The sequence below is a fragment of the Streptantibioticus ferralitis genome (genome assembly GCF_029223525.1).
Lineage (GTDB): Bacteria > Actinomycetota > Actinomycetes > Streptomycetales > Streptomycetaceae > Streptantibioticus_A > Streptantibioticus_A ferralitis.
In genome coordinates this window covers 57,672-115,342 of the sequence record NZ_JARHTQ010000020.1, presented here as the reverse complement: position 1 = coordinate 115,342, position 57,671 = coordinate 57,672, and the positions used below count along the sequence as shown (strand labels likewise).

At 70.2% G+C, this 57,671-nt stretch carries 44 protein-coding genes and 3 pseudogenes (2 of these 47 cut by a window edge); 34 read left to right on the top strand and 13 right to left on the bottom strand.

Going from position 1 to position 57,671, the window contains the following annotated elements; genetic code table 11:
- Together P2L57_RS26530 and P2L57_RS26525 are read left to right on the top strand one after the other, a co-directional pair.
- Window positions 1-696: the 3' portion of a response regulator transcription factor gene (locus P2L57_RS26530; protein WP_275818602.1), read on the top strand. Its footprint begins 9 nt before the window's first position; only the last 696 of its 705 coding nucleotides appear in the window; the start codon falls outside the window, past its left edge; the stop codon is at window positions 694-696.
- 12 nt (window positions 697-708) lie between these two features.
- Window positions 709-2,124 (top strand): sensor histidine kinase, encoded by a 1,416-nt coding sequence (locus P2L57_RS26525; RefSeq protein WP_275818601.1) that lies wholly within the window; start codon window positions 709-711, stop codon window positions 2,122-2,124.
- Here P2L57_RS26525 and P2L57_RS26520 read toward each other — a convergent pair.
- A complete protein-coding gene (locus P2L57_RS26520; protein WP_275818600.1) occupies window positions 2,114-3,100 on the bottom strand; it encodes a TAXI family TRAP transporter solute-binding subunit in 987 nt (328 codons plus the stop codon). The two genes, P2L57_RS26525 and P2L57_RS26520, sit on opposite strands and share 11 nt — an antisense overlap.
- 84 nt (window positions 3,101-3,184) lie before the next feature.
- Here P2L57_RS26520 and miaB point away from each other — a divergent pair, with 84 nt between their 5' ends.
- Genes miaB through P2L57_RS26505 form a run of 3 tightly spaced genes read left to right on the top strand, consistent with a single transcriptional unit; the run spans window position 3,185 to window position 5,879 of the window.
- Window positions 3,185-4,663 carry a tRNA (N6-isopentenyl adenosine(37)-C2)-methylthiotransferase MiaB gene (gene miaB, locus P2L57_RS26515; RefSeq protein WP_275818599.1) on the top strand — a complete coding sequence of 493 codons (1,479 nt, stop codon included), beginning with the start codon at window positions 3,185-3,187 and terminating at the stop codon, window positions 4,661-4,663.
- Between the two features lie 23 nt (window positions 4,664-4,686).
- Window positions 4,687-5,187, top strand: coding sequence for a hypothetical protein (locus tag P2L57_RS26510; RefSeq protein ID WP_275818598.1), 501 nt, complete (start codon window positions 4,687-4,689; stop codon window positions 5,185-5,187).
- Window positions 5,166-5,879, top strand: a complete 714-nt coding sequence (locus tag P2L57_RS26505) for a class III extradiol dioxygenase subunit B-like domain-containing protein (RefSeq protein ID WP_275818597.1) — start codon at window positions 5,166-5,168, stop codon at window positions 5,877-5,879. The genes P2L57_RS26510 and P2L57_RS26505 overlap by 22 nt, the downstream gene beginning before the upstream one ends.
- A gap of 181 nt (window positions 5,880-6,060) precedes the next feature.
- Here P2L57_RS26505 and P2L57_RS26500 read toward each other — a convergent pair whose 3' ends face one another.
- A complete protein-coding gene (locus tag P2L57_RS26500) occupies window positions 6,061-6,411 on the bottom strand; it encodes a hypothetical protein (protein WP_275818596.1) in 351 nt (116 codons plus the stop codon).
- Between the two features lie 121 nt (window positions 6,412-6,532).
- Here P2L57_RS26500 and miaA point away from each other — a divergent pair, with 121 nt between their 5' ends.
- From miaA to hflX, 6 genes are all read left to right on the top strand, one after another.
- Window positions 6,533-7,480, top strand: a complete 948-nt coding sequence (gene miaA, locus P2L57_RS26495; RefSeq protein WP_275818595.1) for a tRNA (adenosine(37)-N6)-dimethylallyltransferase MiaA — start codon at window positions 6,533-6,535, stop codon at window positions 7,478-7,480.
- Window positions 7,481-7,583: 103 nt separating this feature from the next.
- On the top strand, window positions 7,584-8,075 hold the full coding sequence (locus tag P2L57_RS26490; RefSeq protein ID WP_275818632.1) for a hypothetical protein: 492 nt from the start codon (window positions 7,584-7,586) through the stop codon (window positions 8,073-8,075).
- Between the two features lie 152 nt (window positions 8,076-8,227).
- The gene (gene dapF, locus P2L57_RS26485; RefSeq protein WP_372515940.1) at window positions 8,228-9,130 is read left to right on the top strand and encodes a diaminopimelate epimerase; all 903 of its coding nucleotides are present in this window, start codon (window positions 8,228-8,230) and stop codon (window positions 9,128-9,130) included.
- 151 nt (window positions 9,131-9,281) lie between these two features.
- Window positions 9,282-11,408 (top strand): RelA/SpoT family protein, encoded by a 2,127-nt coding sequence (locus tag P2L57_RS26480; RefSeq protein WP_275818593.1) that lies wholly within the window; start codon window positions 9,282-9,284, stop codon window positions 11,406-11,408.
- A 90-nt stretch (window positions 11,409-11,498) separates the two neighbouring features.
- Window positions 11,499-12,941 carry a M1 family metallopeptidase gene (locus P2L57_RS26475; protein ID WP_275818592.1) on the top strand — a complete coding sequence of 481 codons (1,443 nt, stop codon included), beginning with the start codon at window positions 11,499-11,501 and terminating at the stop codon, window positions 12,939-12,941.
- Between the two features lie 136 nt (window positions 12,942-13,077).
- Window positions 13,078-14,583, top strand: coding sequence for a GTPase HflX (hflX, locus tag P2L57_RS26470; RefSeq protein ID WP_275818591.1), 1,506 nt, complete (start codon window positions 13,078-13,080; stop codon window positions 14,581-14,583).
- Between the two features lie 66 nt (window positions 14,584-14,649).
- On the opposite strand, the gene P2L57_RS26465 is transcribed toward hflX, so the two are convergent.
- Complete coding sequence (locus P2L57_RS26465) at window positions 14,650-15,789, bottom strand: trypsin-like serine peptidase (RefSeq protein ID WP_275818590.1); 1,140 nt, start codon at window positions 15,787-15,789, stop codon at window positions 14,650-14,652.
- Window positions 15,790-16,229: 440 nt separating this feature from the next.
- On the opposite strand from P2L57_RS26465, the gene P2L57_RS26460 reads away from it, so the two are divergent.
- The 5 genes from P2L57_RS26460 to P2L57_RS26440 all read left to right on the top strand — a co-directional run bounded on the left by P2L57_RS26460 (window position 16,230) and on the right by P2L57_RS26440 (window position 24,515).
- Window positions 16,230-17,639 (top strand): diaminobutyrate--2-oxoglutarate transaminase, encoded by a 1,410-nt coding sequence (locus tag P2L57_RS26460; RefSeq protein ID WP_275818631.1) that lies wholly within the window; start codon window positions 16,230-16,232, stop codon window positions 17,637-17,639.
- A gap of 232 nt (window positions 17,640-17,871) precedes the next feature.
- On the top strand, window positions 17,872-19,872 hold the full coding sequence (locus tag P2L57_RS26455) for an IucA/IucC family protein (RefSeq protein WP_275818589.1): 2,001 nt from the start codon (window positions 17,872-17,874) through the stop codon (window positions 19,870-19,872).
- Between the two features lie 27 nt (window positions 19,873-19,899).
- A complete protein-coding gene (locus P2L57_RS26450) occupies window positions 19,900-20,670 on the top strand; it encodes a GNAT family N-acetyltransferase (RefSeq protein ID WP_275818588.1) in 771 nt (256 codons plus the stop codon).
- Window positions 20,671-20,708: 38 nt separating this feature from the next.
- Window positions 20,709-22,463 carry an IucA/IucC family protein gene (locus P2L57_RS26445; RefSeq protein WP_275818587.1) on the top strand — a complete coding sequence of 585 codons (1,755 nt, stop codon included), beginning with the start codon at window positions 20,709-20,711 and terminating at the stop codon, window positions 22,461-22,463.
- A gap of 81 nt (window positions 22,464-22,544) precedes the next feature.
- Complete coding sequence (locus P2L57_RS26440; protein ID WP_275818586.1) at window positions 22,545-24,515, top strand: ATP-dependent DNA helicase; 1,971 nt, start codon at window positions 22,545-22,547, stop codon at window positions 24,513-24,515.
- A 163-nt stretch (window positions 24,516-24,678) separates the two neighbouring features.
- On the opposite strand, the gene lexA is transcribed toward P2L57_RS26440, so the two are convergent.
- Window positions 24,679-25,449 (bottom strand): transcriptional repressor LexA, encoded by a 771-nt coding sequence (gene lexA, locus P2L57_RS26435; protein WP_275818585.1) that lies wholly within the window; start codon window positions 25,447-25,449, stop codon window positions 24,679-24,681.
- A gap of 507 nt (window positions 25,450-25,956) precedes the next feature.
- Between lexA and nrdR the strand changes: the two genes are divergently transcribed.
- Both nrdR and P2L57_RS26425 read left to right on the top strand, forming a co-directional pair.
- The gene (gene nrdR / locus P2L57_RS26430) at window positions 25,957-26,556 is read left to right on the top strand and encodes a transcriptional regulator NrdR (RefSeq protein WP_275818584.1); all 600 of its coding nucleotides are present in this window, start codon (window positions 25,957-25,959) and stop codon (window positions 26,554-26,556) included.
- A gap of 202 nt (window positions 26,557-26,758) precedes the next feature.
- Window positions 26,759-29,689: a vitamin B12-dependent ribonucleotide reductase gene (locus P2L57_RS26425; protein WP_275818583.1), complete on the top strand. Its 2,931-nt coding sequence runs from the start codon at window positions 26,759-26,761 to the stop codon at window positions 29,687-29,689.
- A 256-nt stretch (window positions 29,690-29,945) separates the two neighbouring features.
- Here the strand turns inward: P2L57_RS26425 and P2L57_RS26420 are convergent, their stop codons facing one another.
- Window positions 29,946-30,350 carry a VOC family protein gene (locus P2L57_RS26420; protein ID WP_275818582.1) on the bottom strand — a complete coding sequence of 135 codons (405 nt, stop codon included), beginning with the start codon at window positions 30,348-30,350 and terminating at the stop codon, window positions 29,946-29,948.
- 97 nt (window positions 30,351-30,447) lie between these two features.
- Between P2L57_RS26420 and P2L57_RS26415 the strand changes: the two genes are divergently transcribed.
- From P2L57_RS26415 to P2L57_RS26405, 3 genes are all read left to right on the top strand, one after another.
- Window positions 30,448-31,053, top strand: a complete 606-nt coding sequence (locus tag P2L57_RS26415; RefSeq protein ID WP_275818581.1) for a DUF4937 domain-containing protein — start codon at window positions 30,448-30,450, stop codon at window positions 31,051-31,053.
- Entirely contained in the window at window positions 31,041-32,033 is a 993-nt protein-coding gene (locus P2L57_RS26410) for an RNA polymerase sigma-70 factor (protein WP_275818580.1), read from the top strand. Before P2L57_RS26415 ends, P2L57_RS26410 begins: the two co-directional genes overlap by 13 nt.
- Before the next feature lie 183 nt (window positions 32,034-32,216).
- Window positions 32,217-33,026 (top strand): SDR family oxidoreductase, encoded by an 810-nt coding sequence (locus P2L57_RS26405; RefSeq protein WP_275818579.1) that lies wholly within the window; start codon window positions 32,217-32,219, stop codon window positions 33,024-33,026.
- A 32-nt stretch (window positions 33,027-33,058) separates the two neighbouring features.
- On the opposite strand, the gene P2L57_RS26400 is transcribed toward P2L57_RS26405, so the two are convergent.
- Window positions 33,059-33,700, bottom strand: coding sequence for a TetR/AcrR family transcriptional regulator (locus P2L57_RS26400; RefSeq protein WP_275818578.1), 642 nt, complete (start codon window positions 33,698-33,700; stop codon window positions 33,059-33,061).
- 318 nt (window positions 33,701-34,018) lie between these two features.
- Here P2L57_RS26400 and P2L57_RS26395 point away from each other — a divergent pair, with 318 nt between their 5' ends.
- From P2L57_RS26395 to P2L57_RS40345, 3 genes are all read left to right on the top strand, one after another.
- Window positions 34,019-34,939, top strand: coding sequence for an ADP-ribosylglycohydrolase family protein (locus P2L57_RS26395; RefSeq protein WP_275818577.1), 921 nt, complete (start codon window positions 34,019-34,021; stop codon window positions 34,937-34,939).
- A gap of 250 nt (window positions 34,940-35,189) precedes the next feature.
- Window positions 35,190-35,885, top strand: a complete 696-nt coding sequence (gene rnhB / locus P2L57_RS26390) for a ribonuclease HII (protein WP_275818576.1) — start codon at window positions 35,190-35,192, stop codon at window positions 35,883-35,885.
- Between the two features lie 299 nt (window positions 35,886-36,184).
- Complete coding sequence (locus tag P2L57_RS40345; RefSeq protein WP_308292517.1) at window positions 36,185-36,541, top strand: hypothetical protein; 357 nt, start codon at window positions 36,185-36,187, stop codon at window positions 36,539-36,541.
- Between the two features lie 39 nt (window positions 36,542-36,580).
- Here P2L57_RS40345 and P2L57_RS26380 read toward each other — a convergent pair whose 3' ends face one another.
- Together P2L57_RS26380 and P2L57_RS26375 are read right to left on the bottom strand one after the other, a co-directional pair.
- A complete protein-coding gene (locus tag P2L57_RS26380) occupies window positions 36,581-37,174 on the bottom strand; it encodes a hypothetical protein (protein WP_275818574.1) in 594 nt (197 codons plus the stop codon).
- A gap of 196 nt (window positions 37,175-37,370) precedes the next feature.
- Window positions 37,371-39,167 (bottom strand): annotated as a pseudogene (locus P2L57_RS26375) (helicase-related protein); the annotation flags it as partial.
- A 196-nt stretch (window positions 39,168-39,363) separates the two neighbouring features.
- On the opposite strand from P2L57_RS26375, the gene P2L57_RS26370 reads away from it, so the two are divergent.
- The gene (locus P2L57_RS26370; protein ID WP_275818572.1) at window positions 39,364-41,523 is read left to right on the top strand and encodes a RecQ family ATP-dependent DNA helicase; all 2,160 of its coding nucleotides are present in this window, start codon (window positions 39,364-39,366) and stop codon (window positions 41,521-41,523) included.
- 93 nt (window positions 41,524-41,616) lie between these two features.
- Here P2L57_RS26370 and P2L57_RS26365 read toward each other — a convergent pair whose 3' ends face one another.
- On the bottom strand, window positions 41,617-41,820 hold the full coding sequence (locus P2L57_RS26365; protein ID WP_275818571.1) for a hypothetical protein: 204 nt from the start codon (window positions 41,818-41,820) through the stop codon (window positions 41,617-41,619).
- 154 nt (window positions 41,821-41,974) lie between these two features.
- On the opposite strand from P2L57_RS26365, the gene P2L57_RS26360 reads away from it, so the two are divergent.
- From P2L57_RS26360 to P2L57_RS26350, 3 genes are all read left to right on the top strand, one after another.
- Window positions 41,975-42,532 (top strand): hypothetical protein, encoded by a 558-nt coding sequence (locus P2L57_RS26360; RefSeq protein WP_275818570.1) that lies wholly within the window; start codon window positions 41,975-41,977, stop codon window positions 42,530-42,532.
- A 265-nt stretch (window positions 42,533-42,797) separates the two neighbouring features.
- Entirely contained in the window at window positions 42,798-43,082 is a 285-nt protein-coding gene (locus P2L57_RS26355; RefSeq protein WP_275818569.1) for a hypothetical protein, read from the top strand.
- Between the two features lie 138 nt (window positions 43,083-43,220).
- Window positions 43,221-47,417, top strand: coding sequence for a NucA/NucB deoxyribonuclease domain-containing protein (locus P2L57_RS26350; protein WP_275818568.1), 4,197 nt, complete (start codon window positions 43,221-43,223; stop codon window positions 47,415-47,417).
- A gap of 71 nt (window positions 47,418-47,488) precedes the next feature.
- Here P2L57_RS26350 and P2L57_RS26345 read toward each other — a convergent pair whose 3' ends face one another.
- Window positions 47,489-48,073, bottom strand: a complete 585-nt coding sequence (locus P2L57_RS26345; protein WP_275818567.1) for an SMI1/KNR4 family protein — start codon at window positions 48,071-48,073, stop codon at window positions 47,489-47,491.
- A gap of 421 nt (window positions 48,074-48,494) precedes the next feature.
- Window positions 48,495-48,656 carry a hypothetical protein gene (locus P2L57_RS26340; RefSeq protein ID WP_275818566.1) on the bottom strand — a complete coding sequence of 54 codons (162 nt, stop codon included), beginning with the start codon at window positions 48,654-48,656 and terminating at the stop codon, window positions 48,495-48,497.
- A gap of 281 nt (window positions 48,657-48,937) precedes the next feature.
- Between P2L57_RS26340 and P2L57_RS26335 the strand changes: the two are divergent.
- Window positions 48,938-49,381, top strand: a pseudogene (locus tag P2L57_RS26335) (transposase); the annotation flags it as partial.
- 142 nt (window positions 49,382-49,523) lie between these two features.
- Here the strand turns inward: P2L57_RS26335 and P2L57_RS26330 are convergent.
- Window positions 49,524-49,914: pseudogene (locus P2L57_RS26330) on the bottom strand (DEAD/DEAH box helicase); the annotation flags it as partial.
- Between the two features lie 168 nt (window positions 49,915-50,082).
- Here P2L57_RS26330 and P2L57_RS26325 point away from each other — a divergent pair.
- Window positions 50,083-51,369 carry a DUF4192 domain-containing protein gene (locus P2L57_RS26325; protein ID WP_275818565.1) on the top strand — a complete coding sequence of 429 codons (1,287 nt, stop codon included), beginning with the start codon at window positions 50,083-50,085 and terminating at the stop codon, window positions 51,367-51,369.
- A 50-nt stretch (window positions 51,370-51,419) separates the two neighbouring features.
- Here P2L57_RS26325 and P2L57_RS26320 read toward each other — a convergent pair whose 3' ends face one another.
- Complete coding sequence (locus tag P2L57_RS26320; protein WP_275818564.1) at window positions 51,420-52,730, bottom strand: alpha/beta fold hydrolase; 1,311 nt, start codon at window positions 52,728-52,730, stop codon at window positions 51,420-51,422.
- A gap of 460 nt (window positions 52,731-53,190) precedes the next feature.
- Here P2L57_RS26320 and P2L57_RS26315 point away from each other — a divergent pair, with 460 nt between their 5' ends.
- From P2L57_RS26315 to P2L57_RS26300, 4 genes are all read left to right on the top strand, one after another.
- Window positions 53,191-53,973 carry an NUDIX hydrolase gene (locus P2L57_RS26315; RefSeq protein WP_275818563.1) on the top strand — a complete coding sequence of 261 codons (783 nt, stop codon included), beginning with the start codon at window positions 53,191-53,193 and terminating at the stop codon, window positions 53,971-53,973.
- Between the two features lie 254 nt (window positions 53,974-54,227).
- Window positions 54,228-55,115 (top strand): FadR/GntR family transcriptional regulator, encoded by an 888-nt coding sequence (locus P2L57_RS26310; RefSeq protein ID WP_275818562.1) that lies wholly within the window; start codon window positions 54,228-54,230, stop codon window positions 55,113-55,115.
- A 402-nt stretch (window positions 55,116-55,517) separates the two neighbouring features.
- On the top strand, window positions 55,518-57,086 hold the full coding sequence (locus P2L57_RS26305; RefSeq protein WP_275818561.1) for an RNA polymerase sigma factor: 1,569 nt from the start codon (window positions 55,518-55,520) through the stop codon (window positions 57,084-57,086).
- 136 nt (window positions 57,087-57,222) lie between these two features.
- On the top strand, window positions 57,223-57,671 hold the 5' portion of the coding sequence (locus tag P2L57_RS26300; RefSeq protein ID WP_275818560.1) for a S1 family serine peptidase. It continues 403 nt past the right edge of the window; the window shows 449 of its 852 coding nt (coding positions 1-449); it begins with the start codon at window positions 57,223-57,225; its stop codon lies off the right edge, out of view.

Below are 57,671 nucleotides of genomic sequence, written 5' to 3'. Positions count from 1 at the left end.
TTGCTGGTCGAGGACGACGACAGGGTCGCCGCCGCGCTGTCCGCGGTGCTCGCCAGACACGGCTTCGACGTCACCCACGCCCGCAGCGGTGAGGAGGCGCTGCGCGCACTGCTGCCGGACGGCGGAGCGCCGTTCGCGGTGGTGCTGCTCGACCTGGGGCTGCCGGACCAGGACGGCTTCGAGGTGTGCGGCCGCATCAAGCGCAGCACCGACACCCGCGTGATCATGGTGACCGCCCGGGCGGACGTACGGTCCAGGATCCACGGGCTGAACCTCGGCGCCGACGACTACGTCGTCAAGCCGTACGACACCGGCGAACTGCTGGCCCGGATCCACGCCGTCAGCCGCCGCCCGCCGGAGCAGCGCGACCCGTCGGAGCGGACCGACGGCCCGCACCCCGCGGTACGGCTCGGCCCGATCGCCATAGAGCTGCCCACCCGGCAGGTCGAGGTGGACGGCGAGGTGGTGCAGCTGACCCGCAAGGAGTTCGATCTGCTGGCGCTGCTCGCCCAGCGGCCCGGAGTGGTCTTCCGCAGGGAGCAGATCATCAGCGAGGTGTGGCGCACCAACTGGGAGGGCACCGGGCGCACCCTGGAGGTCCATGTCGCCTCGCTGCGCTCCAAGTTGGGGCTGCCCGCGCTGATCGAGACGGTCCGCGGGGTCGGCTACCGGCTCGTCGTCCCGGCCGCGCGATAGGCGCGGTACCCCGTGCGCACCCGTCTTCTTCCGCTGCTGCTGGTCCTGATGGCGGCCGTACTGCTGGCGCTCGGCTTCCCGCTGGCCGGGAGCCTGGCCGCCGCGGAGCAGCAGAAGCTCATCGTGGACCGGATCGACGACACCGCGCGGTTCGGCGCCATCGCGCAGTACGTCACCGCGAGCAGCGAGCCGGACGGCACCGTCGTCGTCAACGCGGGCGAGCGGGAGAGCACCCTGCGCGCCGAACTCAGCCGCTACGAGGACCTGTACGGGATACGGGTCGGCGTCTTCTTCCGCGACGGATCGGTGATGGCCGTCGCCCCCACGGGCTGGCGCACCCGTCGCCAGGTCATCGAGGACCCGTCGTTCCAGGAGGCGCTGGCCGGCCGCCGTAGCCACAACCCCGCACAGGTCTGGCCGTGGCAGCACAGCAGGGTCACCGTCGCCTCGCCCATCGTGCGGGACGGCGATGTGGTCGCCGTGGTCCTGACCGACTCGCCCACCGGCGCGATGCGCTCCCGGGTGCTGCACGGCTGGCTGCTGATCGGCGGGGGTGAGCTCGCCGCGACGGTGGTGGCGGTTTTAGCCGCCATCCGCCTCACCGCCTGGGTACTGCGACCGGTCAAGGTGCTGGACCGGGCCACCCATGACATCGCCACCGGACGGCTCGCCTCACGGGTCGCGGCGGCCGGCGGGCCACCGGAACTGCGGCGCCTGGCACGGTCGTTCAACGAGATGGCCGACAACGTCGAGGCAGTGCTCGAACAGCAGCGCGCGTTCGTCGCGGACGCCTCTCACCAACTGCGCAATCCGCTGTCCGCGCTGCTGCTGCGCATCGAGCTGCTCGGCCTCGAACTCCCCGAGGGGCACGAGGAGATCGCCTCGGTACGGGAGGAGGGCAAGCGGCTGGCGACCGTACTGGACGACCTGCTGGGCCTGGCCACGGCCGAACACGCCGCCGCCAGCCTGCAGTTGACCGATGTCGCGGCGATCGCCGTGGAACGCGTCGCCGCCTGGCGGCCCGCCGCCGACCAGGCCGGGGTGAAGCTGGTCCACGAGGGCGCCGCGGCGGCGACCGGCTGGGCCGACCCGATCGCGCTGTCCAGCGCCCTGGACGCGGTCGTGGACAACGCGGTGAAGTTCACCCCGGGCGGCCAGGGCGTGGTCGTCACCGTGACCACCGGGCCCGACACCGTCAAGGTGGCGGTTGCCGACGGCGGCCCCGGACTCGCCGAGGACGAACTCACCAGGATCGGCGACCGGTTCTGGCGCAGCTCCCGTCACCAGAACGTGGACGGATCCGGACTGGGCCTGTCCATCGCCCGGGTACTGCTCACCCAGGGCGGCGGATCGATCACCTATGCGCCCAACCAGCCGCACGGACTGCGGGTGACGCTCACCCTGCCGCGTACCGAACCTACGGCTTGACCGAAAGGTAGTAGCGGCGCGCGCCCTCGTGCAGCGGCAGCGGATCGGTGAAGATCGCGGTACGCAGGTCCACCTGCTGGGCGGAGTGCACCACCGCGCCGATGCGGTCCCGGCTGGCGATCACCGTGCGGGTGACCCGGTCCACCAGCGCGGGGTCGGTGCGATCCATGGTGACTAAAAGATTGGCCACCGCGATCGTCTCGACCGACTGGCCGTGCTGCATGTTGGGATACGCGTCCTGCGGCATCACCGCCGCCCGGTAGAAGTCGGCGGCGGCGCCCAGCCGGTGCAGGGGCTGTATCAGGTCGGCCAGCGGAACCAGCTTGACCGGGTACTCCCTGGCCAGCCGCTGCACCGCAAGCGTGGGCAGCCCGCCGGACCAGAAGAACGCGTTCAGCCGTCCGGACCGCAGCAGGTCCGGTGCGGTGTCCACCCCCGCGGGCACCGCCGTCAGGTCCTTGTCCGGGATGAGCCCGGCGGCCTGCAGCAGCCGCTTGGCGATCAGGTTCACGCCGGAGCCCGGCTGGCCGGTGCCGACCCGCAGGCCGCGCAGGTCGCGGACGGACTTCACCTTCGACGAGGCGGGCACGATCAGCTGCATGTAGTCGTCGTACAGCCGCGCCACCGCGCGCAGATGCGACTTGCCCGGCCCGTGGTAGTCGGCCGCGGCGTCCGCCTGCGTGAAGGTGAAGTCCGCCTGGCCCGAGGCGAGGTACTGAAGGTTCTGCACCGACCCCTCCGACGCCTTCAGCCGCACCGCCACCCCGGGCAGATCATGCTGCAGATCACCCTGGAGCAGCTCCCCGTACTTCTGGTACACGCCGTTGGGCACGCCGGTGGCGACGGTCACCGGGCCGCGCGGATACGGTGCGCCCGCCGAGTGCAGCACCACCCACAGCAGCAGCACGGTCGACAGGGCCAGGGCGGTCGCCACCCGTACGATGCGGCGGCGCCTGGCAGGTCGGTGAGGACTCATGGACCGCGATCCTGCCAGCCGCCGACCGGCCTTGATAAGGGCGCGGCGGGGGGTGGCGCGGAACACGTACCCTGGTTCATTGAGATGAGCGCGAAGACATATGAGGTGCGCACCTACGGGTGCCAGATGAACGTCCACGACTCCGAGCGGCTGGCCGGGCTGCTGGAGGACGCCGGGTACGTACGGGCCGCTGACGACGCCGATGGCGCGGATGTCGTCGTGTTCAACACCTGCGCGGTGCGGGAGAACGCCGACAACCGCCTGTACGGCAACCTCGGGCAGTTGGCGCCCAAGAAGGCCGCACGACCGGGGATGCAGATCGCCGTCGGCGGCTGTCTGGCGCAAAAGGACCGGGACACCATCGTCAAGAAGGCCCCCTGGGTCGACGTGGTCTTCGGCACCCACAACATCGGGCAGCTCCCGGTGCTGCTGGAGCGGGCCCGGATCGCCGAAGAGGCGCAGGTCGAGATCGTCGAGTCGCTGGAGACGTTCCCCTCCACGCTGCCCACCCGCCGCGAGTCCGCCTACGCCGCGTGGGTCGCCATCTCCGTCGGCTGCAACAACACCTGCACGTTCTGCATCGTCCCGGCGCTGCGCGGCAAGGAGAAGGACCGCCGCCCCGGCGACATCCTGGCCGAGGTCGAGACGCTGGTGGCCGACGGCGTCATCGAGGTGACGCTGCTGGGCCAGAACGTCAACGCGTACGGCTCCGACATCGGCGACCGCGAGGCGTTCTCCAAGCTGCTGCGGGCCTGCGGCAACGTCGCGGGCCTGGAGCGGGTGCGGTTCACCTCGCCGCACCCGCGGGACTTCACCGACGACGTGATCGCCGCGATGGCCGAGACGCCGAACGTGATGCACCAGCTGCACATGCCGCTGCAGTCCGGCTCCGACACCGTGCTCAAGGCGATGCGCCGCTCCTACCGGCAGGAGCGCTACCTCGGCATCATCGAGAAGGTGCGCGCCGCGATGCCGGACGCCGCCATCTCCACCGACATCATCGTCGGCTTCCCCGGCGAGACCGAGGCGGACTTCGAGCAGACCCTGCACGTCGTACGGGAGGCGCGCTTCGCGCAGGCCTTCACCTTCCAGTACTCCAAGCGGCCCGGTACCCCGGCCGCCACCATGGACGGGCAGATCCCCAAGGCGGTGGTCCAGGAGCGCTACGAGCGACTGGTCGCGCTGCAGGAGGAGATCTCCTGGGAGGAGAACAAGAAGCAGGTGGGACGCACCCTCGAGGTGCTGGTCGCCGAGGGCGAGGGCCGCAAGGACGACGCGACCCACCGCATGTCGGGCCGCGCGCCCGACAACCGGCTGGTGCACTTCGAGCGCCCGGCGCAGCCGGTGCGCCCCGGTGACGTGGTCACCGTCGAGCTGACGTACGCGGCGCCGCACCACCTGCTCGCCGAGCGGCCCGCCCTGGCGGTACGGCGTACCCCTGCGGGCGACGCGTGGGAGCGCCGCAACGCCGCGCCGGAGCCGAAGGGCGTGATGCTGGGGCTGCCGTCGATCGGCGTCCCGGCACCCTCACCGGCCCCGGCGAGCGCCTGCGGCTGCGACTGAGACGACGCACTGGGGGAGTCGGCTTGCCCGGGTGGGGGCTGATCGTCGAGCGGAACAGCGGGTGGGGCGAGCGCGCGCAGTGGCAGGCCGAGGTCGTCGGTCATGTCGACGGCACGCGTGAGCAGGCGTTGGAAGAACCGCGGGTCCGGGCGACGGAGCATGCCCGCAGCCAGTCGTCCGTCCGTCTCTGCCGGCACGGTGACGCCTTCCCGGTGACCCGGTCTTCCGGCTGGAGCGACCGCCACAGCCGGTGGAGCGTCGCCGAGCTCGTGCGGGACAGCGAGGCCGAGCGCGAGGCGGCGGCGCGGCGCCAGGAGGAGAAGGCGCGCGGTGCCGGGCGCCCTCTTCCACTTCCCAAGCCCCCTGGCCCCGCGCCGCCCCCGCGGATCCGGACCAGCCGTGGGACGCCGACGTACCCGACCGGCCTTCCTGGCTCGGCCGGAACGACCTTCCCCAGGGCTGGCAACGCGGCGTCGTACGGCCGCGTTGCTACGCTGCGCACATGCTCGTCGCCGCCGCCGTAGTGCCCTGTCCGCCGCTGCTGGTGCCCGAGGTCGCGGTGGGCGCCGCACCGGAACTCGACCGTCTGCGGGCGGCATGCGCGGACGCCGTCGGGGTGCTGGCCGCGGCCAGGCCCGACCGCCTGGTGGTGCTGGGGCCCGCGGAGCAGTCGGGCCGCGGACCGCATCCGCAGGGCGCGCCTGGGTCGTTCCGGGCGTTCGGTGTCCACCTGGACGTCACGCTGGGGGAGCGGCAGGAAGAGACGCCCGGGCGGCTGCTGCCGCCGTCGCTGGCGGTGGCGGCCTGGCTGCTGACCCGTACCGCGTGGACCGCCGCGCCCGTCGAGGGGCTCGGGGTCGGTGAGCCGCTGCCCGCGGACCAGTGTGCCCAGCTCGGGCAGGAGCTGGCGGCGTCCGCGGAGCGGGTGGCGATGCTGGTCGCCGCCGACGGCAGCGCGCGCCGCAGCCTGAAGGGCCCCGGCTACTTCGACGAGCGGGCCGAGCCCTTCGATGCCTCGGTGGCCGCCGCTTTGGCTGCCGCTGACACGGCCGCGCTGGTCGCGCTCGACGAGAAGCTCGCCGCCGAGCTGCTGGCCGCCGGGCGCGCGCCGTGGCAGGTGCTGGCGGGCGCGGCGGAGGGCGCGGGACTGCACGGCGAGTTGCTCTACGACGAAGCGCCGTACGGCGTCGGGTACTTCGTGGCCGCCTGGTCCTGACGGCGGCCCGCCCAGGGCTCGTTGACGGCGGCGGCCCGTCGAGGCGCTGTAGGCACGCGACGGCCGCGAAGCGCGCGCTCCGCGGCCGTCGGATGTGTCAGGCCGTCAGGTCCGGGGGACGGGGGTGGCCGCCGCACGCCGCGCCGCGGCCCCTGTCCTTCGCCCGGTGCGGCCCGATGGCTCAGCTACGGGCGCCTTCGCCCGTCTCGCTGTCGGCCGCCTTGTCGGCTGACTGCTGCTTGGGGATGCCCACCGCCTCGGCGGCCTCGGCGGCCTCAGCGGCCTCCGCGGACTCGGCGGACTCGGCGGCCTCGGCGGACTCGGCGGCCTCGGCGGACTCGGCGGCCTCGGCGGACTCGGCGGCCTCGGCGGCCTCGGCGGCCTCAGCGGACTCGGCGGCCTCCGCGGACTCCGCGGGCTTCGCCGACTCCTGCGGTGTCTCCTCCGGCGCGCTGCTGGAACTCGTGGTCTCCGCCGACTCGGTAGCCGGCTTGCTGGACGAACCACGCCGAAGCCAATCGAAAACACCCATTTGTTACTCCAGACCTTACTTGTGCAGGGGAAAATCCGCGTCCGTTCGGGCAACGACCGCACAGGTGACCAGTCACGTAGCTCGATCGAGGGCGGTGCGTGACATTTGGGAGACTGGGGAGGTGAACAACGTTGTCCCGTCCCCCCACACCCCCCGGGTGATCGCTGTCGTCGGCCCCACCGCCGCCGGCAAGTCCGACCTGGGCGTCTCCTTGGCCCGCGCCCTCGGTGGAGAGGTCGTCAACGCCGACTCCATGCAGCTCTACCGAGGGATGGACATCGGCACCGCCAAGCTCACCGAGCACGAGCGCCGTGGTGTCCCGCACCATCTGCTGGACATCTGGGACGTGACGCGGGCGGCCAGCGTCGCCGAGTACCAGCGGCTGGCCCGCGCCGAGATCGACCGGCTGCTGGCGGCCGGGCGTACCCCGGTCCTGGTCGGTGGCTCCGGGCTGTACGTGCGGGCCGCGCTCGACGCCCTGGAGTTCCCCGGCACCGATCCCGAGGTGCGGGCCCGGCTCGAGCGGGAACTGGAGACGCACGGCACCGGGCCGCTGCACGCGCGGCTCGCCGCCGTCGACCCGGAGGCTGCGCGCTCGATCCTGTCGAGCAACGGCCGCCGCATCGTCCGCGCGCTGGAGGTCGTGGAGATCACCGGCCGTCCGTTCACCGCCAACCTCCCCGGGCCCGATGCCCAGCGGTCCGTCTACGACACCCTGCAGATCGGCGTTGACGTACCGCGCCCGGAACTCGACGAGCGGATCACCCTGCGGGTGGACCGGATGTGGCAGGCCGGACTGCTGGACGAGGTGCGGGCGCTGGAGGCCGTCGGGCTGCGGGACGGACTGACCGCCTCGCGTGCGCTGGGCTACCAGCAGGTGCTCGCGTACTTCGCCGGGGAGTGCGGTGAGGACGAGGCACGCGCCGAGACCGTTCGCGCCACCAAGCGTTTCGCGCGACGTCAGGACTCCTGGTTCCGCCGCGATCCGCGGGTGCACTGGATCAGCGGCGGGGTCGCGGAACTCGCCGACCAGACAATGAGGTTGCTCGAACGGGCGGTCACAGCCTGATCACGTGATGGCCACGGGACGCCTCGGCGGGGCTTGACCGCCCTGACGCCATGCCATTATCGAGCATCGGGCTACATCGGACGAGGTGGGAGGGCGTGTGGCGATGGAGGCCGGCCCTCGTGACCGACCCGAGCAGGACCAGCGGCAGCACATGGACGAGCAGCCGCACCGCCGTCCGGACGATGAGCCGGCGTCACTCCCGTTGACCGATGACGGCCCGTCCGAGCACGAGACGGGAGCGGAACCGGAAGCCGACGCGCAGTCCTTCCGCGAACTGCGCCCGCAGCGCCGGATGCGCATCTGGCAGCTCATCCCGATCGTCGCTCTGGGCACCATCGGTTCGCTGATGTTCGCCTTCCCCCTCGCCTTCGAGTTCGGCGACGGGGGGCCGGTCGTCGCCATGCTCGGCCTGCTGCTGAGCGGCTGCTCCGCGGGCTGGGCCATCATGGCCGCCCGCCGGGTCGGCTACACCTGGCCGGGGCTGCCCGCCCGGGGCTCGGGCCAGCGGCCCGACTGGCGGTTCGTCGCCGGTTACACCGCCTTCGCCGTGCTGATCGCGCTGCTTGCCGTCTGGCGGGTCGCCCGCCTTCGGTGACGGCCGGTCCGCACGGTGGTGCCCGGCTCGCCGTCGCGGCGTGGAGGTGTGGCTGTCGTAACGGCGGGTGGCGGGGGTGCCGAGCGGACCGCGACCCGACCGCGGATCCGCGGTCGGCCCCGAGTGCACATCCCGGCGCACCCGGCCCTACGATCGAAGGCGTGAACCGCGCACCGCAGGGCCTGCCCTTCCTCAAGGGCCACGGCACCGAGAACGACTTCGTGATCGTCCCCGACCCGGACGGGCGGCTCGACCTGTCCGCCGCGGCCGTGGCCCGGCTGTGCGACCGCAGGGCGGGCATCGGCGGCGACGGGCTGCTGCGCGTCGTGCGTTCCGCCGCCCACCCGGAGGCCGCCGCGCTCGCCGACCAGGCCGAGTGGTTCATGGACTACCGCAACAGCGACGGCAGCATCGCCGAGATGTGCGGCAACGGGGTACGGGTGTTCGCCCGCTACCTGGAGCGTGCCGGGCTCGCCGGGGCGGGCGACCTGGCCATCGCCACCCGCGCCGGTGTCCGCCGCGTGCACCTGGCCAAGCCGGGCCCGGACGGCACACCGGGGGACATCACCGTGGACATGGGATCCGCGGTGCTGCCCGAGGGCGAGGTGACCGTCACCGTGGGCGAACACTCCTGGCCCGCCCGCAACGTCAACATGGGCAATCCGCACGCCGTCGCGTTCGTCGCGGACCTCGCCGACGCCGGGAACCTGTACGACGCCCCGCAGGTACGGCCCGCCGCCGCGTACCCCTCGGGCGTCAACGTGGAGTTCGTGGTCGACCGCGGCCCCCGCCATGTGGCGCTGCGGGTGCACGAGCGCGGCTCCGGCGAGACCCGCTCCTGCGGCACGGGCGCCTGCGCCGTGATGGTCGCCGCGGCTCGCCGCGACGGGGTGGACCCGGCCGCCACCGGCAGCCCCGTCCGCTACACGGTCGACGTCCCCGGCGGACGGCTGGTGATCGCCGAACACCCGGACGGCGCCGTGGAGATGACCGGCCCCGCGGTGATCGTGGCGGAGGGCGTCATCGATCCGCGGTGGCTCGCGGCCGCCAACTAGCCCGCAAATCTGTCGGTATTCGCGTTCCCTCTAACGGGTGATCCGGATCACCCTGGGCGAGAGGCCGACAGCACCCCGTGGTGGGCTCGGTAGCATCAAGCACCGGCGCGGCATCCAGCACGCCGCCGGTGATGGCTGCCGGAGGTGCCCGATGAGCGCAGAGAACGCCGTTGACGCGGTGACAGCACCCCAGGGGACCGAGCGCAGGCGCGGCCTGTCCCGCCTTGACCTGCGCCGACTCGGCCGAGCCGCCCTGCTGGGCGCGGCCGGTGGCCGGGACCGGCTGCCGGACGCCATCGAACACATCGCCAAGGTGCACCGCGGTCACCATCCGCGCGCCGATCTCGACGCGCTGCGCCGGGCGTACGTACTCGCCGAGGCCTCGCACCGCGGCCAGTTCCGCAAGAGCGGCGAGCCGTACATCACCCACCCGCTGGCCGTCACCCTCATCCTCGCCGAACTCGGCGCGGAGACAACGACGTTGACGGCGTCCTTGCTGCATGACACCGTCGAGGACACCGAGGTGACCCTCGATCAGGTGCGCGAGGAGTTCGGCGAGGAGGTGCGCTACCTCGTCGACGGCGTCACCAAGCTGGAGAAGGTGGACTACGGGGCCGCCGCGGAGCCCGAGACGTTCCGCAAGATGCTGGTCGCCACCGGCAACGACGTCCGCGTGATGTCCATCAAGCTCGCCGACCGGCTGCACAACATGCGCACCCTCGGCGTGATGCGCCCCGAGAAGCAGGCCCGCATCGCCAAGGTCACCCGGGACGTACTCATTCCGCTCGCCGAGCGGTTGGGCGTACAGGCGCTCAAGACCGAGCTGGAGGACCTGGTCTTCGCGATCCTGCACCCCGAGGACTACGCGCGCGCACGGGAGTTGATGCTCGCGCACAACGCGGCGCCTGACCCGCTGGAGAAGGTCGCCGACGAGGTACGGGCGGTGCTGCGCGACGCCGGGATCACCGCCGAGATCGGGATCCGCGCACGGCATGTGCTCTCCGTGCACCGGGCGCGCCTCAAACGCGGCGGGGAACTCGGCGGCAGCGACTTCGGCCGCCTCCTGGTGCTGGTCGGTGAGGACGCCGACTGCTATGCCGTACTGGGTGAGTTGCACACCTGCTTCACTCCGGTGATTGCGGAATTCAAGGACTTCATCGCGGCGCCGAAGTTCAACCTCTACCAGTCGCTGCACACCGCCATCGCCGACCGCGACGGCGCCATCACCGAAGTGCTGGTCCGCACCCGGCAGATGCACCGGGTCGCGGAGGCGGGTGTGGTCGCCCTCGGCAATCCCTATACGACCGCGGACAGTTCGGACGACGGCGAGCGCACCGACCCCACCCGGCCCGGCTGGCTCTCCCGCCTTCTGGAGTGGCAGCGGGACGCCTCCGACCCCGACATGTTCTGGACCGCGCTGCGCGACGAACTGGCCCAGGACCGTGAGATCACCGTCTTCTCCGCCGACGGCGGCACCATCGGCCTGCCTGCCGGGGGCACCTGTGTCGACGCCGCCTACGCGCTGCACGGCGAGGCGGCGCACACCTGTGTCGGCGTCAGGGTCAACGGGCGCCTGGCCTCGCTCGGCACCGCGCTGCGCGACGGCGACACCCTGCATCTGCTGATGGCCGCGGGCTCCGGACCCTCCCCGGACTGGCTTGGCCATGCGCACACCCCGGCCGCGCGGATCGCCATCAGCCGCTGGCTTGCCGCCCACCCCGAGTCGGCCGAGGAGGAGGCCGCCGCCCAGCGGGAGGGCGGCGGCGCGTCCCGTCCCGTCCGCACCCCCGACGACACGCCGCCCGCCGAGCCCATCGCCGTCACCGACCGGCCGGGCGCGGCGGTGCGGCTCGCCCGCTGCTGTACGCCGGTGCCGCCGGACGCGGTGACCGGCTTCGTCATCCGCGGCGGCACCGTCGCCGTGCACCGCACCGAGTGTCCCGCGGTGGCCCGGATGACCTCCGCGGGGCGGGCGCCGCAGACCGTGCGGTGGCGCACCGAGACGCCCGCCGCCGGATACCGGGTCACCGTCCGTGCCGAGGCGCTGGGCCGCCCGCACCTGCTCGCCGACCTCACCGAAGCGATCTCCGCCGAAGGCGTCGGCATCCTGGCCGCCGACGTCGAACCCCCGCAGGAACAGCGCGTCCGCCACACGTACACCATCGAACTGCCCGAGCCGGGCGCCCTGTCCGCCCTGATGCGCGCGATGCGCCGGGTCCCCGGGGTCTACGACGTCTACCGCACCCAGGCGCGCCCGATGGCCGCCACCTCCGGCTGAGGGCAACCGCGCTGACCTTCTGAGCCCGATCGGGTGCGGGCCCGGCCGCGCCGCCCGCCGACCCGGCCGACGCGCTGATAGCGGTGGTCCATGTTCGCAACCACCGCGGGGCGGGCGGTCGTGGCCGCCGCCACCGTCCTCGCCCTGACCGGCGCCCAGCAGCCCGGCTCACCCGCGGTCGGCCGGGGGGACCGGCTCTATCCGGCGGTCGGCGATCCCGGCTACGACGCCACCGCGTACGACATCTCGATGGCCTACCACGGGCCCGGCCGGCCGCTGGACGCGGTCACCCGGATCCAGGCGCGCGCGGTGACCGCGCGGGACGGACTCCAGCTGGACTTCACCGGCGCGGTGGTGCGCTCCACCCTGGTCGACGGACGCCCCGTGAGGTTCAGCCGACGGGGGGAACGGCTCCTCATCACGCCCTGGCGGCACATCCGGGCCCGCGAACACCTGACCATCACGATCACCCACACCAGCGACCCACAGGGCTCCAGGACCAACGGCGGCTGGATCCGCACCCCCGACGGCCTCGCCCTGGGCAACCAGCCGGTCTCCGCGCACCGCGTCTTCCCCTGCAACGACCACCCGTCCGACAAGGCCCACTTCACCTTCCGGATCACCACGCCCAACGGCATCACCGCCGTCGCCAACGGGGTACCGCTGGGCGCCCCGCGCGTCACCCCGGGCGGCACCACCTGGACGTACCGCACCGCGCACCCCATGGCCACCGAACTCGCCCAGATCGCCATCGGGCGCTCCGCCGTACTGCCGCACACCGGCCCCGACGGGCTGCCGCTGCGCGATGTCGTCGCCGTCGCGGACGGTGCCCGGCTCGCCGCGCGGCTCGCGCTGACCGGCGGGCAGATCGCGTGGATGGAAGCACAGGTCGGCCGCTACCCCTTCGAGACCTACGGGATCCTCGACGTCGACACCACCACCGGCTTCGAACTGGAGACCCAGACCCTGTCCCTGTTCGAACGCCGGATCCTGCTCGCCCCCGAGCCGTACGCCGCCCCGCTGATGGTCCACGAGCTCTCCCACCAGTGGTTCGGCGACAGCGTCACCCCCGCCACCTGGTCCGACCTGTGGCTCAACGAGGGGCACGCCACCTGGTACGAGTGGCGGTACCGGGCCGAGAAGTACCGGCCGTCCCTGGACGACCAGGCCAGACGCGCCTACGAAAGGGACGGCGTCAACCGCAGCCTCGGTGGCCCGCCCGCACTGCCCGCGCCGCCCACCCGCGACCAGCTGTCGATCTTCCGCGACAACGTGTACTCGGGCGGCGCCCTCGCCCTGTACGCACTGCGCCAGGAGATCGGCGACCCCGCGTTCCGCTGGCTGGAACGCGCCTGGGTCAGCCGGTACCGCGACGGTAACGCCTCCACCGCCGACTTCATCGCACTCGCCTCCCGCGCCGCCGGACGCGATCTGTCCGGTTTCCTGCACGCCTGGCTCTACGGGAAGCGCACCCCCGCCATGCCCGGCCACCCGGACTGGCGGCAGCGGGTGCGCCCGGTGAAACACACGTGACGTGGCCGCCGCACCGTGGGACCATCGTCAAGGCGGCGCCGATGGGAATCCTCCGGTCCTGTGCGGCGTTGTCCAGGTACGACGGACGGTCCGGCCGCCCGCGCCACAATCCCCATTCCGTGACGCAAAGGAACAAATGACCAACTCCACTGCTCCCTCCTCGGCCCATGAGGCCGAACGCCAGCGCCTTTCCGAGAGCCGTCGGGCCAACGCCCTGATGGATGAGGACACCGCCTGGAGCCAGGAGATCGACGGGGAGCGGGACGGTGACCAGTTCGACCGCTCCGAACGCGCGTCGCTACGGCGCGTCGCGGGTCTGTCCACCGAGCTCGAGGACATCACCGAGGTCGAGTACCGGCAGCTGCGCCTGGAGCGCGTGGTGCTCGTCGGCGTGTGGACGGACGGCACGGTCGACGACGCCGAGAACTCCCTGGCAGAGCTCGCCGCACTCGCCGAGACCGCGGGCGCCCTGGTCCTCGACGGTGTGATCCAGCGCCGCGACAAGCCCGACCCGGCCACCTACATCGGCTCGGGCAAGGCGCAGGAACTGCGCGACATCGTCGTGGAGACCGGCGCCGACACCGTGGTCTGCGACGGTGAGCTCAGCCCCGGCCAGCTCATCCACCTGGAGGACGTCGTCAAGGTCAAGGTGGTCGACCGCACCGCCCTGATCCTCGACATCTTCGCCCAGCACGCCAAGTCCCGAGAGGGCAAGGCGCAGGTCTCGCTGGCCCAGATGCAGTACATGCTGCCCAGGCTGCGCGGCTGGGGCCAGTCGCTGTCCCGGCAGATGGGTGGCGGTGGCTCCGGCTCGTCCGGCGGCGGCATGGCCACCCGTGGTCCCGGTGAGACCAAGATCGAGACCGACCGGCGGCGGATCCGCGAGAAGATGGCGAAGATGCGCCGGGACATCGCGGAGATGAAGACCAGCCGCGACCTGAAGCGCAAGGAGCGCAAGCGCCACCAGGTCCCGTCGGTGGCCATCGCCGGTTACACCAACGCGGGCAAGTCCTCGCTGCTCAACCGGCTCACCGGAGCAGGCGTCCTGGTGGAGAACGCGCTGTTCGCCACCCTCGACCCGACCGTGCGCCGGGCCGAGACCCCCAGCGGTCGGCTGTACACGCTCGCCGACACCGTCGGGTTCGTCCGGCATCTGCCGCACCACCTGGTCGAGGCGTTCCGCTCCACCATGGAGGAGGTCGCCGACGCCGACCTGATCCTGCACGTGGTGGACGGCTCACACCCGGTGCCCGAGGAGCAACTCGCCGCGGTACGCGAGGTGTTCCGCGATGTCGGCGCGCTCGATGTGCCCGAGATCGTGGTGGTCAACAAGGCGGACGCGGCGGACCCGCTGGTGCTCCAGCGCCTGCTGCGCAACGAGAAGCACTCCATCGCGGTCTCGGCCCGCACCGGCCGCAACATCGATGAACTGCTCCAGCTCATCGATGACGAACTGCCCCGGCCGCGGGTGCTGATCGAGGCGCTCGTGCCCTACACGCACGGCGCGCTGGTCTCCCGGGCGCACGCTTCCGGCGAGGTCATCTCCGAGGAGCACACCGGCGAGGGCACGCTGCTCACGGCGCGGGTGCACGATGAACTCGCCGCCGAACTGGAGCCGTTCGCCCTCGCGGTCCGGCGCTGAGCGCACCCACGCACCGAGGCCCGCCGCCCCGTCCGGGGCAGCGGGCCTCAACGCGTCATACGCCGCTTACTGGTTGGCGAACTTCTGGCTGATCGACTGGTAGACGCCCTGGGCCTCCGGGCCCAGGTGCGGGCCGGCCAGCCAGGTGTTGTCGGCCGGGCCGATGGAGGTGTTGGACACCAGCGCCACCTTGCCGTTCGGCATCTTGGCGAACCAGCCGCCACCCGAGGAACCGCCGGTCATGGTGCAACCCAACCGGTACTCGGTCGGCATGCCCGGGTCCAGCGACAACCGGCCCGGCTTGCCGATGCAGTCGAACATCTTCTGGCCGTCGTACGGCGGAGCCGCCGGGTAGCCCCAGGCGCCCACCGAGGTGAACTGGTTCACCGCGGGCGCGTTGAACCACACCGGCAGGGCAGCGCCGACCGTCTCCTGGAGCGACTTGCCGCTGGAGTTCTCCGGCTTCACATGCAGGATCGAGAAGTCGTACGGGGATCCGTAGCCGCCGGTCTCGGAGCCGGTGGAGATCCACTGGCTTGAGGTCTGCGCCCAGTCCGCCCACCACACGCCGTACGGGGCGACCTCGGACTGCGGGGCGCCGGAGATCTGCGAGGCGGGCAGCGCCTGGTCGTTGTACGACGGGACGAAGGCGATGTTGCGGTACCAGCCGCCCTTGGCGCCCGCGTGCACACAGTGGCCCGCGGTCCACACCAGGTTGGACTTGCCCGGGTGCGCCGGGTCCTCAACGACCGTGCCGGAGCAGACGAACGAGCCCTGCGGGGTGTCGAAGAACACCTTGCCGACCGGCGCCGCGTTGTTGTGGTACGGCGTCTGGACCGACTCCGCGGTCTTCGGCGCGGGTGCCGGGTCGGAGACCCCCTGGTCCTGGCCGATGCTGGTCGGAACCTGGTTCGGGCTGTCCTTCGCCTGGCTCATCCGGGACGGCTTCCACAGGTCCTTGATGACCGGGTTGATGAACTCGGCCGCCTGGTGCGCCCAGTGGTCCCACTTCTTCCAGTCGCCCTGCTTCCACTTCTGCAGGTCGTGGAGGCTGCCGGGCGCGCCGGTGGACTGGCTGCCCTGAGCGGCCGTCGCGCTCGGCTTGCTGTCCGCGGTGGGGTCGTTCGGGCCGCACGCGGTGGCCGACAGCGCGAGGACCGCGGTGACGGCGGCCGCGGCAAGGCCGGACCGGCGGATGGGTGGCATCGGGTGTTCTCCCCCTGGTGTCTTTCACGTTCAGGAACGTCAAGCGCGTTCACGAACGCCAAGAAACTGATGTGTCCTTGTCATGCTCGCCATGGAGCAGTGCCCCATCATGCCGGTGCCGGTGGGGACGGTTTCAGGGGGGTGTGTGGTTCCCCTGTGAAGGTTGGTCGTATCGCGTCCATGAACCGCCCCACACGATGGATCTGCCGGGTGGCCGTTGCCAGCCGCCGCCCCGGGCGTTGATACGGGGAGGGAAATTCCCGCCGTCCCAACGCCAACCTCCCAGGAGGACCCGTCCCGTGGCCGGATCGCCAACCACCGCCCTCGTACCGTCACCGACCCAGCCCGCCGAGCAGGTGGCAGAACCGGGCGGACCAGAGGCCACGGCGGCGCGGGACGCCACCGAGAGCGGTGGTGGGCGGCGTGAGGTGACAACGGCCGTGCGCGGCGGCTGCGTTGACGGCAGCGGCCGGCAACGGCAAGCGGGGCCGAACGCCGAGGGGATCCTGCGGCGGCAGGCGGCGCGGGAGTCGGCGGCGCGCACCTACGCCCGGTCACTGCCGATCGTGCCGGTACGCGCCCGCGGCATGACCATCGAGGGCGCCGACGGCCGCCGCTACCTCGACTGCCTTTCCGGCGCGGGCACGTTGGCGCTCGGCCACAACCACCCGGTGGCGCTGGAGGCGATCCGCTCGGTGCTCGACTCCGGAGCGCCCCTGCAGGTCCTCGACCTCGCAACGCCCGTCAAGGACGCCTTCACCACCGCCCTGTTCGAGACCCTGCCGCCGCAATTCGCCGAAAGCGGACGGATCCAGTTCTGCGGACCGGCCGGTACGGACGCGGTCGAGGCCGCCGTCAAACTGGTGCGCACCGCCACCGGGCGCAGCGGGCTGCTCGCCTTCTCCGGCGCGTACCACGGCATGACGGCCGCCGCGCTCGCCGCGACCGGCGACCTCGCCGCCCGGGCCGCCGTGGGCGAGGGCGACGCCCGGGTGACCCGGCTGCCGTACCCCTACGACTACCGCTGCCCGTTCGGCGTCGGCGGGAGCCGGGGCGCCGAGCTCTCGGCGCGCTGGACGGCCACCTTGCTGGACGACCCCAAGGGCGGCGTCCAGCCACCCGCCGGAATGATCCTGGAGGCGGTACAGGGCGAGGGCGGAGTGATCCCTGCCCCCGACGCATGGCTGCGCCGGATGCGGGAGATCACCGAGACCCGCGGCGTCCCGCTGATCGTCGACGAGGTGCAGACCGGGGTGGGCCGGACCGGCGCCTTCTGGGCCGTCGAACACAGCGGGATCGTGCCGGATGTGATGGTGCTGTCCAAGGCCATCGGCGGCAGCCTGCCGCTCGCCGTGATCGTCTATCGCGAGGAACTCGACGCCTGGCGGCCCGGGGCGCACGCCGGAACGTTTCGCGGCAACCAGCTCGCGATGGCGGCGGGCACGGCCACCTTGCGTTTCGTCCACGAGAACCGGCTGGCGGAACGGGCCGCCACGGTCGGCGCCCGGATGCTCACCCGACTGCGCGGCCTCGCCGCCCACCACCCCTGCATCGGCGATGTCCGAGGACGCGGCCTGATGATCGGCGTCGAACTGGTCGACGCCGACGCGGCCCGGGACGAGTACGGCGCACTGCCCGCGTCACCCCAACTGGCCGGCGTCGTACAGGCCGAGGCGCTGCGCCGCGGACTGATCGTCGAACTCGGCGGGCGGCACGGCAGCGTGGTGCGGCTGCTGCCACCGCTGATCATCACCGACGAGCAGACCGAGGCGGTACTCGACCGCCTGACCGACGCCATCGCCGCCGCCGAACGGCTGGCCCGCAGAGCGAAGGCGGACGGCGCGCGATGAGCCCAAGGCGGTGTGCGATGCCGGTGATGCGCCGGGGGCACGCGGAGTGCGAGGCGCGCGTTGGGACTCGGCGGCACGCGGTCGCACACCCAGTGATCCCGCACCGCGGCATCCCACGTCCCCGAGGCGGGGTAACCCTCCATGGTACGTCGCGCCGCCCCGTCGGGCGGCGTACCGCCCACAACCGCTCCCAGGCCGTCCCACCGTCGTCCACCCCCCACGGAGCACAGCGATGACCTCCCACCCGCCCCTGGCCGACGGCGTGGCGGACACCACCCCGCCCGCCCCGCCGCCGGGCCTCGCGCACGGCCGCGCCGGCGCCCTGCCCCTGCCGCGCGCGGCCCACGCCGATCCACCGGAACACGCCGACCACGTCGGTGCCGACCACGTCGAGACCGACCACGCCGACGTCGGGCACGCCGGGACCGCTGCCGCAGACGCCGACGTCGGGCACGCCGGTCCGGAACGCCACGGCGCGCCGCACACCGAAGCGCAGGACCCCGACCCCCTGGAGCAGCCGGACGCCTACGCCACCGCCAACCACGCGGGGGTGGAGAGCCTGTTGCGCTGCTGGGTCCGGGAGACCGGCGGCACGCCCGACCCGGACGGGACCCTGCGGATCACGCTCACCGCGACCGGCACCGCGCTGCGCGTCCCGGTACGGCACTGGTCCGCGGTCGGCACCCACCGCTTCGGCGCGCCGGCCATGGCGTCCGGGGCGCCCGTCGACGCGGTCACCCTCGCCGCAGTGCTCGCCCGGGAGGCGGGCACCGGCGCCGCGGAAGCCGCGGACCTGGTCGCCCGGGTCGCCGACTCCGTGGCCCGCACCGCGGTCTTCGTCGACGACCGCCGGGCCCACCCGGCCACCCCACCCGGCACCCCGCCCTTCCTGGAAGCCGAACAGTCGCTGCTGCTCGGCCACCCGCTGCACCCCACACCCAAGAGCCGCCAGGACCTGTCCGGCGCCGAGGCCCGGGTCTACTCACCCGAAACCCGCGGGGCGTATCCGCTGCACTGGATGGCCGTCGACCGCTCGGTACTGGCCACCGACTCCGCCTGGACCGAACGCGGTCGCACCATCCCCGCCGACCGCATCACCGCCCAACTCGCCGGGCCGGGCCTCCAGTTGCCGCACGACACCGTGCCGCTGCCGCTGCACCCCTGGCAGGCACGCGAAGTGCGGCACCGCCCCCAGGTGCGCGCGCTACTCGACGCCGGGCTGCTGCACGACCTCGGCCCGCACGGGAACACCTGGCACCCCACCTCCTCCATCCGCACCGTCTACCGGCCCGGCGCACCCGCGATGCTCAAACTCTCGCTCGCCGTGCGGATCACCAACTCCCGCCGGGAGAACCTGCGCAAGGAACTCCTGCGCGGCGTGGAGATCCACCGCCTGCTGCGCAGCGGGCTCGCCCAGCAGTGGCACGCCAAACACCCCGGCTTCGACATCGTGCGCGACCCGGCCTGGCTCGCCGTCGACACCCCCGACGGGGAAGCCGTCCCCGGGCTCGACGTCGTGCTGCGCCACCCGTCGTTCGGCGTGCTCGACGACATCAACTGCCTCGCCGGGCTCACCTCGCCGCGTCCCTGGCCCGGCAGCCCGCCGACCCAGGCACGCTCCCGCCTCGCCGGCATCGTCACCCGACTCGCCACCCGCACCGGCAGACCCGGCCCGGCCGTGGCCACCGAATGGTTCCTGCGCTATCTGCACGCGGTCGTCCACCCCGTGCTGTGGCTGGACGGCGAAGCCGGAGTCGCACTCGAAGCCCACCAGCAGAACACCCTCGTCCGGCTGGACCCCGACGGCTGGCCCACCGGCGGCCGCTACCGCGACAACCAGGGCTACTACTTCCGCGAATCGCGCCGCGCCGAACTCGACCAGCGCCTGCCCGGCATCGGCGCGGCCAGCGAGACCTTCGTCGCCGACCACGTCGCGGACGAGCGCTTCGCCTACTACCTCGGTATCAACAACGCCCTGGGCCTGATCGGGGCGTTCGGCGCCCAGCACCTCGCCGACGAGCAGGTACTGCTCGCCGCCTTCCGGCACTTCCTCACCCACGCCGCCGCCACCGGAGGCTCCGCACTACCGGAGCACCTGCTGCACGCCTCCACCCTGCGCTGCAAGGCCAACCTCCTCACCCGTCTCCACGGCCTCGACGAACTCGTAGGCCCGGTCGACACCCAGTCCGTCTACGTCACCATCCCCAACCCCCTTGCCGTACCCGCGGCGTGACACCCCAGGAGAGGAGGGGCGCCACCGATGCCGCCCACCGACTCCAGCACCAACACCGACGTCAGCCCCAGTATCAGCGTCAGCACTGACAACCGCCGCGGTACCACGACCGACAGCGGTATGGACGACACCCTGGACCTCACGCTGGAACCCGACGCCGTCGACCTGGTCATCCCACCCACGGTCCCGGCGGCCGGACCGGGCGGGCTGACCGAGAGCCTGGTCGACGACCTCCTCGACGACATCAGCGGATGGGGTCCGATCAGCACCGCGCACGGCGCCTTCCAGCTCGTTCCCGTCGTGCCCGCCCGTGACCTGCACATCATCACCCGGTGGATGAACGATCCAGCCGTCGCCGAATTCTGGGAACTGGCCGGACCCGAAGAGACCACCCACCGCCATCTGCGCGCCCAACTCGACGGCGACGGCCGAAGCCGCCCCTGCCTCGGCGTCCTCGACGGCACCCCCATGAGCTACTGGGAGATCTACCGCGCCGATCTGGACCCCGTCGCCCGCTACTACCCGTCCCGCCCCCATGACACCGGCATCCACCTGCTCATCGGCAAGGTGGCCGACCGCGGCCGCGGCCTGGGCACCGCCCTGCTGCGCGCTGTTGCCGACCACGTCCTCGACCACCGCCCCGCCTGCGCCCGCGTCATCGCAGAACCCGACCTGCGCAACACCCCGTCCGTCGCCGCGTTCCTCGGCGCCGGATTCCGCTTCGCCGCCGAGCTCGAACTGCGCGACAAACGCGCCGCGTTGATGATCCGCGAGCGGGCACTGCGCCACCTGCTGTAACCCGCGACCCGCCACTCCCTCGTCCCAGGAGCCGCTACGTGCTACACCGCCCCGCAGAACTCGACCCTGGAATCTGGACCCGCGTCGGCCGCCGCTTACTCGCCAAGATGATCAGCGAGTTCTGCTACGAGGAGGTGCTCACCCCGATCCCTCAGGACGAAGCGGGCGGCTACCGGCTGGAGCTGGAAGACGACGTCACCTACCGCTTCCTGGCCAGCCGGGGATCCTACGGAAGCTGGCGGGTCGACCCCCTCTCGCTCACCCCCACCGGCGACCCCCTGCACTTCCTGACCCACGCGCACCGCCGGCTCGGGGTCACCGGCGACACCCTCGGCCACCTGGTGCGGGAACTGAACGCCACACTGATCGCGGACGCCAGGCTGGAGGCCGGGGCGCTGAGCGCCGGCGAACTGGCCGATCTGGACTACGCCGAGCTGGAGGGCCAGCAGACCGGACACCCGTGGATCGTGGTCAACAAGGGGCGCCTCGGCTTCTCCGCCGCCGACGCCGACCGCTGGACACCGGAAGCCCGCCGCGCCCAGCCCCTGCCGTGGATCGCGGTGCGTACCACGCTCGCCGACTACCGCGGCGTCCCGTCCCTGGGCGCCCCGGACCGGCTCTACACCCGCGAACTGGACGAATCCGTACGGGCGTTGTTCGCCGAGACGCTGCGCGCCCGCGGCCTGGCTCCCGACGACTACCTCTACCTGCCGGTGCACCCCTGGCAGTGGGACGAGATCGTGGTGCCGCTGTTCGCCGCCTCGATCGCGGCCGACGACATCGTCCCGCTGCCCACCGACGGCGATCTGCGGCTGCCCCAGCAGTCCATCCGCACCTTCCTCAACACCAGCCGCCCGGACCGGCACACCGTCAAACTCCCGCTGTCCATCCTCAACACCCTCGTCTGGCGCGGACTGCCCACCGAGCGCACCCTGGCCGCCCCCGCCGTCACCTCATGGGTGCACGCGGTACGCGACGCCGACCCGTTCCTGCGCGACGACTGCCGGGTCATCCTGCTCGGCGAGGTCGCCTCGGTCACCGTCGACCACCCCGTCTACCGGCAGCTGCCCGAAGTCCCCTACCAGTACAAGGAGTTGCTGGGAGCCATCTGGCGCGAACCGCTGCCCCGGCACCTGGACCCCGGAGAGCGCGCCCGCACCCTCGCCGCACTGATCCACACCGACCCCGGCGGGCGGTCCTTCACCGCGGAACTCGTCCGCCGCTCCGGACTCGCCCCGCGCGCCTGGCTGCGCCGCCTGTTCGCCGCACTGCTACCGCCGCTGCTGCACTTCCTCTACCAGTACGGAACGGTCTTCTCCCCGCACGGCGAGAACGCCATCGTCGTCTTCGACGAGGACGATGTGCCGGTCCGGCTGGCGATCAAGGACTTCGTGGACGACATCAACATCAGCGCCGAACCGCTGCCGGAACACCGCGCCATGCCCGACGCGGTACGGGCGGTGCTGCTCACCGAACCACCCGCGTTCCTCACCCAGTTCATCCACTCCGGCCTGTTCGTCGGCGTCTTCCGCTACCTGGCCCCGCTGTGCCAGGAGCAACTCGGCGTGCCCGAGGACGAGTTCTGGGAGCTGGTGCGCGAGGAGGTGCTGCGCCACCAGGACCGCTTCCCCGACCTCAAGGAGCGCTTCGCCACCTTCGACCTGCTCACCCCGCGCATCGAGCGGCTCTGCCTCAACCGGAACCGGCTCCACCTCGACGGCTACCGCGACCGGCCGCAGCGCCCGCACGCCGCCGTACACGGGACCGTACCGAATCCGCTGTACGCGTTGTGACCGCCGCGGTCCGCTCCGTGGCGGCAACGCTGCCGGTTTCCGGGACCGCTGTCAGTGGTGGGACGTAGGGTGGGTACTCCTATGAGCAAGCCCGCCCTCACCGAACTGCTGCACGCCGCTGTCACCGCTGTCGGCGGTGTGGAGCGCCCCGGCCAGGTCACCATGGCCCAGGCCGTCGAGACCGCCGTGGACGACGGCACCCATCTGCTGGCCCAGGCCGGCACCGGCACCGGAAAGTCCCTCGGCTACCTGGTCCCGGCACTGGCGCACGGTGAGCGGGTGGTCGTCGCCACCGCGACCCTCGCCCTCCAGCGCCAGCTGGTCGAACGCGATCTGCCGCGCACCGTGACCGCGCTCAAACCCCTGCTGCGCCGCGAACCGCAGTTCGCGATGCTCAAGGGCCGGTCGAACTACCTGTGCCTGCACCGGCTGCACGAGGGCGTGCCCAGCGAGGAGGAGGACGGCCTCTTCGACCCCATGGAGCAGATGGGCGGGCCCACCAGCAAGCTCGGCAAGGACCTGGTACGGCTGCGGGACTGGGCCGACGAGACCGAGACCGGCGACCGCGACGACCTCACTCCCGGGGTCTCCGACCGGGCCTGGTCCCAGGTCTCGGTCACCTCCCGGGAGTGCCTGGGCGCCACCAAGTGCGCCTATGGCGCCGAGTGCTTCGCCGAGGCCGCCCGCGAGCGGGCCAAGCTCGCCGATGTGGTGGTCACCAACCACGCGCTGCTCGCCATCGACGCCATCGAGGGCGCCCCGGTGCTGCCCAGCCATGAGGTGCTGATCGTCGACGAAGCCCATGAACTGGTCTCCCGGGTCACCGGTGTGGCCACCGGCGAACTGACCCCGGGCGGCGTGAACCGCGCGGTGAGGCGGTCGGCCAAGCTCGTCAACGAGAAGGCCGCGGACGCGCTGCTCACCGCTTCCGAGGGCTTCGAGCGGGTGATGGAACTGGCGCTGCCCGGCCGCCTGGAGGAGATCCCGGAGGACCTGGCGTATGTGCTGGCGGCGCTGCGGGACGCCTGCCGCCAGGTGATCACCTCGCTGGGCGAGATCCGCGACCGGTCCGTGGCGGATGAGGACGCGGTGCGCAAGCAGGCGCTGGCCTCGATCGAGAACGTGCACGGCGTGGCCGAGCGGCTGCTGGGGGAGTCCGAGTACGACGTGATCTGGTGCGAGCGGCACGACCGCTTCGGCGCCTCGCTGCGGGTGGCACCGCTGTCGGTCTCGGGGCTGCTGAGGGAGAAGCTGTTCGCCGAGCGGTCGGTGGTGCTGACGTCGGCCACCCTCAAGCTCGGCGGGGACTTCAACGGGGTGGCGGCCTCGCTGGGCCTCGCCCCGGAGGGCACCGAGGGCGAGGACCTGCCCGTGTGGCAGGGCGTCGACGTCGGGTCGCCCTTCGAGTACCGCAAGCAGGGCATCCTCTACGTCGCCAAGCACCTGGCGACCCCGGGGCGCGAGGGCAGCCGCACCGACATGCTCGATGAGCTCGCCGAGCTGATCGAGGCGGCGGGCGGCCGGACGCTGGGCCTGTTCTCCTCGATGCGGGCAGCCCAGGCGGCGGCCGAGGCTCTGCGCGGCAGACTGGACTTCCCGATTCTGCTGCAGGGCGAGGAGACACTCGGCGAGCTGATCCGTACCTTCTCCGACGACGCCGGTACGTGTCTGTTCGGCACGCTGTCGCTGTGGCAGGGGGTGGATGTGCCCGGGCCCAACTGCCAACTGGTGGTGATGGACCGCATCCCGTTCCCCCGGCCCGACGATCCGCTGATGAGCGCCCGGCAGAAGGCGGTGGAGGAGAACGGCGGCAATGGCTTCATGGCGGTGGCGGCCACCCATGCGGCGCTGTTGATGGCGCAGGGGGCGGGGCGGTTGATCCGCGCCACCGGCGACCGGGGTGTGGTGGCCGTGCTGGATCCACGGCTGGCCACCGCGCGGTACGGGGGTTTCCTGCGCGCCTCGATGCCCGAGTTCTGGTACACAACGGACCGCAACCAGGTGCGCAGGTCACTGGCGGCCATCGCGGCGGCAGCCGACGCGGAGGGCTGAGCCCGGCCCTCGGCGGGTGCCGGGAGCGGCCGTGAAGCGAGCTGATGGATCCCGGCGCGACCCGACCCCTGAGATGACCGGCCGGACCCTGACGTCCGGAGCCTGACATGGCGGTACCCCGGAACCGGTCAGGGGTTCCGGGGTCCGGTGTCGGCCGGTCTGTTCAGATCCGGCGCAGTACGGCCACCACCTTGCCGAGAATGGTCGCCTCGTCGCCGGGGATGGGCTGGTAGGCGGCGTTGTGCGGCAGCAGCCACACATGCCCGTTCTCCCGCTTGAAGCGCTTGACGGTGGCCTCGCCTTCCAGCATCGCGGCCACGATGTCCCCGTTCTCGGCGACGGGTTGGCGGCGCACCGTGACCCAGTCGCCGTCGCAGATGGCCGCCTCGATCATCGAGTCGCCCACCACCTTGAGCACGAACAGGTCGCCGTCGCCCACCAGTTGACGCGGGAGCGGGAAGACGTCCTCCACCGACTCCTCGGCGAGGATCGGCCCACCGGCCGCGATCCGGCCCACCAGCGGCACGTAGGAGGCGGAGGGCTTGCCGGTGGTGTCCGTGGGCTGCGAGTGCGGGGCGCCGGAGCCGCGTACCTCGTAGGCGCGGGGCCGGTGCGGATCGCGCCGCAGGAACCCCTTCCGCTCCAGCGCCATCAGTTGGTGCGCGACCGAGGACGTGCTGGACAGTCCGACGGCCTGGCCGATCTCGCGCATCGACGGGGGGTAGCCGCGGCGCTGTACCGAATCCCGGATGACCTCGATGACCCGGCGCTGCCGGTCGGTGAGCCCCGAGCTGTCGGCACGGATACCTGGCGGGCGGCCGGGCAGCGAGCGTCCTGACTTGGGAGTGTCGTCGTTCATCATGTTCATCGGATCGAGCCGGTCCTGGGAGCGGTCCTGGGCGCTGATGGTCGCGCTGTCTGCGGTCGTGGTCACGGCGGCCCCTCTCTGGTGTTCTCCCTAGTGAGACAACGGTAGTTGCTTTCGAAAGGTTGCGCCAAACACACGTTCGAGTGAAAATTCACGGTTCGCCTGTCGTGATCAAGTTATTGGGTGTATAGGCGGGAAATTGGCCATGTCCACAGCCCTCGACCGGCGCTCCGGCCGCTCTCCGCGCCGCCCTGCCCGTACCCGACCGTCGCCCGGACGGCACCCAGCGTGACACCTGGGGCCGCGCGCACACCGTACCCGGGCTTCACGTAGGCTCACAGGCGCCGCGCCGCCGCGACACGCGAGCGCGGCGCATTGACCCCCGGCACCAGATCTAGTGGTTTGATGGGGGACAGCCACCTACAAGTTGTGGTCCTCCGGTCTCCACGGCCCCACGGATCGCCTATGCTTGAGGCTGCTTCGCGGGGCCCCGACAGGCCATGTGAGGCGACGTTTTTCCATACCGCGCGACGGTCATCCGCGCGCGGACATCAGGGTGAGGAGGGAGAGGACATGCACTGCCCCTTCTGCAGGCACCCGGACAGCCGCGTGGTCGACAGCCGCACCACCGACGACGGAACCTCGATCCGGCGGCGGCGCCAGTGCCCCGACTGCGGTCGGCGGTTCACCACGGTCGAGACCGCGTCCCTGATGGTGATCAAGCGCAGCGGGGTGACCGAGCCGTTCAGCCGGGACAAGGTCATCGCCGGGGTGCGCAAGGCCTGCCAGGGCCGCCCGGTCACCGAGGACGCGCTCGCCCAGCTCGGCCAGCGCGTCGAGGAGGCGGTACGGGCCACCGGCAGCGCCGAACTGTCCACCCACGACGTGGGGCTGGCGATACTCGGCCCGCTGCAGGAGCTCGACCTCGTCGCCTACTTGCGGTTCGCCTCGGTCTACCGGGCCTTCGACTCGCTCGACGACTTCGATGCGGCCATCAACGAGCTGCGGACCGGCGGTTCCCACGGGGCCGCCCCGGCCCCCGACACCGCACGGCCGCCAGCGGACAGCCCCGGCCCCCGGCCCGGGGAACCCCGCGCCGCACGGTCGGCGGATCCCCGCGGTACCGACGGGGGCCTGACCATCCCCGTCCCATCCGGCCCGGCCTCCCCCTGAGGCCGCGCGGCCCAGCGCGCCCCCACCGGGCGCCCGCGGCCCTGCCCCCCTGGGGCCACGCGGCGCGGCGTACCCCGGGACCGCGAAACCACAGCAGGACACAGACTTCGTCCGGTGCCACGGGCGCCGAGGCGGCAGACAACACCGTGCGGCGGGAAGAACCGTGGCACCGCAGGGCGTTTTGCCCGTATAGGGAGGCGGCATGACAGAGACGACGAGCGGCTCGGCACGTAGCTCTCGCTCCAAGGACGGAATCGCTGAGAAGGCCGAGAAGGCAGTGAAGACCACCAGGGCGGCCAAGCCCGGCAAGGGCCTGCGAATCGACCGCATCCACACCACTCCCGGTACGCACCCGTACGACGAGGTGGTGTGGGAGCGCCGCGACGTCGTCATGACCAACTGGCGCGACGGCTCGGTCAACTTCGAGCAGCGCGGCGTGGAGTTCCCCGACTTCTGGTCGGTGAACGCGGTGAACATCGTCACCAGCAAGTACTTCCGCGGCGCCGTCGGCTCCCCCTCCCGCGAGAACAGCCTCAAGCAGCTCATCGACCGCGTGGTGAAGACCTACCGCAAGGCGGGCGAGGAGCACGGCTACTTCGCCTCCCCCGCGGACGCCGAGATCTTCGAACACGAGCTGGCCCACGCCCTGCTGCACCAGGTCTTCAGCTTCAACTCCCCGGTCTGGTTCAACGTCGGCACCGCCCAGCCGCAGCAGGTCTCCGCCTGCTTCATCCTCTCCGTCGACGACTCGATGGACTCGATCCTCGACTGGTACAAGGAAGAGGGGATGATCTTCAAGGGAGGCTCCGGCGCCGGCCTGAACCTCTCCCGCATCCGCTCCTCCAAGGAACTGCTCTCCTCCGGCGGCAACGCCTCCGGCCCGGTCTCCTTCATGCGCGGCGCCGACGCCTCCGCAGGAACGATCAAGTCCGGTGGCGCGACCCGCCGTGCGGCCAAGATGGTCGTCCTCGACGTGGACCACCCCGACGTCGAGGCCTTCATCGAGACCAAGGTGAAGGAAGAGGAGAAGATCCGCGCGCTGCGCGACGCGGGCTTCGACATGGACCTCGGCGGCGACGACATCACCTCGGTCCAGTACCAGAACGCCAACAACTCGGTCCGGGTGAACGACGAGTTCATGAAGGCGGTCGAGAGCGGCTCGCGGTTCGGTCTGCGCGCCCGGATGACCGGCGAGGTCATCGAGGAGGTCGACGCCAAGGGCCTGTTCCGCAAGATGGCCGAGGCCGCCTGGGCCTGCGCCGACCCCGGCATCCAGTACGACGACACCATCAACCACTGGCACACCTCGCCGGAGTCGGGCCGCATCACCGCCTCCAACCCGTGCAGCGAGTACATGCACCTGGACAACTCCTCGTGCAACCTGGCCTCGTTGAACCTGATGAAGTTCCTGCGCGACGACGACCAGGGCAACCAGAGCTTCGACGCCGAGCGCTTCGCCAAGGTCGTCGAGCTGGTCATCACCGCGATGGACATCTCCATCTGCTTCGCCGACTTCCCCACCCAGAAGATCGGCGAGACCACCCGCGCCTTCCGCCAGCTGGGCATCGGCTACGCCAACCTCGGCGCCCTGCTGATGGCCACCGGCCACGCCTACGACAGCGACGGCGGCCGTGCGCTCGCCGGTGCCATCACCTCCCTGATGACCGGCACCTCCTACCGGCGCTCCGCCGAACTGGCCGCGGTCGTCGGCCCGTACGACGGCTACGCCCGCAACGCCGACGCCCACAACCGCGTCATGAAGCAGCACGCGGACGCCAACACCACCGCCACGCGCATGGACGACCTCGACACCCCGGTGTGGGCCGCGGCCACCGAGGCCTGGCAGGACGTGATCCGGCTCGGCGAGAAGAACGGATTCCGTAACGCCCAGGCGAGCGTGCTGGCGCCCACCGGCACCATCGGCCTGATGATGGACTGCGACACCACCGGTGTCGAGCCCGACCTGGCGCTGGTGAAGTTCAAGAAGCTCGTCGGCGGCGGCTCGATGCAGATCGTCAACAACACCGTGCCGAAGGCCCTCAAGCGGCTCGGCTACCAGCCCGAGCAGGTCGAGGCGATCGTCGCCCACATCGCCGAGCACGGCAATGTCATCGACGCCCCCGGCCTCAAGCCCCAGCACTACGAGGTCTTCGACTGCGCCATGGGCGAGCGGGCCATCTCGCCGATGGGCCACGTACGGATGATGGCGGCCGCGCAGCCGTTCCTGTCCGGCGCCATCTCCAAGACCGTGAACATGCCGGAGTCCGCCACCGTCGAGGAGATCGAGGAGATCTACTTCGAGGGCTGGAAGCTCGGCCTGAAGGCACTGGCCATCTACCGCGACAACTGCAAGGTCGGCCAGCCGCTCTCGGCGAAGAAGAAGGAAGCGGAGAAGAAGACCGCGCCGCCCGCCGCCGCGGCCCCGGTCGAGAAGGTCGTCGAGTACCGCCCGGTCCGCAAGCGGCTGCCCAAGGGCCGTCCGGGCCTGACCACCTCCTTCACGGTGGGCGGCGCCGAGGGCTACATGACCGCCAACTCCTACCCGGACGACGGCCTCGGCGAGGTCTTCCTCAAGATGTCCAAGCAGGGCTCGACCCTCGCGGGCATGATGGACGCCTTCTCCATCGCCGTCTCGGTCGGCCTGCAGTACGGCGTGCCGCTGGAGACCTACGTCTCGAAGTTCACCAACATGCGCTTCGAGCCCGCCGGCCTGACCGACGACCCGGACGTGCGGATGGCGCAGTCGATCGTCGACTACATCTTCCGCCGCCTGGCGCTGGACTTCCTGCCCTTCGAGACGCGCTCCGCGCTCGGCATCCACTCCGCCGAGGAGCGCCAGCGCCACCTCGACACCGGCAGTTACGAGCCGGAGGGCGAGGACGTCGACGTCGAGGGCCTGGCCCAGTCGGCCCCCCGCCACATCGACCCGCCCAAGCAGGCTCCGGCCCCCAAGGCCGCGGAAACCGCCGCGGACCCGGCCCCCAAGCTGGCCCACAACTCCACGGAGCTGCTGGAGATCCAGCAGGGCCTGAACGCCGACGCACCGCTGTGCTTCTCCTGCGGCACCAAGATGCGCCGCGCGGGCAGCTGCTACGTGTGCGAGGGCTGCGGGTCGACCAGCGGCTGCAGCTGAGCCGGACGACATCAGCCGATCTTCACTCGGCTGAGTGAAATCTGAGGCGGGGCGTGGACCTTCGAGTCCGCGCCCCGCCTCATTTGCCAGTGCGCCCTGGGCGCCCGCCATGTCGTGCCGCTGCACTTCCAGCACTGGGCCCACTTCACCCAGGACCCCCGGACCCTCGCGGACGCGTTCAGCCCGGCGCCAGAGCCGAAACCCCGCTCCACCCGCCCACACCCGGCGGAGCGGCTCGCCCTTCAGAACCCCAGGATCAGTACGACTGGAGTTCGATGAGGTTCCCCTCCGGATCACGCAGATGAGCGGTGCGCAGGTCGGGGCCCCACTCCGGACGGTCCCGCGGCTCGGCGACGACAGTGGCACCATGCCCGGCGAGCCGGCGGACGGCGTCCTCCACATCGCTCACCCGCAGCACCAACATGGCCGCGTCCTGACCCGGCGCACACGGCGGCAGTGCCTCGGTGCCGACGGTGCGGGCCATCGCGTCCCGGGAGAAGATCACAAGGACAGCCTGGCCGTCCAGATCCCAGTTCGCGTACCCGTGCTCGTGCAACACCTTGACCGGCTCGACACCGAGCAGATCACGCAGCGCCGCGGACCAGAACCGCGCCGCCGAGTCGAAGTCGCGGACCAGCAGACGTGGGTACAGAGCATCCATGCCGGTGATCGTACGGCCGCGCCCGGCAGCGGAGTTGACGGGGGACGGCAGCCCCCGCGGGCACGGTGCGGGTGCCGAGCGGCCATAGGATGGCGCGGTGCTGGTGAAGTGGAGTCGCTGCCGTGTAGTGGACCGGATGGGGTTCGAACGGGGGCAGCGTGAGTGGTCGGGGCTGCTGGGCGAGCCGGGATTCCGAGGGCAAGGGGGCGGTTGGGGGCGCAGCCGTCCCGACGAGGCGCATATCTTCTGCTTCTGGGAGAACCGCAGGTTCTACGACATGTTCATGGCCGGACCGCACGACGCGATAGCCGTGGCCCAGGCGGGCACCTACGACCGCGCCGACGTTCGGCTCTTCGAGCAGCGCCAGGAGGTGAAAGTGGGATTCCGCGCCCAGTTCAGGGACACGGACCTGGTGCGGGCCGCGCACCTGCGCGTACGCCCCGAGCAGGTGGACCACTTCATGACGATGCAGGAGAAGGTGTGGAACCCGGCGATGGCCGGGTCGCCGGGCATGCTCAGAGGCATCTTCGCGGAAGGCGCCGGAAGCGAGTTCCTGGTCCTGTCGATGTGGGACTCGTCCACGGAACGCGGCAAGTACCGCCCGGCGGCCGTCGGCAGGCTGGAGGAGCGCGCGGAACTGGACGCCGACCTGGTGTCGGTGGCGGGTGACATCATCGACGTGGTCCAGGCATGGACGGTATGAACCCCTCACCAGCGGAAGCGACAGCAGCAGCGGAGGCGGCGGACGCATCCCCGCCCACCGACGAGTCGTCCACCCCTCCCTCCGCCGTCGTCGAACCGGCCATGGCGTTCGAACGGGAGCGGCCACGGCTGTTCGGGGTGGCCTATCGGATGCTGGGCTCCGCCGCGGAAGCCGAGGACGTGGTCCAGGACGCGTATCTGAGGTGGCAGGGAGCGAACCGGCAACCGATCGCCGCACCCGGTGCCTGGCTGGTCAAGACCGTGGTCAACCTCTGCCTTAACGTACTGGACTCCGCGCGGATGCGGCGCGAACGGTACATCGGCCCCTGGCTTCCCGAACCCGTGCTGACCGCGGACGGCACATTGGGGCCACTGGAGAGCGCCGAGCGCCGCGAATCGGTGTCCCTCGCACTGCTGGTCGTACTGGAACGCCTGACTCCAGCGGAGCGCGCGGTATTCGTCCTGCGCGAGGCGTTCGACTACGGACACGCGCAGATCGCTGACGTCCTCGAACTGACCGAGGACAACAGCCGCCAACTGCTGCGCCGTGCCCGCAGCCGGGTCGGCGAGCCGCAGGCACGCTTCGAGGCATCGTGGGAGCAGCGTCGGCGCATGGTCGAGGAGTTCCTGCGCGCCGCCGGAGAAGGCGACCTGGCAGGCCTTGAAGAACTCCTCGCGCAGGACGTGGTGTCCTGGTCGGACGGCGGCGGGCAGGTGTCGGCGGCACGGCGGCCGGTACTCGGCCCGTCGAAGGTGGCCCGCCTGTACGCCGGGATGGTGATGAAGTCGCCGCCGGGCCTGGCTCTCGCGATCGCCGAGGTGAACGGCGAGCCGGCGATCGTGGCGCGGCTGGGCTCCCGGGCGCTGGGCGTGCTGGTGCCGGAGTTCAGCCACCAGGGGATCGTCGGGCTGCGAAACGCGCTGAATCCGCGGAAGCTGGAGTTCTTCGACCGGCAGTGGGCACGGCGTACGGCTCCGTAACCCGTCCGCCGGCACGCCGCCGAGACGGCCGGGAGCACGCGGACCGGATGCCAGACGTCGGCGCGGCTGTCACATTCCGGCGGCCTGTCCGGTCTCTTCCGTGAGATCTCTGCTGCGAGATCCACCAACGGCCGGGACCGACCAGCACGGTGTGGTCCGGCCCGCACGGAGGGATGAACGGAGATGGACACGATTCTGGTGACCGGAGGGACCGGCGTTCTCGGAGCCGGGGTGGTCCGACGGCTGCTGGACGAGGGGCGGCAGGTGCGGGTGCTGAGCCGCAGGACGGACCGGCCCACCACGGTTCCGGAGAAGGCGCAGTGGGCGGTGGGCGATCTCACCTCCGGTACCGGGCTCGACGCCGCGCTGGACGGGGTGGCCGCCGTAGTGCACTGCGCGAGCGACGCCCGGCACTGGAAGAACGACATTCCAGCCGCCCGGCACCTGATCGCCGCCGCCCGGGCCGCGGGATCCCCGCATGTGCTGTACGCGTCGATCGTCGGGGTCGACCGGGTGCCATTCGGCTACTACCAGGTGAAACAGCAGGTGGAGCAGGAGATCGAGGGTTCCGGACTGCCCTGGACGGTGCAGCGGGCGACCCAGTTCCACGATCTGCTGCTCGCGGTGGCGCAACAGCTGACCCGACTGCCCGCAGTCCCTGTGCCCTCAGGGGTGTCGCTCCAGCCCATCGACGTGGGCGAGGTCGCGGACAAGGTGGCGCAGCTCGCGGTCGGCGAGTCAGCCGGACGCGTACCCGACATGGGCGGCCCCGAAGTCCTCAGCGCCGCCGACGTGGTCCGGGCGCTGCTGCGGGCGCAGGGCCGCCGACGCCCCGTGGTGACGGTGCCGGTCCCCGGCAGGCTCGTCGGGGCCCTGCGGGCAGGCGGGCTGCTGACCCCCGAGCACGCGGTGGGACAGCGCCGCTTCGAGGACTTCCTCGCCACCGCCCCCCTACGCGACCGCGGTTACGGGGCGGCGCAGGGCGGAGCCTGACCGCCTGCGCCGACCGGCCGCGCCGTCAGCGCTTACAGCCGGCGCTTACGGCCGGGGGCCGCGAGGCCGTCGGCGGTGGCCCCGGCGGGCCGCAGCAGCCGCGACAGCGCATGGGTGAGCTGCTGCGCCAAGTCGTCATCGACCGGGGCGTGATGGCTTATCAGCCGGTACCACATCGTGCCGAAGACGAAGTCGACGGCGAGGCCGAGCGAGACCTCGTCGTCGCTGAGCTCGCCGCGCTCGACGCCGCGCACCAGCACATCGTGCAGCGCCGCCCGGCGGGGGCCGACCACGGTGCCCTGCAGCCGAGCCGACAGCCCCGGGTCGTGCTGCGCCTCTGCCATCAGGCCGACCAGGGCGTGGCCGGTCAGCTCCCGGGCGAGCCTGAACGTCGTGTCGAGCAGAGTACGTATGTCGCCCAGAGTGTCGCCGGTGTCAGGCGCAAGCCGCGCACCCTGCCGATGGACGAGATCGCGCAGCGCCTCAAGCAGTACCGCTTCCTTCGTCGGCCACCACCGATAGACCGTCTGCCGCCCCACGCCCGCGGCCTCCGCGATCCCCTTGATGGTCAACGCCTGGTAGCCATCGCGCTGACACAGCCGGAGCGCCGCGTCCAGTACCGCCCGCCGGGCCGTCTCACTGCGGGGCCTCCCGCGCGCCGCCATCTCTGCCATGCCCACCACTTTACAAGACATCGTGCCTCGCATATATTTTTTACGAGTCATCATGACTCGTAAACCGCATGGTGCGGCGCGCGGACCTCTCGCGAGGGTCCGTGTGAGCTGTGGGTCCTCGCGGGGATGCCGCCATGCCGCCATGTCGAAGAGGCGGCCGCCAAGCCGAAGACGCAATGCCGCATGGGGGGAGGGGTGGGAGGGGGAGGGGGCCCCAGCGCTCCGCGCCTGCACTTCGCCCGACCCCCCATCGCGGCGGTGAGATTGCACACACGGTGATTGACCCTGTTGAGGGGTGATGTCAGAGTTTCCGTCGCCATGACCGTTGACCCCCTGTTGCCCGAGCGTTTCGCCCGGGCCCTCGCCAGCCTGCGCGGACTGTCCGTCGGCGACGCGCTGGGCTCGCAGTTCTTCGTGCCGTCCAACTACCCGGCTCTGCAAAGCCGCGAGTTGCCGCCCGCGCCGTGGCAGTGGACCGACGACACGGAGATGGCCTGTTCGGTCCTCAGCGTCCTCGTCCTGCACGGCCGGATCGACCAGGACGACCTTGCGCGCTCGTTCGCGGCGCACCATGATTTCGACCGTGGTTACGGCCCGACGGTGAACCGCATGCTCCGGCTGATCCGGCAGGAAGGTGCCGACTGGCGGGAACTGGCGGCTGGTGTCTTCAACGGGCAGGGCTCGTGGGGCAATGGCGCCGCCATGCGCATCGCCCCGCTCGGCGCTTGGTACGCGGACGACCCCGTTCAGGCGACCCATCAGGCGGAGATCTCCGCGTACACCACGCACCAGCACCGCGAGGCGGTAGTCGGCGCGATGGCGGTGGCGGCTGCCGCGGCGCTGGTGGCTTCCCCGGACGGTCCGAAGGCCCCGGCGGAGTTGCTCGGCGCCGTCATCGACCTGGTGCCGCGCAGCGCCGTGCACGCCGGACTGCGCCGCGCACGCGACATGCTCGACTACGCGGATGTGGGAACCGTCGCCGCCGTTCTGGGCTGCGGGCGGCGCACCAGTGCGCACGACACCGTGCCGTTCGCCCTGTGGGCGGCGGCCCGCAATCTCGATGACTTCGAGAAGGCGCTGTGGACCACGGCGCGCGCCGGCGGCGATGTCGACACCACGTGCGCCATCGTCGGCGGCGTGCTGGCCTCCCGACGGGCGGGTGCCGCCCCCGCGGAATGGCAGCGTCGCACCGAGCCGCTTCCTGACTGGCTGGTGCACCCGGACTCCCCGAAGGTCTGACAACCCGCCTCGATCTACGACGACCACGCCCCCGGCCGCGCTCGACGCCGCGCGCAATGCTTCTCAGCGCCATGCGCTCGCTTTCGCCTGCCGTGATCCGAACTGCCCATTGAGTGAGGGGAGTTCGAATCTCCCTTTGTTGGACACCCGCACCGAGCGGTTTCGGAGGGCTGCTGGTGGGGTTGGGTGCAACGGCTAGGGGATGGCCCTGGTTCACTGGCCGAAGAGGGGGCGTAGGCTTGGCATTGCCATGCCGTATGAAGCACCCACCCACAGCGTCGAACGCTCGCTGCGCGCCACTCTCGGTGCCCGGATCGTCGCCGGGATCGACGAGGTCGGCCGCGGTGCGTGGGCGGGACCGGTCACCGCGTGTGCGGCGGTCACCGGGCTGCGCCGGCCGCCGGAAGGGCTCACCGATTCCAAGCTGCTCACCGTCAAGCGGCGAACCGTGATGGCCGAGCAACTCACCGGCTGGGTCACTGATCACGCGCTCGGACATGCCTCGCCCGAGGAGATCGACGAGCTCGGTATGACCGCGGCGTTGCGGCTCGCCGCCGTCCGCGCTCTGGAGGGTCTTTCGGTCGTACCCGACGCGATCATCCTGGATGGCAAGCACGATTACCTCGGCAATCCGTGGCAGGTGCGGACGGTGATCAAGGGTGATCAGTCCTGTGTTTCCGTCGCCGCCGCCTCCGTGATCGCCAAGGTGTATCGCGATGCGCGAATGGCTGAACTCGGTATGGAATACGCCGCGTTCGGCTTCGCCGACAACGCGGGGTACCCTTCGCCGGTGCACCGTGCTGCACTGGAGGCGTGGGGGCCCACCCCATACCACCGACTGTCCTGGGCGTACCTTGACTCGCTGCCGCGCTGGCGTCATCTGAAGAAGGTCCGCCAAATTATCGACGAGGCGGACGAGGCAGAGCAGTTGGGTTTCGACTTCTGACCTACCCGCCGCTGTGTCCGCGCAGCACATTTGATAGACAACTCACCATGCCTCTCATCCCCGAGGAGCCACAGATTCACGAGAGTGTCCCGGGCCCGCGCGCCGCAGCGGGGGGAACCCGTACTCCGCAGGCCCCCCGCCCCGTCCCGGTTCCCGGTCCCCGACCTGGCCCGCGCCCGGCGCCGCCGCGCGCGACCCGTACGCATCCGTCGCCTGGACATCCCGGCTCCGCCCGGCCGTCCGCCTCGGCGGGCTCGTCAGCGGCGCGGGCCGCCGACGGCACGGCGCAGATCCAGTTGGTGCCGGCCGCTGACGTCACCGCCATCGAGGCGGCCGACGACGCGGTCGACGTCCTGCTGGACTCCGGGCGTGCCCCTGCCGACATCCTGGTGCTGACCACTGGCGAGATCCACCCTTGGGCGCAGCATGAGCTGTCGTTCGGGGAGGACTCCTACTGGCGTCAGCAGGACGAGGCCGGTGATGTCTTCTATGCGCAGGCCACTGCCGAACGTGCCGTGAAGCGGCCTGTGGTCGTGCTCGCCGTGAACGGCGGCACCGATGAGGAGTCGGCGCAGGCGCTGCCGGCTGCGATGGCCCGAGCGGAAACGTTGCTTGTCGTCTGCGGTGACCCCGAGCGGCTGCGTACGTTGCTCTGACCGAGGCGCCGCCCGTCGTGATGTGCGGTCGGCCCGCGGTCAGCGGGCCACCTGGCGGCGGACAGCTTGGGGTGCCTCACCGGCCGAGCTCAGCGATGCCGGGTTTCCGGAGCGCTCGGACCACGACGCGGCCTGCGGCGAACGGCCGCTGCGTCCGTCGCCGAGCACCTGCCAGCCGTCCGGGGTGAGCGTGATGTACGCCCCGCAGCGCAGCCCGTGCAGCGTGCAGGCGTCGCGCAGGCCCCACATCCAGGCTCCGTCGGCAGCTGTCCAGCCGGGTGCGCCGTCCCTGCACACCAGCAGTACCGCGGTCTGTATGGGGACGCGACGGCGCAGGTCGTGCGGTATGACCCGGCGTAGGTGGGCGAGGATCGCGTTGCGGTGCTCCCACCCGTCGATGCTGGCGGCTCGCTGGGTGAAGGAGGCGCTGGCGGCCGCTCGCCCGTCCGGGGCGAACACCGCGACCACCGCGGTGGATGGTGAGGGTAGATGACGGGTGTACAGGTCTTTGACGATTTCCCGGGGTCTGGGCAGTAGCGGTATCCCGCATTCCGTCCACTCGTCGAGGCCGAGGATCCGACTCAGCCGGGAGGCAGTGTCGGCTCCGGTTTCCGGAGTGAAGCCGAAAGCCATGGTCCTCCCTTCGTGCGCGCGCTCGGTTGCTGGGCACGGGCGTACGCCGGTCTCGGAGCTCGATGAGCCTGCCGGGGGTCCGGTCCAATTCTTCCCTCCGTATGCATGTGCGGCAATGAGCAATTGCCGCCACGCGGCCGGTATGCGCCTGTCCGCCGGTTAGATCCTGCCGCGATCGCTGTGGACCGGCCTCGGCTCAGCCTTGCGTGGCCAGGACCAGTGGCAATACCGCTTGAGCGCCGGAGCGCAGCAGGAGGCGGGCGGTGACGGCCAGGGTCCAGCCAGTGTCGGCGAAGTCGTCGACCAGCAGTACGGGCCCCGGGGTACGGGTCATTTGCGCAGCCAGTTCCGGTGGGACGGTGAACGCGCCGTGTAGGGCGCGCAGTCGCTGAGCGCTGTTACTGCGCGGTATGCGCTCGGGTGCCCGGTCTGCCGGGTAGGAGACGCGGCCGAGCAGGGGCATCCGCCCTATTTCGGCGATCCTGGTGCCGAGCGATTCGATCAGTTGGGGACGGGTGCGCGAATCCACGGTGACCACGCCGACCGGGCGGGCCGGGGCGTCGGGTTCGCCGCTCGCCCAACCGTCGGGCCCCTTGGCCCAGTCGGCGAGGACCCGTACCACCGCCTCCACGGCGTCCGCGGGCACCGGGGCGTCGGGGGCTCCGTCGGCGAACAGGGGGCGCAGCCGGTTGCCCCAGCCGATGTCCGAGAGTCTGCCGAGGGCTCGGCCGCTTGAGGCCTGTTCAGTGGCCGGAATACGCCCCTTGAGGTCGACGCCGACCGCGGGCATTCCGGTCGGCCACATGCGGCGTGGCTCCAGTTGGACGCCGGGCCTGCCCAGTGCGGCTCGAGCGGCGTCCAGCGTGTCGGGGGAGACCTGCTCGGGGAATCGGGCCCCGGCGCAGTTGTCGCAGCGGCCGCATGGTTCGGCTGCTTCGTCGTCAAGCTGTCGTCTCAGGTACTCCATTCGGCAGTTCGTGGTGGCCGCGTAGCCGCGCATCGCTTGTTGTTCGGCCTCGCGCTGGCGGGCCACCCATGAGTACCGCTCGGCGTCGTATGTCCATGGCTGCCCGGTGGCCGTCCAGCCGCCGCGTACCCGCCGTACCGCGCCGTCCACGTCCAGGACCTTGAGCATCGTCTCCAAGCGGGAGCGGCGAAGGTCGACCCGGGCTTCCAGAGCCGGGAGCGATACGGGTCGGTCCGCGTCGGTGAGTACCTGGAGGGTGCGGTGCACCTGTTCCTCACCGGGGAATGCGAGCGAGGCGAAGTACCGCCAGATCGCTTCGTCTTCGCGGCCGGGCAGCAGCAGCACCTCGGCGTGGTCCACTCCGCGACCGGCCCGCCCCACCTGCTGGTAGTAGGCGATGGGGGAGGACGGAGAGCCGATGTGCACCACGAAGCCGAGGTCGGGTTTGTCGAAGCCCATGCCGAGTGCGGAGGTGGCCACCAGTGCCTTGACCCGGTTGGCCAGGAGGTCGGCCTCCGCCGTTCGCCGGTCGGCGTCCTCGGTCTTCCCCGAGTAGGAGGCGACGGCGTACCCGCGCTGCCGCAGGAAGGCGGTGACTTCTTCGGCTGCCGCGACGGTGAGCGTGTAGATGATCCCCGAGCCGGGCAGCGCGTTCAGGTGATCGGCGAGCCATGCCAACCGGTGTGCGGCGTCTGGCAGCCGAAGTACTGCGAGCGCCAGGCTTTCCCGGTCCAGCGGGCCGCGGAGTACGAGGGCGCCTCCGCCCTGGTCCGGATGGCTTCCGGTGCCCAACTGCTCGGCCACGTCGGCGGTCACTCGGGCGTTGGCGGTCGCCGTGGTGGCCAACACCGGTGTGCCGGGTGGGAGTTCCGCGAGCATGGTCCGCAGTCGGCGGTAGTCCGGCCGGAAGTCATGGCCCCAGTCGGAGATGCAGTGTGCCTCGTCCACGACCAACAGGCCGGTGGTCGCCGCCAGTTTGGGTAGTACGTCGTCCCGGAAATCGGGGTTGTTCAGCCGCTCGGGGCTACGGAACTGGGAAGGCATTCAAATTCCAGGCGGAGTTGGAGCCGTGACCTGCGCAAACATGCCGATCGGGGATGGTCGCGGCTGAGCGCTCGGTCCTGGCCATCCCCGGCCTGTGCGTGACGGGTGGACCCTTCGTGAGCCGGTTGTCACGCTGAGTGAATTGGCCGTCGTCCTTGCCATCGGGTTGCATGGGGGCATGGACCATCTGGAGCTCCGCACTGAAGCCGATGCCATCCTTGCTGAGCTCGTCGGTGAACCGGGGGGTTCGGCGCGGTTGCGGGAGGACCAGTGGCAGGCGGTGGCGGCTTTGGTGGAGGAGCGTCGGCGTGCCCTGGTGGTGCAGCGCACCGGCTGGGGTAAGTCGGCGGTGTACTTCGTTGCCACCGCTCTGCTGCGCCGTCGTGGCTCCGGCCCGACGGTGATCGTTTCGCCGTTGCTGGCGCTGATGCGTAACCAGGTCGAGTCGGCGGCGCGGGCCGGTATCCGGGCGCGGACGATTAACTCGGCCAATCCGGAGGAGTGGGACACCATTTATGAGGAGGTCGAGCGCGGCGAGACCGATGTTCTCCTTGTAAGTCCGGAACGTCTTAATTCTGTGGATTTTCGCGATCAAGTGCTACCCAAGCTCGCGGCCACGACCGGTCTGCTGGTGGTGGACGAGGCGCACTGCATTTCCGACTGGGGACACGACTTCCGCCCTGACTACCGCAGGCTGCGGGCGATGCTGGCCGAGCTTGCCCCCGGCGTGCCGGTGCTGGCCACCACCGCGACCGCCAACGCGCGGGTCACTGCGGATGTGGCCGAGCAGCTTGGTACCGGTGCCGGCCAGGCCCTGGTGCTGCGCGGCCCGCTGGAGAGGGAGAGCCTGCGGCTGGGTGTGGTCCAGCTGCCGGACGCCGCGCACCGCCTGGCCTGGCTCGCCGAGCACCTGGACGAGCTGCCGGGTTCCGGGATCATCTACACGCTGACGGTGGCCGCGGCCGAGGAGGCCACCGCCTACCTGCGGCAGCGCGGCTTCCAGGTCGCCTCCTACACGGGGCGCACGGAGAACGCTGATCGGCAGCAGGCCGAGGCCGACCTGCTGGAGAACCGGGTCAAGGCGCTGGTCGCGACGTCGGCGCTGGGCATGGGCTTCGACAAGCCGGACCTGGGCTTCGTGCTCCATCTCGGCTCGCCGTCCTCGCCCATCGCCTACTACCAGCAGGTCGGCCGCGCCGGGCGCGGCGTGGCCCACGCCGATGTCCTGCTGCTGCCGGGCAAGGAGGACGAGGCCATCTGGCGCTACTTCGCCGATACCGCCTTCCCACCCGAGGCGCAGGTCCGCCAGACCCTCTCGGCCCTCGCGGATGCGGGACGGTCGCTGTCCGTGCCAGCCCTGGAGGCTGTGGTCGACCTGCGGCGCACCCGTCTGGAGACGATGCTCAAGGTGCTCGACGTGGACGGGGCGGTCAAACGGGTGAAGGGCGGCTGGATCTCCACCGGCGAGCAGTGGGTCTACGACTCCGAGCGGTACTCCTGGGTCGCTCGGCAGCGGGCGGCCGAGCAGCAGGCTATGCGAGATTACGTGAGCACGTCCCAGTGCCGGATGGAGTTCCTGCGCCGACAACTGGACGACGAGGGGGCGACCCCGTGCGGCCGTTGCGACAACTGTGCAGGGGCCTGGGCCGATTCCTCCGTTTCGGCGGAGTCGCTGACCGGAGCGGCAAAGGAACTGGATCGCCCGGGGGTGGAAGTTGAGCCGCGTCGGATGTGGCCGACGGGGATGCCCGCACTGGGCATCGACCTCAAGGGCCGTATCCCGGCCAAACAGCAGTGCTCCACCGGGCGCGCCTTGGGGCGGCTCTCGGATATCGGCTGGGGCAACCGGCTGCGCCCGCTGCTGGCTGAGAACGCGCCCGATGGGCCGGTCCCCGACGATGTCCTGCGGGCTGCGGTGGTGGTCCTCGCCGACTGGGCGCGCTCTCCGGGGGGCTGGGCGTCGAATGTTCCGGACGCCGCTGCCCGGCCGGTGGGAGTCGTCGCTGTGCCATCCTTGGCGCGCCCGCAGCTGGTGGGTTCCCTCGCAGAGGGCATTGCAACCATCGGCCGCCTCCCCTTCCTGGGCACACTGACGTACACCAGGCCGAGCGGCGTGCACGCGGCACGGCGCAGCAACTCCGCTCAACGTCTCAAGGCGTTGTCCGGCACCTTCACCGTCTCCGAGGAGCTGGCTGGTGCCCTGGCGCGCTCTCCAGGCCCTGTCCTGCTCGTGGACGATTACACCGATTCCGGCTGGACCCTCGCAGTCGCTGCTCGCCTGCTCCGCCAGGCGGGAAGCGAACAGGTGCTTCCGTTGGTTCTCGCTTCGGCAGGCTGAGCTTCCCATTCTGTTGGGGCGGCCAAACTCGTTGTCAAGGTGCCGCGTTCGAGTCAGTGTCGTTCCAGTTCAGCCAACCACCCCTCTACCTGGTTAATCGAGGAACGAGCGGCTCTTGCAGGTCCCCACCTGCCAGGTAGGTGTGGCCTGCCAGCCCTTGTGCGGCAGCGCCAACTCCGGCTCGAAACCAGGCAGTGGCGCGTCCGGCAGTATCTCCTCCTGGGACACCGCCGACTTACCGGGCATGTCGGGCAGGCGGCAGAGCCACGCCCTCACCCAGCTTGCTGTGGTGGTCAACAACCGCATCCCGTACCTCATATTGCCGAGTAATAAGCAGCCCTTTTCTCTTTTGTCTGGCATGTTCTCTACGCTCCTTTATTCGCGCGAATATTTACACATGATCAGATAGCATCGTCGGGGTAGAAAACTGAAGAAAACGGGAGGGGTTCATGTGAAGACGTCTCTGCGTCTCGGTGTCGTCGCTGCTGCTCTGCTCAGCGCTGTAGCGGCGATACCGACTGCGTCTGCGGCCGATCTGCCGTCGGTGAAGACCGACGCGCCGCTTCAGACGGTGAAGGCGGCGGGGTTCAACGTCGACCGGCACGCAAAAGCCGGGACGGCCAAGATCCTTACAGCGAACGCCCAGTTAGCAGCGGCATCCGCGAACGTGTGCGGTGCGGGGTACACGATCTCCACGGGGGCGTGGCGCTACGGCACTTGGGGCACCACCTACACCTGGACGAACGGGAACACGACGGGTCCGAACTACGAGGACAGGCCGATCTGCGCGGTGTTCTTCAACGACACCGGATCCGCCCACTACATGGGGGTGCGCCTGAGCACGAACTACACCTCGATCGGCCCGGTACGGAACTTCGGCACCTTCAGCTCATACGCGGGACCGGTGTACCAGAGCAAGGGCTACTGCGGCACCGTCTACTCCTACATGAAGGCGCCGAACGGGGCTGTGGTGGTCGACAACGATCAGACGGTCGGTGCTTGTGACTGAGATCCCCTCACGACGGGCCGTGGCCCTTTTGGTGACCGGCACCGCTTTGGCGGTGACGGCTGCCGCCGTGTCCGGGTGTAGCGCGTTGACGGGCGGTGATGCGAAGCCGCAGCTCTCCTCGGGCCCGTACGGGTCGACGTGGAGACCGTCCGCGCCTGCTGTTGAAACGGCGCCTTCGCCGTCGAGCACACCGACTCCCACATCCTCTCCGACTGATGTCGCGGCCTCCCCGACGCGTGCGCCGCAGCATGAGGGTGACACCACTGTGTTCACTTTCGGGGATGTGAAGGTGCGGGCGACGCCGAACTCTGCCGGCGTGTACACGGCGATCGATATCCCCAACCGGTCCAAGCGGCAGTTGTCGTTCGAGATCACGCTGCGGGTGACCGGTCCGGGCGGCTACGAGGCGCTGATGAAGCGCAGCTACGTCGGCATCCTGCCCAGCGACGACGCCCGCGATGCCGGCCTGCTGATCGACCGCAGCCATGCAGCAGTGCCGCAGCACCCGGTAGTGAGCATCATCGCCTTCAGCCAGAGCTATTACGACTAAAGGAGCCGCGTGTTAAACGGCCACAGAGTAAGCGCGGTAGCGGCAATCGCCGCTACCGCGACTCTCGCCGGGCTGATACAAGCCCAGCCATCAACAGCGAAACCCACCCAGCCTTCCCAGACCCAGATCACGGGAGCGGTGAAGGACCCGGACAAGACTCTCGGCAAGAGATGGCGCAGTTCCACCGAGCAGGCGGTGACGTCAGCCGCCGACAGTGACGGCCTGCACCTGCTGGTCGCCGACGGCAAGAACGCCTATGCCTGGAAGACCGCAGCCGTCCTGAGCGAGCCGGGGATGCCCGCCGATACGTGGATCGGCAACCAGTGCGTCATCGACCACGACCATGCCGCCGTCGTCTATGCGCCACGCACGTTCACCAACCGGCAGGACCTGATGACCGGCGGCGCGTTCACCGCGATCGTGAACCTGACTACCGGCCAGGTCACCAAGATGCCACTGACGGCGTCGCTGGCGTACTTCGACCCGTCCTGTAACCCGGCGACGCATACGGCGGCGTTCACGGCGTTCCGTGACAACAAGACGCATCTGGTGACTGTCGACACCTCCGGTAAGGCGGTGGCGGACACGACGGTGGGCGGCGAGGTCACCTCCGCTGTGCCGACGCCGGATGGCGTGGTCGCCGGTGTCGGGAACCGCTTGGTCCGCGTCGACCATGCCGGGCATGTGAAGGATCTGGCGGCGACGAGCAAGACGCCATTCGACATTCAAGCGACCGGCGCCAATACGGTGGCGTTCCTCGACCGGCACGGCAGCAGCAGCGCGCAGGTGAAGGTCTGGGATGGGCATCATGCCGCGGGGCTAGCGTCGGGAAAGCTCGGCGACTTGACACTGAAGCAGTCGGGCGGCGGCCGGGTGTTCCTCGTCGGCCGTGACGCGACGGCTACGCGCCTTGCCAGGAGTGCGGTCACCGCGATCGACGGCAACCCCGACGGCGATGTGTCCACTGGCGGCAGCATGGTGGTCGATCCGGTCATCTCCCCCGCGGCGGAAGCTGGCTTGGCGAACATAAGCGGTGCCGGACGCGGCTTCACCGAGTCCCAGACTCCGCCGCGCGCACCGCGCGGGAAGAACATCAGCCACGACCTGACGATCACGGCGACAGCGACCAGCAGCGGCACGGCGACGTCCCAGAGCCTCAAGGCCCCGGGCAAGGTGGGCGGCGGCCAGGTCTCCCCGGAGCTTGCCGGGACGCCCAGTGCCGTGAAGCCCAAGACGGCAGCGGCAGCCTCCGGCAACGCCAACGATCCGGTGGATGAGGACCGTTGGTGCTCGGTTCCCCGCAACGACATCCATCAGCAGGCGCTCCAGCCCACCCCGAACCAGGTGGAATGGGCCGTGGACTTGGCCATTCGCGGGGATCTGCACTCCAGCTACCTCACCCAAGGTGACTGGCGGTCCCAGACCGGTATGGCCACGATCGACCCGCAGACGATGTTCCCGCCGCCGACACTGGCTGGCGGCGGCCGGATCCCGGCACAGATCGAGCTGGGCATCCTCGCGCAGGAGTCGAACCTGTGGCAGGCCGAGTCCGGATCGATCCCCGGCCAGATGGGCAACCCCCTCGCTGCTCTGGCCGGTTTCTACGGCCACAAGGGCAGCAACCCGTCGGACTACTGGAAGATCGACTGGACCAAATCCGACTGCGGCTACGGGGTCGGACAGGTCACCGACGGCATGCGCATGGCCGGTCACGAAAAGCCTGGAGAGACCGCGCTACCGGCCGATGAGCAAAAGGCCATCGGGCTCGACTACGCGACCAACATCGCCGCCTCCCTCCAGATCCTCGCGGCCAAGTGGAACGAGCTGCACAAAGCCGGTCAGACGATCGCCGTGAACAACGATGACCCGTCGCGGCCGGAGAACTGGTTCACCGCCGTGTGGAACTACAACCTCGGCTTCAACCCTCCTACGCCGCACAGCAACGACCCCTGGGGGCTCGGCTGGTACAACAACCCCGCCAATCCGATCTACCCGCCCTCCCGGCTGGCGTTCATGGACACCACTTTGGATCCGAAGGCCAACCATGACGCCGCGCACCCGCAGGACTGGCCGTACGAGGAGAAGGTGATGGGCTGGGCCGCCTGGTCCATCGACACCGGTTTCTCCTACTCCACCTCCGGGCGGCAGGACTGGCCCGGAGAATCCGGTTTCAGCTCCGCCGGATTCCGGCCCGCATGGTGGAACAGTGACGCCGAACGCTCAGCGATCAAACCCCCGCTGGACACCTTCTGTAACGCCAGCAACGCCTGTGATGTCTCTAACCCGCCGCCGTGCGAGACGCAGCACATCGACGGCTGCGACATCCTGCACTGGTGGAGCCAGCCCAACGCCACATGGAAACCCGACTGCGCCACGTCGTGCGGTCATGAGGCGATCAAGTACACGACGTTTATCAACGAGCCGGGCCGGGGCTACCGGCTCCAGCACGGCACGCCGGACTGCGCGAACGCGCCGGCGAACGCGTCGGTGGTCGATTCCGCGCCAGCGGGGGTCGATACGTGGTCCAGTTGCGGGAAGACCACATCGAACGGAACGTTCCAGTTCACCTTCGCCCCGGACAGCGACGGCAAATACGAGGGGAAGGGCGACCTTCACCAAGTAGGGGGTGGCTGGCAGGGGCACTTCTGGTACGCGCATGCCCGTAACGCCGACCACTTGGGAGGCGACGGGGGCCCCATGTTGGTGTTGGGCGACTGGAAGCTGAACGCCCCGCTGTCCGGCGGTCAGGGCCAGATCTGGGCACACATCCCCGACACCGGGGCGCAGGCCCACGACGTCGTCTACTCGATCATCACGCCGTTCGGGACGTATCACAAAACGATCGACCAGGGGCTTTACGAGGCGAACGCATGGGTGTCACTGGGGGCGTACCGGTTCAACAACTCGATCCCGGAGGTGCAGTTGGCCAACGACACGCCCGGCGGCACCGGCGACCTGGATGTGGCATGGGATGCGATGGCGTTCGTTCCCGGTGACTTCAGCGGCATGCCACGCGTCGACTTCCCGGCGGAGAACCCGAACCTGCCGGATATCGACGAAGTTGCTGCCCAGACTCCGGACACCGCTCCGGCGCCGGTAAACGCCGACACCGCCAAGAACGTCACTACCGCGATGAAGGCCACCCTCGGTGCCGACAAGGCCAAGCAGACGGCGGCGAAGTGTTCGGCGCCCGACAAGTCCGGCCAGCAGATATGCATCGGGCCCTTCCAGAGCCAGCCGTCCGGCGGGGCCAAGCCGAAGGTGAAACCCCACGCGGCTGGGGCCGCTTCCGAGCCGGTTCCGTGGTGCAAGACGGCCCCGGGATCCAAGTACCAGTACACGCGCACCCAAGGCTGCATACGCGGCGGCTACGCGCTGAACGTGCTCAAGAACGGGGAGGTGATCGGCGGAGGGAACGTCAAGATCGTTCAGGAGATCCTGCTCACCCCCACCTCGAACAACTTCTCGGTGTGGACCGAATTCTCCCTGCCTGACCTGACAGGCGTCCCCGAAGCGACGCTGGACTCCTATCTCGACACCTGCTGGGCGACGGCCGACTGCACGAACACGAACCTCGGCGCATGGAGTGGCGCAACGACGTGGACCAACGGCGACGCACACACCGCTGCGCGCACCGATACCTTCAGTTGGAACACCGTCTCCAACGGTCAGTCGACACTCGGATTCACCTGGGACACCACCTGGAGCGCGCCCGGCACGTCGACCACGGCCAACAACAGTTGGAGGGACCAGGCGTACAACATCCGCTGCGACAACCAAGTCGGCGGGAACACCGGGTGTATCTTCCCGACGGCTACTCCGACGCTGTTCCTGAACACCGACAAGTACCCGGCGGCAGCGGCCTACTACTGGGTGATGGCGGAGAAGCTGGCCTCGCACCCGGGCAGCAAGAAGTACAACAAGCCGCTTCACCGCCTCGCGGACGACACCACAGCGAAAAACAACCGCAAGATCGTCTGCGACAGCACCTTCAACCCGCCGTCGACCGCGATCGGCAAGAGCTGTGACGAGTATCCCTTCGCGAAGTCCCGGGAAAGCGGAGGTATGACCCTCACCTCTGGCAACGCGTGCGTGCAGATGTACGCGACAAAGAACCCCGACGGCACCTACACCCTCAACCTCGACCCGAGCTACCCATACCCGACGTGGCAGGAAATCTGCGGCCGGGCGGCCGTCACCACCACCCAAAACACCGCTGCCGGCGGCGATCTCGGACGGTTCACCACCGCCATGCGATTGTTGGACAACGACGAGTATTTCGTACGCACCGGCTTCGAGAACTGCACCCTGGACGAGGTCTGCAACATCAACTGAGCTGACGGCGCGGTGAAAACACGCGGCCCCCTGGACGTAATCCGTTCAGGGGGCCCCTCGCATGCCACCGGTCATCCGAGCACGACGCTCCAGCGCAGGATCCGGCCGTCCTCCACCGACGGCTGCATGTCGACTGGCCGAAGCGGAGTGCCGCCCTCCGTAGAGGCGTACACCTGCTCCCACATGACGTCCATAGACGGCCACAACGGTTCGTACTGCGGGCTGCCGTACGACAGCAGGCCGATCTGTCCCTCGTGCTGCTCGCGGTGGTCAAGGAAGACGATGTCGCCGCAGATGTCCTCAGCGAACGGCACCCATCGCGGGTGCACCATGATGCCGAGGACTAGATCTTCCTCGTCTTCTTCCCGCGCGCCCTCCAGGACCGCGAGCACGTTGCGGTGTGCGGCGATGATCCCTTCGGTGGCCAAAGGGCTGTAACCGAACAGGAAGGCCCCCGGCTGCGCCCCGCCGCTTCGGGAGGAGGTTCCATTGTGGAGCTTCAGCAGGTCCTTGAGGTCGGGGTGGAGGGGGAAGCCCAGGGCTTCTTCGAGGTGATCTATCTCGGCGGCGGTGGCGGGAGGGAGGAGCCACGCGGCGTCTGCGGGGGCATGCTCGCTCAGCCAGCCCTCGAAGCGCTGCCACAATTCCTTGTTCAAAGGTGTCTTCCTTACCGGGACTCTTGCAGAAGGGGCCGGCCTTCACGCCGGGGCTGAACGCATCTCAGGATTGCTCTGACCTGCACCTTGGAGCAGGTGTTTGTGCTGCTCGATATACGGGCTGACGCAACGGGATGCTAGTACTGTCGACGCGCCCGCCGGCCAGCTGCTTGACCTCGGTACTGCGGCGGATCAGCAAGCGATGGGCGCAGCCGTCTGCCGGTGCCTGGTCTGGGAGGGTGACCGTGAAGCCTAGCGAAGGAGATCGTCAGCGGAACGCCGCGCTGGAGATCATGGAAAAAGTACCTATGACCGTGCCGCCCTTGATCACCGTTGCGGGATGAGAATCCGGGGGCGTGATGAGGCTGATACGGGGGTGGGGTGTGTCTCCCGCCTGCTGATGCGAGGAGACACACATCTATCAGGGCCTGCTTCCGTGACGGAAGGCGCGTTCCGGGGAGCGTGGAGTGACGTTGTCGAAGGGCTCGAACCAGGCTGGGGCACGCAGATCGCCGATGCCCAGGCGCCGGTTGGCCTCTCCCTGAGGATTCTCGATGCCGTCGAACCGGTCGGAGTAGAGCATCAACACGTCGTGGTCTTGGAAGAGGAGGTCTGAGTAGCCGTCCCAGTCGTAGTCGTCCCGGTGCTTGGGCAGGGAGGCGGATCGGAGCGTTGGTGGGTCAGTACGTCAGCTTCGAGGAACGCAGCGCCGAACTCGACCGACGAATCAGGGCCCAGACCCGGGTCGTCGCCATCGCCCTCAGTGTGGCGGTCAGGCAGGTCGCCTCACTTGATCTGTGCCTGGCGGAGGCGGAGACATTATTGGAGCGATTAATCGCTCCTGTGCAGGCCGAGCTGAACGCGATGCTCGAGTCCAAGAGGGAGACGACTGCCCGTCAGGCGACAGACGATACGGCGCAGAAGAGGTCCGCCCAGCTGGTCGAGCTTGCAGCCATGGCACGCAGGACCTTGGATGACCTGCCGCCGGAACAGCAGAAGCAGTTGATGGCCATGATCGATATCAAGGTGACCTTCCTGGAGCCGTCTCGGCGGCGGCGCAACGGGCAGCCCTGCGCGAAAGCAGCCGGGTTCGCCGAGAGGCAACTACCAGTCCCGCTGCTGACCGATGAGGGGTGGACGAAGATCGCGCCCATGATCACCCACAAGCCCCGAGGGGTCAGCCCCCGACTGGTGATGACAGGAATCCTCTATAGAGTTCGCACGGGCGCCTCCTGGAGCGATCTCCCAGCGCTGTTCGGTCATACCATGACCCTCCAGACCTACTCTGCCCGCTGGCGCGAGTCTGGTTTATGGGAGACCGCAATGCAGGCTTTGGCGGCTGCCGAGAGCACGCGACTGCCGACGCCGTCTCAGCTGAGAACCCGCGTCGAGTGCTCCATCGAGCCTGAGAACCTGCTGAACAACAGCTGGAGTTCAAAGTTCGGAAAACTAGAGCGTCGGGGCTTACCAGCAGTACATCCACTTCGCCCGCGGCGACTTCTGCTTGTACGGCGTCCCATTCTTCGGTGTTGGCGGAGTTGGTGGTGCGGGCCCGGATGCCCGCCCGTTCAGCGGCCTCGACCTGGTTGCGCATGAGGGCGAGCAGGGGGGGAGACGATCACCGTCGGTCCGCTGCCGCGCTCCCGCAGCAGAGCCGTGGCCACGAAGTAGACCGCGGACTTGCCCCAGCCGGTGCGTTGCACGACCAGCGCTCTGCGCTGCTGTGCGACCAGGGCTTCGATCGCCCGCCACTGGTCTTCGCGCAGCCGCGCGGAGCCGGTGGTGTCACCGACGAGACGGCCGAGCACGGCATCGGCGGCGGTACGCAGGTCTTCGCTCATGCCCCCCATGCAACCTGATGCCACCGACAAAGCGCGAACCCGAGCCGGGGCCTTGTGGATAACCGGTCCCTCGAACCGGTGACGAACATCCGAACAGTTCATCGCATGAATCCGGGAGGTTATCCACAGGGCTGGCGGGCCAGCGGCACACCGCGGGATCTTCGGCGCATGACACAACACATCGAATCCTCGTCATCCCGCCCGTCCCGTGAGCCGCGCGTCACTCTCCGCGGTCCCGCCGATCTGGCCGAGGCCCTGCCCTTCCTTCTGGGCTTTCACCCGGACGACAGCATTGTCATGGTCGCGTTGCACGGTGCCCGCGGCCGCTTCGGCGGCCGACTGCGACTCGGGATTCCGGCCGACCCCGGTGAGTGGCGCGATGTCGCAGCGCAACTCGCCGATTGCCTGGTGGGAGGAGCAGGCCGCAGTGGCCGTCCCGACGGCATCGCGGTGTTCCTCTGCCAGGATCCGCTGCCCGGTGAGAGCCCGCAGCAGGCCATGGAGCGGCTACGCCCGCTCGCCCAGCATCTGCGCACCGCGTGCGGAGCTCTCGACGTGCCGGTCCTCGAAGCCCTCTGTGTCTGCGACGGCCGATGGTGGTCGTACTGCTGCCCGGACATCGGCTGCTGCCCGCCTGAGGGGACGCGGATTCCGCGGGACGGGACATCAGTCATGGCCGCCGCCGCGGCTTACGCCGGTATCCAAGTACGCGGATCTCTAAGGGAGATGGAAGCCCGCTACGCACCGCTCGGCGCGCCCCGGGCCGACCCCCAGGAAATCGCCCTCGATCAGGCCTGTGCCGAGCTCGTGCCGCGCATGCTCGGCGACGGCGACATCCTGACCGTTCGGGAGGAAACCCTGGCCCTTGCCGAGGTAGCCCTGCAGCGCTTCCGTACCGCCCCGGCGGACTCCGACGACGCGACGGGTGACGCCCATGACGACGCTCTTCTGGACGATGTCGAAGCGGCCGCGATCATCCTCGGTCTGCAGGACCGTGAGACCCGGGACCAGGCGGCGGAGTGGATGGAGGGGCGGGACGCCGCTCCCGCTCTGCGACTGTGGCGCGCCCTGGCACGGCGCTGCGTCGGTGCGTATGCCGACCATTCCGCCGCTCCGCTCACACTGGCCGGTTGGGTCTGCTGGTCCACTGGGGACGAGCCCGCCGCGCGGGTGGCCTTCGGGCGGGCGCTTGACGCCGATCCCGACTACACCTTCGCCAAACTGCTGCACCGGGCCTGCAACCACGGCTTGGACCCGGAGCCGCTGCGCCAGTGCCTGCGGCAGGAGCGCGGGAAGCGTCTGACGCGTGCCGCGGCCAACGGACGGCCGACGGGGCCGGGGACCGGTCCCAAGGGCCGCCCGGCCGCGGACGCTCGCCCTGCCGCCCGACCGGGCCCCCGCGGCCGGGCAGCTCGCCCGGCCCGTACGAAGAAGGGAGATGACGGCGGATGCTGAGTCCCCTGCGGGAGCGGACCCAGCCACCCCATGGTGTTGGCGGGCGCTTTCTACAACTCGCCTCGTACCAGACGGATCATCCGGTCCAGCACCCTGCCGCCGCTCACCCGCAGCCCATCGTGCTCGTACTCGTCGGTGACCCAGGTACGCAGCCCCCGGACCGCCGCGGCGGTCGCCAGCGAGTCGGCGGTGTCGACGTACATGTCGTCGTGGTAGACGGCCGCCGCGACGGGCACGTCGTTGCGGGACAGCTGCTCACCGTCGTACAGATCCGGCCAGTCCTCACGCAGCGCCAGGAGTTGGGCCGTTTCCCGCAGCGGTTCGAGCGCGGGATCGGTGCGGAACATCCAGGGGTAGATCATCTCTCCGGTGAACAGCACCGGGCCGTCGCCGGAGAGCGCCTTGTCCACCTCGAACTGCGGGAACTCCGCGCGGACCGTCTCCGCGGCCCAGCCCGTGCACTGGCTGGAGACCGACCGCTGGCCGTAGATCGATTCGTGCAGCACCGCATAGAGCGGATTGCAGGCGAAGGACAGATGACCCTGCACCTCGGAGAGGAACGAGTCGGAGAGTGTGGGCTCGCCGGACCCGGGGAGGAAGGCGTCCTCCAACAGGTAGTGCAGTGTGTGCGATCCGTTGCTCGTCCCGAGCATGATCCCCAAGGACTGGAAGGCCGCTGGCGTCAGCGATCCGCCGTCGGGCAGCAGCACCTGGTTGTCGCGCAGGTGGCGCACCACGTCGCGGGCGATGTCGGCATCCTGCGGATAGCGTTCGTAGTGGCTCCGGTTCTTGCGCGCGACGCGGGGGTACGCGGCCCGATAGACGTCCTGCGCATCACAGCGCAGCCCCGCGAGCCCGCCGGTGATGAACGCCTCCCGCAAGCCCTGTGGCGCGAACGACAGATAGGTCAGCGTGCAAAAGCCGCCGAAACTCTGGCCGAGCAGCGACCACTGACCATCCTCGCCCAGCAGCTGGCGGCGGATCAGTTCGCAGTCGGCCACGATGGAGTCGCCGCGGAAGTGCGCCAGATACGCGGCCTGCGCGGCGGCGTCACCGCGGCTCGGGAGCGTCTGTCGGTTCGCCGGGGTGGATCGGCCGGTGCCCCGCTGGTCGAGCAGCAGTACCCGGTAGTCGTCGAGCGCCCGAGTCAACCAGCTGTCCCTGCCCAGCGGGCGAGGAGAGCGCCCGCCCGGCCCACCCTGCAGGAACAGCAGCCAGGGCAGCGGCTCCCGTTCCCGGCCCACCGCCACCACTTCGCGGGCGTAGACCTCGATCTGCTCCCTGCCGGGGTGGGCGTGGTCCAGCGGGACGCTGAACGTGTGGTCGGTGAGCACGGCGCCGGGCTGGCGAAGGACGGCCATCGTTCTCCTCAGGCTGGTACGGCTGGGTCAGGCTGGCGGCTGGTCGCGTGCGGCGCCTGTGTCAGGCGTCTGATCGGAACGGTAGACGGCCGCGGCGCCAGTGGTTCATCCGGGCGCGGTCAGTACCCGGGGGCAGCGCCGATATCCGGCCGGAGGGCGGCGCTCTGGCGGCGTCGAGCGCCTCTGGCAACTCGCTCGCGCCGCGCTCACGGCCGGCGGTCCCAGGAGGCGTCGCGCTCACGGTCGGCCGTCGAAGGGGCGTCGTGCTCACGGCCGGTGTTCGAAAGGGCGGCGCTGGTACACGACCAGGGCGGTCCAGCCCGGTAGGCCGTGACACGCCCGGTCGCGGTGGGGCGCGACCGCCCGCGCCCGGTACCGCCCGAGCAGAGGCGATCCCGCCCGGCGCCGCGCATGCCCGGAACCGGATGTTTATCGTCAGTGAGACGACTATGATCACGCCATGTCGCCCTACGACCCGTCGGCCCATCCGCCCTTCGCCGTTACCGTCGATCTGGTCGTGCTCACCGTGCGTCAGCACGCGCTGTGCGCGCTGACCGTCCGCCGGGGCGAACCTCCCTTCCAGGGGCGGTGGGCGCTGCCCGGGGGCTTCGTCAGGCCCGACGAGAACCTCGCCGAGGCAGCGGCCCGTGAGCTCGCGGAGGAGACCGGGCTGCGCGCCCAGCAGCCTGCCCCGGCCACCTCCGGCGCCCCGGGGCCATACGGCACCGGAGGGGCGCACCTGGAACAGCTCGCCACCTACGGTGACCCGCAGCGCGATCCCCGGATGCGCGTGGTCAGCGTCGCCCACCTGGTGCTCGCGCCCGACCTGCCGGCTCCCCGTGCCGGAGGCGATGCGCGCAGCGCGCGATGGGCTCCCGTCGACGATCTGCTGCAGGCCGAAGGCGGTGCGCCAGAGGAGGAGCAGCGCGCACAGCTCGCCTTTGACCATGCCCGGATCCTCGCTGATGGAGTGGAACGGGCCAGGTCGAAGATCGAGTACTCCTCGCTGGCCACTGCCTTCTGTCCACCTGAGTTCACCGTCGGCGAACTGCGCAGGGTCTATGAGGCGGTGTGGGGGGTGGCGCTCGACCCGCGCAACTTCCACCGCAAGGTGACCGGAACACCGGGCTTCCTGGTCCCCGCCGGCGGCACGACGACGCGCCAAGGAGGCCGTCCCGCCCAGCTGTTCAGGGCGGGCGGCGCCACTCTTCTCAACCCGCCGATGCTACGCCCCGAGCTCTGATCCGGGCGTTCGCATCTCGCCAACTTCTGTGCTCCGCTGGTGTGTTGCGAGTCTCATGAGTCGACTCCCCTACCGTACAAGGGCGTTCGGCCACGCGGTGAGTCCGGCAGTCGTGTCGATGTGTCCGTAACTCCCCAGAGAAAGCACGTTTCTTTACGATAAAGCGTCAATTATGCGGTGAGGGGCGATCACCCTTTCGTGTGCTTTTCAGCAAAGCCCTCAAGGCCGCCGGGGACATCGCCGACAAAGGATGCGTGACTACCCTTGCGCACACCATGATGACCGCGGCCCGCCCCGTCGACCCTGGCCTGGCCGGGCATGGAGAGCTCGACCGCTATCCGTACGCGGACGCCCCTGGCGGCGACCGCCCCGGAACCCCCAACTGGGATGGGGTGGATACCGAGATGGGCCGGGTCGGACGCCGCGCCGGAGGCAGCCGGGGACGCGGCCTGCACGGCCAACTCGTCCAGCAACTCGGCCAGATGATCGTCTCCGGCGATCTCGGCGCCGACCGCCCGCTCGTCCCCGAGGAGATCGGCCAGCGCTTCGAGGTCTCCCGCACCGTCGTCCGTGAGTCGCTGCGCGTCCTGGAGGCCAAGGGCCTCGTCAGCGCCCGGCCCAACGTCGGCACCAGGGTCCGCCCGGTCAGCGACTGGAACCTGCTCGACCCGGACATCATCGAGTGGCGGGCGTTCGGCCCGCAGCGTGACGACCAGCGCCGCGAACTGTCCGAACTGCGCTGGACCATCGAGCCGCTCGCCGCCCGGCTAGCGGCCGGCCACGGGCGCGAGGACGTCCAGCAGCGCCTCGCCGACATGGCCGAGATCATGAGCCATGCCGTCGCCCAGGGAGACTCGCTCACCTTCTCCCGCGCCGACGCCGAGTTCCACGCCCTCGTCCTGCAGATCACCGGCAACCGGATGCTGGAGCACCTGTCCGGCATCGTCTCCTCGGCGCTGCAGGTCTCCGGCGGCCCGGTCACCGGGTGCGACCGTCCGACGGACGCCGCGGTCGGGCTGCACCTGGCGGTAGTGGACGCACTGGCGACCGGGGACGGCCCGGGCGCTGAGGCCGCCATGCGGCAGCTGCTCACTCCGCACCCCGAGGTGGACCGCGTCGTTCCGGCGCCACGCGAGCACTGAACACGGCGGCTGGCCACACCGCCGTGCCGGCCGCGTACCGCCGCACGAGGACTGTCCCGCCGCCGGGCGATTCCTCCGCCGTCTCCGTGCGCCGACGTCCCGACCGCCGCCAGGCCCCCACAAAAGGGTCCGGCGGCGGCCGTCTTCGGTGGAAGTGCCGGGCTACGCGCTGGTTTACGCTGAATTACGGTGTGACACGGGCCACGCAAGACCCGCGTAACACTCGTAGGAGAGGCGCGATGACCTAAGAGGTGGTGCCGCAGAAGGAATACGGACGACATCGCAGATGCTGTGTTGCTGTGCGGTCCCGCCTCCACCGCCGGACCATCCCCGCCGGCGGCCGATCCCCTGCCGAGTGCAGGCGCGGTCGGAAGTCGTTCCCATCGTTCCGAGAGGTTGTTCGTGTCGGCCAGCACATCCCGTACGCTCCCGCCGGAGATCACCGAATCCGAGTCTCTGATGGCGCTCATTGAGCGGGGTAAGGCACAGGGCCAGATCGCAGGCGACGACGTCCGTCGGGCCTTCGAGGCGGACCAGATTCCGGCAACCCAGTGGAAGAACGTTCTGCGCAGCCTCAACCAGGTCCTCGACGAGGAGGGTGTGACGCTGATGGTCAGTGCCGCAGAGGCGCCCAAGCGCACCCGCAAGAGCGTCGCAGCCAAGAGCCCGGCGAAGCGTACTGCCACCAAGACCGTCGCCACCACGGCGACCACGGTCAAGAAGACCGCTGCTGCCAAGACCGCCGCCGCCCCGTCGGCCACCGCGGAGGTCGCCATCGAGGCCGACAGCGCCGATGAGGCCGCGGCCGCCAGGACGGGCGCGAAGAAGGCCGCCGTCAAGAAGACCGCGGCCAAGAAGGCTCCGGCCAAGAAGGCGACCGCCAAGAAGACCGCGGCGAAGAAGACCGAGGACGAGCTCGTCGAGGCCGACGAACTGCTGGACGACGCCGCCGCGCCGGGCAAGCCCGGTGAGGCCGGTCCCGACCAGCCCGAGTCCGAGGGCTTCGTGCTATCCGACGACGACGAGGACGACGCGCCCGCCCAGCAGGTCGCGGCGGCCGGTGCCACCGCCGACCCGGTCAAGGACTACCTCAAGCAGATCGGCAAGGTGCCGCTGCTCAACGCGGAGCAGGAAGTCGAGCTCGCCAAGCGCATCGAGGCGGGCCTGTTCGCGGAGGACAAGCTCTCCGCTGCCGACAAGCTCGCGCCCAAGCTGCAGCGCGAGCTGGAGATCATCGCCGAGGACGGCCGCCGTGCCAAGAACCACCTGCTGGAGGCCAACCTCCGCCTCGTGGTCTCGCTGGCCAAGCGCTACACCGGTCGCGGCATGCTCTTCCTCGACCTGATCCAGGAGGGCAACCTCGGTCTGATCCGCGCGGTCGAGAAGTTCGACTACACCAAGGGCTACAAGTTCTCCACGTACGCCACTTGGTGGATTCGGCAGGCGATCACCCGCGCCATGGCCGACCAGGCCCGCACCATCCGTATCCCGGTGCACATGGTCGAGGTCATCAACAAGCTCGCCCGTGTGCAGCGCCAGATGCTCCAGGACCTGGGCCGCGAGCCCACCCCGGAGGAGCTGGCCAAGGAACTCGACATGACCCCGGAGAAGGTCATCGAGGTCCAGAAGTACGGCCGCGAGCCGATCTCCCTGCACACTCCGCTCGGCGAGGACGGCGACAGCGAGTTCGGTGACCTCATCGAGGACTCCGAGGCGGTCGTCCCGGCCGACGCGGTCAGCTTCACTCTGCTGCAGGAACAGCTGCACTCCGTCCTGGACACCCTCTCCGAGCGTGAGGCGGGCGTGGTCTCCATGCGCTTCGGCCTCACCGACGGCCAGCCGAAGACGCTGGACGAGATCGGCAAGGTCTACGGGGTGACCCGCGAGCGGATCCGCCAGATCGAGTCCAAGACCATGTCGAAGCTGCGCCACCCGTCCCGTTCCCAGGTGCTGCGGGACTACCTGGACTAAGCCTCCGTATCGCCGCCTCTCGTGGGCCCGGAACCTCCTTCCTGAGGTTCCGGGCCCACAGGCTTTTCCGGATGCGGCGCGGCCTTGGGTGAATGACGCTGAGTGTCCCAACCGTTCCGGATGGTCAGGAGACCGTATGTGCACCAGACCCCGCCGTCGGACGGCCGCCGCGGTGATCGGTGGACTCGCACTCTTCGCGGTAGGCATGCCGCTCATCGCCCCCGCCACCGCGTTCGCCGCAGGGACCGGAGAGCGCCATGAACGAGTCATAGGCGGCCACCCGACCCGCACCACGGCGCATCCGTGGGTGGTGGCCCTGACAAGCCGAGAGCGCTTCGGTGTCGATCGGTCCGGCCAGTTCTGCGGCGGCGCCCTGATAGCACCGAAGGTCGTGCTGACGGCCGCCCACTGCTTCGGCCGTGACGTCCTCGGCGCCGACTGGCGGGCCATCCACGACCTGCGGGTCGTGGCCGGCCGGTCGAACATGCGCAGCCACCAGGGGCGGGAGTTCCCGGTGCGCCGCGTGTGGATCAACCCGTCGTACAACCCGCGGACCAACGACGGTGATCTCGCCGTGGTCCGCCT

Excerpts from the sequence above, each read along its gene's own strand:
- P2L57_RS26455 (WP_275818589.1), top strand. The coding sequence starts at position 17,872 with ATGACCTCCCACCCGCCCCTGGCCGACGGCGTGGCGGACACCACCCCG.
- P2L57_RS26420 (WP_275818582.1), bottom strand. The coding sequence starts at position 30,350 with ATGGATGCTCTGTACCCACGTCTGCTGGTCCGCGACTTCGACTCGGCG.
- P2L57_RS26320 (WP_275818564.1), bottom strand. The coding sequence starts at position 52,730 with ATGGCCGTCCTTCGCCAGCCCGGCGCCGTGCTCACCGACCACACGTTC.
- P2L57_RS26440 (WP_275818586.1), top strand. The coding sequence starts at position 22,545 with ATGAGCAAGCCCGCCCTCACCGAACTGCTGCACGCCGCTGTCACCGCT.
- P2L57_RS26490 (WP_275818632.1), top strand. The coding sequence starts at position 7,584 with ATGGAGGCCGGCCCTCGTGACCGACCCGAGCAGGACCAGCGGCAGCAC.
- P2L57_RS26370 (WP_275818572.1), top strand. The coding sequence starts at position 39,364 with ATGGACCATCTGGAGCTCCGCACTGAAGCCGATGCCATCCTTGCTGAG.
- nrdR (WP_275818584.1), top strand. The coding sequence starts at position 25,957 with ATGCACTGCCCCTTCTGCAGGCACCCGGACAGCCGCGTGGTCGACAGC.
- P2L57_RS26505 (WP_275818597.1), top strand. The coding sequence starts at position 5,166 with ATGCTCGTCGCCGCCGCCGTAGTGCCCTGTCCGCCGCTGCTGGTGCCC.
- P2L57_RS26465 (WP_275818590.1), bottom strand. The coding sequence starts at position 15,789 with ATGCCACCCATCCGCCGGTCCGGCCTTGCCGCGGCCGCCGTCACCGCG.
- P2L57_RS26405 (WP_275818579.1), top strand. The coding sequence starts at position 32,217 with ATGGACACGATTCTGGTGACCGGAGGGACCGGCGTTCTCGGAGCCGGG.
- miaB (WP_275818599.1), top strand. The coding sequence starts at position 3,185 with ATGAGCGCGAAGACATATGAGGTGCGCACCTACGGGTGCCAGATGAAC.
- P2L57_RS26410 (WP_275818580.1), top strand. The coding sequence starts at position 31,041 with ATGGACGGTATGAACCCCTCACCAGCGGAAGCGACAGCAGCAGCGGAG.
- P2L57_RS26340 (WP_275818566.1), bottom strand. The coding sequence starts at position 48,656 with ATGCTCTACTCCGACCGGTTCGACGGCATCGAGAATCCTCAGGGAGAG.
- P2L57_RS26325 (WP_275818565.1), top strand. The coding sequence starts at position 50,083 with ATGACACAACACATCGAATCCTCGTCATCCCGCCCGTCCCGTGAGCCG.
- P2L57_RS26380 (WP_275818574.1), bottom strand. The coding sequence starts at position 37,174 with ATGGCTTTCGGCTTCACTCCGGAAACCGGAGCCGACACTGCCTCCCGG.
- rnhB (WP_275818576.1), top strand. The coding sequence starts at position 35,190 with ATGCCGTATGAAGCACCCACCCACAGCGTCGAACGCTCGCTGCGCGCC.
- P2L57_RS26395 (WP_275818577.1), top strand. The coding sequence starts at position 34,019 with ATGACCGTTGACCCCCTGTTGCCCGAGCGTTTCGCCCGGGCCCTCGCC.
- P2L57_RS26450 (WP_275818588.1), top strand. The coding sequence starts at position 19,900 with ATGCCGCCCACCGACTCCAGCACCAACACCGACGTCAGCCCCAGTATC.
- P2L57_RS26475 (WP_275818592.1), top strand. The coding sequence starts at position 11,499 with ATGTTCGCAACCACCGCGGGGCGGGCGGTCGTGGCCGCCGCCACCGTC.
- P2L57_RS26315 (WP_275818563.1), top strand. The coding sequence starts at position 53,191 with ATGTCGCCCTACGACCCGTCGGCCCATCCGCCCTTCGCCGTTACCGTC.
- P2L57_RS26425 (WP_275818583.1), top strand. The coding sequence starts at position 26,759 with ATGACAGAGACGACGAGCGGCTCGGCACGTAGCTCTCGCTCCAAGGAC.
- P2L57_RS26400 (WP_275818578.1), bottom strand. The coding sequence starts at position 33,700 with ATGGCAGAGATGGCGGCGCGCGGGAGGCCCCGCAGTGAGACGGCCCGG.
- P2L57_RS26520 (WP_275818600.1), bottom strand. The coding sequence starts at position 3,100 with ATGAGTCCTCACCGACCTGCCAGGCGCCGCCGCATCGTACGGGTGGCG.
- P2L57_RS26480 (WP_275818593.1), top strand. The coding sequence starts at position 9,282 with ATGAGCGCAGAGAACGCCGTTGACGCGGTGACAGCACCCCAGGGGACC.
- P2L57_RS26500 (WP_275818596.1), bottom strand. The coding sequence starts at position 6,411 with ATGGGTGTTTTCGATTGGCTTCGGCGTGGTTCGTCCAGCAAGCCGGCT.
- hflX (WP_275818591.1), top strand. The coding sequence starts at position 13,078 with ATGACCAACTCCACTGCTCCCTCCTCGGCCCATGAGGCCGAACGCCAG.